Annotated in this window: 50 protein-coding genes (1 of these 50 running past the window's edge); 23 read left to right on the top strand and 27 right to left on the bottom strand. The window is 56.0% G+C overall.

Annotated features, from left to right (window positions below; genetic code table 11):
* Window positions 1–461: the 5' portion of an envelope biogenesis factor ElyC gene (elyC, locus tag N6P30_RS05075; RefSeq protein ID WP_023292878.1), read on the bottom strand. The gene continues 319 nt to the left of window position 1, outside the view; only the first 461 of its 780 coding nucleotides appear in the window; it begins with the start codon at window positions 459–461; its stop codon lies off the left edge, out of view.
* A gap of 124 nt (window positions 462–585) precedes the next feature.
* Here elyC and cmoM point away from each other — a divergent pair, with 124 nt between their 5' ends.
* The 7 genes from cmoM (at window position 586) to N6P30_RS05040 (ending at window position 11,223) form a co-directional block, all read left to right on the top strand.
* Window positions 586–1,365 carry a tRNA uridine 5-oxyacetic acid(34) methyltransferase CmoM gene (gene cmoM, locus N6P30_RS05070; protein ID WP_023292877.1) on the top strand — a complete coding sequence of 260 codons (780 nt, stop codon included), beginning with the start codon at window positions 586–588 and terminating at the stop codon, window positions 1,363–1,365.
* Window positions 1,366–1,368: 3 nt separating this feature from the next.
* The gene (mukF, locus tag N6P30_RS05065) at window positions 1,369–2,691 is read left to right on the top strand and encodes a chromosome partition protein MukF (protein ID WP_008499955.1); all 1,323 of its coding nucleotides are present in this window, start codon (window positions 1,369–1,371) and stop codon (window positions 2,689–2,691) included.
* The gene (mukE, locus tag N6P30_RS05060) at window positions 2,672–3,376 is read left to right on the top strand and encodes a chromosome partition protein MukE (protein ID WP_021240871.1); all 705 of its coding nucleotides are present in this window, start codon (window positions 2,672–2,674) and stop codon (window positions 3,374–3,376) included. The genes mukF and mukE overlap by 20 nt, the downstream gene beginning before the upstream one ends.
* Entirely contained in the window at window positions 3,376–7,827 is a 4,452-nt protein-coding gene (gene mukB / locus N6P30_RS05055) for a chromosome partition protein MukB (protein ID WP_023292876.1), read from the top strand. Before mukE ends, mukB begins: the two co-directional genes overlap by 1 nt.
* Before the next feature lie 178 nt (window positions 7,828–8,005).
* Entirely contained in the window at window positions 8,006–9,829 is a 1,824-nt protein-coding gene (gene ldtD, locus N6P30_RS05050) for a L,D-transpeptidase (RefSeq protein ID WP_023292875.1), read from the top strand.
* 174 nt (window positions 9,830–10,003) lie between these two features.
* Window positions 10,004–10,555: a YcbK family protein gene (locus N6P30_RS05045; RefSeq protein WP_008499951.1), complete on the top strand. Its 552-nt coding sequence runs from the start codon at window positions 10,004–10,006 to the stop codon at window positions 10,553–10,555.
* Between the two features lie 20 nt (window positions 10,556–10,575).
* Window positions 10,576–11,223, top strand: a complete 648-nt coding sequence (locus tag N6P30_RS05040) for an MBL fold metallo-hydrolase (RefSeq protein WP_023292874.1) — start codon at window positions 10,576–10,578, stop codon at window positions 11,221–11,223.
* Window positions 11,224–11,271: 48 nt separating this feature from the next.
* Here the strand turns inward: N6P30_RS05040 and aspC are convergent, their stop codons facing one another.
* The 4 genes from aspC to pncB form a co-directional block, all read right to left on the bottom strand.
* Complete coding sequence (gene aspC / locus N6P30_RS05035; RefSeq protein ID WP_008499949.1) at window positions 11,272–12,462, bottom strand: aspartate transaminase; 1,191 nt, start codon at window positions 12,460–12,462, stop codon at window positions 11,272–11,274.
* Window positions 12,463–12,646: 184 nt separating this feature from the next.
* The gene (ompF, locus tag N6P30_RS05030) at window positions 12,647–13,705 is read right to left on the bottom strand and encodes a porin OmpF (protein ID WP_023343691.1); all 1,059 of its coding nucleotides are present in this window, start codon (window positions 13,703–13,705) and stop codon (window positions 12,647–12,649) included.
* A 604-nt stretch (window positions 13,706–14,309) separates the two neighbouring features.
* Complete coding sequence (asnS, locus tag N6P30_RS05025) at window positions 14,310–15,710, bottom strand: asparagine--tRNA ligase (RefSeq protein WP_021240867.1); 1,401 nt, start codon at window positions 15,708–15,710, stop codon at window positions 14,310–14,312.
* 166 nt (window positions 15,711–15,876) lie between these two features.
* Window positions 15,877–17,079: a nicotinate phosphoribosyltransferase gene (gene pncB, locus N6P30_RS05020; RefSeq protein ID WP_021240866.1), complete on the bottom strand. Its 1,203-nt coding sequence runs from the start codon at window positions 17,077–17,079 to the stop codon at window positions 15,877–15,879.
* Between the two features lie 254 nt (window positions 17,080–17,333).
* Between pncB and pepN the strand changes: the two genes are divergently transcribed.
* Window positions 17,334–19,946, top strand: a complete 2,613-nt coding sequence (gene pepN / locus N6P30_RS05015) for an aminopeptidase N (RefSeq protein WP_023292872.1) — start codon at window positions 17,334–17,336, stop codon at window positions 19,944–19,946.
* Between the two features lie 50 nt (window positions 19,947–19,996).
* Here pepN and ssuB read toward each other — a convergent pair whose 3' ends face one another.
* The 5 genes from ssuB to ssuE are packed head-to-tail and all read right to left on the bottom strand — an operon-like array spanning window position 19,997 to window position 24,237.
* On the bottom strand, window positions 19,997–20,767 hold the full coding sequence (ssuB, locus tag N6P30_RS05010; RefSeq protein ID WP_023292871.1) for an aliphatic sulfonates ABC transporter ATP-binding protein: 771 nt from the start codon (window positions 20,765–20,767) through the stop codon (window positions 19,997–19,999).
* Complete coding sequence (gene ssuC / locus N6P30_RS05005; protein WP_023292870.1) at window positions 20,764–21,555, bottom strand: aliphatic sulfonate ABC transporter permease SsuC; 792 nt, start codon at window positions 21,553–21,555, stop codon at window positions 20,764–20,766. Before ssuC ends, ssuB begins: the two co-directional genes overlap by 4 nt.
* Before the next feature lie 9 nt (window positions 21,556–21,564).
* A complete protein-coding gene (gene ssuD / locus N6P30_RS05000; protein ID WP_023292869.1) occupies window positions 21,565–22,710 on the bottom strand; it encodes an FMNH2-dependent alkanesulfonate monooxygenase in 1,146 nt (381 codons plus the stop codon).
* Complete coding sequence (locus tag N6P30_RS04995; protein WP_025912948.1) at window positions 22,707–23,669, bottom strand: sulfonate ABC transporter substrate-binding protein; 963 nt, start codon at window positions 23,667–23,669, stop codon at window positions 22,707–22,709. Before N6P30_RS04995 ends, ssuD begins: the two co-directional genes overlap by 4 nt.
* Window positions 23,662–24,237, bottom strand: a complete 576-nt coding sequence (gene ssuE, locus N6P30_RS04990) for an NADPH-dependent FMN reductase (protein ID WP_008499940.1) — start codon at window positions 24,235–24,237, stop codon at window positions 23,662–23,664. The genes N6P30_RS04995 and ssuE overlap by 8 nt, the downstream gene beginning before the upstream one ends.
* A 248-nt stretch (window positions 24,238–24,485) precedes the next feature.
* On the opposite strand from ssuE, the gene pyrD reads away from it, so the two are divergent.
* Complete coding sequence (pyrD, locus tag N6P30_RS04985) at window positions 24,486–25,496, top strand: quinone-dependent dihydroorotate dehydrogenase (RefSeq protein WP_008499939.1); 1,011 nt, start codon at window positions 24,486–24,488, stop codon at window positions 25,494–25,496.
* A gap of 166 nt (window positions 25,497–25,662) precedes the next feature.
* Window positions 25,663–26,205: a cell division protein ZapC gene (gene zapC / locus N6P30_RS04980; RefSeq protein ID WP_023292867.1), complete on the top strand. Its 543-nt coding sequence runs from the start codon at window positions 25,663–25,665 to the stop codon at window positions 26,203–26,205.
* Here zapC and N6P30_RS04975 read toward each other — a convergent pair.
* Complete coding sequence (locus tag N6P30_RS04975; RefSeq protein ID WP_021240860.1) at window positions 26,202–27,311, bottom strand: YcbX family protein; 1,110 nt, start codon at window positions 27,309–27,311, stop codon at window positions 26,202–26,204. The two genes, zapC and N6P30_RS04975, sit on opposite strands and share 4 nt — an antisense overlap.
* Before the next feature lie 98 nt (window positions 27,312–27,409).
* Between N6P30_RS04975 and rlmKL the strand changes: the two genes are divergently transcribed.
* The 6 genes from rlmKL to rmf all read left to right on the top strand — a co-directional run bounded on the left by rlmKL (window position 27,410) and on the right by rmf (window position 35,336).
* On the top strand, window positions 27,410–29,518 hold the full coding sequence (gene rlmKL / locus N6P30_RS04970) for a bifunctional 23S rRNA (guanine(2069)-N(7))-methyltransferase RlmK/23S rRNA (guanine(2445)-N(2))-methyltransferase RlmL (protein ID WP_021240859.1): 2,109 nt from the start codon (window positions 27,410–27,412) through the stop codon (window positions 29,516–29,518).
* 12 nt (window positions 29,519–29,530) lie between these two features.
* Window positions 29,531–31,438, top strand: coding sequence for an ABC transporter ATP-binding protein (locus N6P30_RS04965; RefSeq protein ID WP_008499935.1), 1,908 nt, complete (start codon window positions 29,531–29,533; stop codon window positions 31,436–31,438).
* Between the two features lie 13 nt (window positions 31,439–31,451).
* Complete coding sequence (pqiA, locus tag N6P30_RS04960) at window positions 31,452–32,705, top strand: membrane integrity-associated transporter subunit PqiA (RefSeq protein WP_008499934.1); 1,254 nt, start codon at window positions 31,452–31,454, stop codon at window positions 32,703–32,705.
* Between the two features lie 4 nt (window positions 32,706–32,709).
* Window positions 32,710–34,350 (top strand): intermembrane transport protein PqiB, encoded by a 1,641-nt coding sequence (gene pqiB, locus N6P30_RS04955; RefSeq protein ID WP_008499933.1) that lies wholly within the window; start codon window positions 32,710–32,712, stop codon window positions 34,348–34,350.
* Complete coding sequence (pqiC, locus tag N6P30_RS04950; protein WP_008499932.1) at window positions 34,347–34,913, top strand: membrane integrity-associated transporter subunit PqiC; 567 nt, start codon at window positions 34,347–34,349, stop codon at window positions 34,911–34,913. Before pqiB ends, pqiC begins: the two co-directional genes overlap by 4 nt.
* Before the next feature lie 255 nt (window positions 34,914–35,168).
* The gene (gene rmf / locus N6P30_RS04945; protein WP_013097261.1) at window positions 35,169–35,336 is read left to right on the top strand and encodes a ribosome modulation factor; all 168 of its coding nucleotides are present in this window, start codon (window positions 35,169–35,171) and stop codon (window positions 35,334–35,336) included.
* A 70-nt stretch (window positions 35,337–35,406) separates the two neighbouring features.
* Here rmf and fabA read toward each other — a convergent pair whose 3' ends face one another.
* Window positions 35,407–35,925 (bottom strand): 3-hydroxyacyl-[acyl-carrier-protein] dehydratase FabA, encoded by a 519-nt coding sequence (gene fabA, locus N6P30_RS04940; RefSeq protein WP_008499931.1) that lies wholly within the window; start codon window positions 35,923–35,925, stop codon window positions 35,407–35,409.
* 68 nt (window positions 35,926–35,993) lie between these two features.
* Complete coding sequence (locus tag N6P30_RS04935) at window positions 35,994–37,754, bottom strand: Lon protease family protein (RefSeq protein ID WP_032663857.1); 1,761 nt, start codon at window positions 37,752–37,754, stop codon at window positions 35,994–35,996.
* Between the two features lie 186 nt (window positions 37,755–37,940).
* Between N6P30_RS04935 and matP the strand changes: the two genes are divergently transcribed.
* A complete protein-coding gene (matP, locus tag N6P30_RS04930) occupies window positions 37,941–38,393 on the top strand; it encodes a macrodomain Ter protein MatP (RefSeq protein ID WP_008499929.1) in 453 nt (150 codons plus the stop codon).
* A gap of 64 nt (window positions 38,394–38,457) precedes the next feature.
* Here matP and ompA read toward each other — a convergent pair whose 3' ends face one another.
* Both ompA and sulA read right to left on the bottom strand, forming a co-directional pair.
* Window positions 38,458–39,513: a porin OmpA gene (gene ompA / locus N6P30_RS04925; protein ID WP_023292865.1), complete on the bottom strand. Its 1,056-nt coding sequence runs from the start codon at window positions 39,511–39,513 to the stop codon at window positions 38,458–38,460.
* Window positions 39,514–39,867: 354 nt separating this feature from the next.
* Complete coding sequence (gene sulA / locus N6P30_RS04920; protein ID WP_032637628.1) at window positions 39,868–40,377, bottom strand: SOS-induced cell division inhibitor SulA; 510 nt, start codon at window positions 40,375–40,377, stop codon at window positions 39,868–39,870.
* Between the two features lie 217 nt (window positions 40,378–40,594).
* Between sulA and N6P30_RS04915 the strand changes: the two genes are divergently transcribed.
* Window positions 40,595–41,221, top strand: coding sequence for a TfoX/Sxy family DNA transformation protein (locus tag N6P30_RS04915; RefSeq protein ID WP_008499926.1), 627 nt, complete (start codon window positions 40,595–40,597; stop codon window positions 41,219–41,221).
* Here the strand turns inward: N6P30_RS04915 and yccS are convergent.
* Both yccS and N6P30_RS04905 read right to left on the bottom strand, forming a co-directional pair.
* Window positions 41,178–43,340: a YccS family putative transporter gene (gene yccS, locus N6P30_RS04910; protein ID WP_023292863.1), complete on the bottom strand. Its 2,163-nt coding sequence runs from the start codon at window positions 43,338–43,340 to the stop codon at window positions 41,178–41,180. The two genes, N6P30_RS04915 and yccS, sit on opposite strands and share 44 nt — an antisense overlap.
* Before the next feature lie 19 nt (window positions 43,341–43,359).
* Window positions 43,360–43,806 (bottom strand): YccF domain-containing protein, encoded by a 447-nt coding sequence (locus N6P30_RS04905; protein WP_008499924.1) that lies wholly within the window; start codon window positions 43,804–43,806, stop codon window positions 43,360–43,362.
* A 123-nt stretch (window positions 43,807–43,929) separates the two neighbouring features.
* On the opposite strand from N6P30_RS04905, the gene helD reads away from it, so the two are divergent.
* Complete coding sequence (gene helD, locus N6P30_RS04900; RefSeq protein ID WP_023292862.1) at window positions 43,930–45,984, top strand: DNA helicase IV; 2,055 nt, start codon at window positions 43,930–43,932, stop codon at window positions 45,982–45,984.
* A gap of 59 nt (window positions 45,985–46,043) precedes the next feature.
* Here the strand turns inward: helD and mgsA are convergent, their stop codons facing one another.
* Both mgsA and csgI read right to left on the bottom strand, forming a co-directional pair.
* A complete protein-coding gene (mgsA, locus tag N6P30_RS04895) occupies window positions 46,044–46,502 on the bottom strand; it encodes a methylglyoxal synthase (protein ID WP_008499922.1) in 459 nt (152 codons plus the stop codon).
* 80 nt (window positions 46,503–46,582) lie between these two features.
* Window positions 46,583–47,245: a curli synthesis inhibitor gene (gene csgI, locus N6P30_RS04890; RefSeq protein ID WP_023292861.1), complete on the bottom strand. Its 663-nt coding sequence runs from the start codon at window positions 47,243–47,245 to the stop codon at window positions 46,583–46,585.
* Between the two features lie 173 nt (window positions 47,246–47,418).
* Here csgI and N6P30_RS04885 point away from each other — a divergent pair, with 173 nt between their 5' ends.
* Window positions 47,419–47,832, top strand: a complete 414-nt coding sequence (locus N6P30_RS04885) for a CoA-binding protein (RefSeq protein WP_008499920.1) — start codon at window positions 47,419–47,421, stop codon at window positions 47,830–47,832.
* A gap of 37 nt (window positions 47,833–47,869) precedes the next feature.
* On the opposite strand, the gene hspQ is transcribed toward N6P30_RS04885, so the two are convergent.
* A complete protein-coding gene (gene hspQ / locus N6P30_RS04880) occupies window positions 47,870–48,187 on the bottom strand; it encodes a heat shock protein HspQ (protein ID WP_008499919.1) in 318 nt (105 codons plus the stop codon).
* A 60-nt stretch (window positions 48,188–48,247) separates the two neighbouring features.
* Window positions 48,248–49,438: a 23S rRNA (cytosine(1962)-C(5))-methyltransferase RlmI gene (gene rlmI / locus N6P30_RS04875; RefSeq protein WP_021240853.1), complete on the bottom strand. Its 1,191-nt coding sequence runs from the start codon at window positions 49,436–49,438 to the stop codon at window positions 48,248–48,250.
* A 174-nt stretch (window positions 49,439–49,612) separates the two neighbouring features.
* Between rlmI and N6P30_RS04870 the strand changes: the two genes are divergently transcribed.
* From N6P30_RS04870 to yccX, 3 genes are read left to right on the top strand one after another with little or no spacing between them, the layout of a single operon-like run.
* Window positions 49,613–50,170 carry a kinase inhibitor gene (locus N6P30_RS04870; RefSeq protein ID WP_023292860.1) on the top strand — a complete coding sequence of 186 codons (558 nt, stop codon included), beginning with the start codon at window positions 49,613–49,615 and terminating at the stop codon, window positions 50,168–50,170.
* Between the two features lie 10 nt (window positions 50,171–50,180).
* A complete protein-coding gene (locus tag N6P30_RS04865; RefSeq protein ID WP_008499915.1) occupies window positions 50,181–50,969 on the top strand; it encodes an AraC family transcriptional regulator in 789 nt (262 codons plus the stop codon).
* Between the two features lie 11 nt (window positions 50,970–50,980).
* Complete coding sequence (gene yccX / locus N6P30_RS04860; protein WP_008499914.1) at window positions 50,981–51,262, top strand: acylphosphatase; 282 nt, start codon at window positions 50,981–50,983, stop codon at window positions 51,260–51,262.
* Here the strand turns inward: yccX and tusE are convergent.
* From tusE to N6P30_RS04830, 6 genes are all read right to left on the bottom strand, one after another.
* Window positions 51,259–51,588, bottom strand: coding sequence for a sulfurtransferase TusE (gene tusE / locus N6P30_RS04855; protein ID WP_008499913.1), 330 nt, complete (start codon window positions 51,586–51,588; stop codon window positions 51,259–51,261). The two genes, yccX and tusE, sit on opposite strands and share 4 nt — an antisense overlap.
* A gap of 68 nt (window positions 51,589–51,656) precedes the next feature.
* A complete protein-coding gene (locus N6P30_RS04850) occupies window positions 51,657–52,208 on the bottom strand; it encodes a LuxR C-terminal-related transcriptional regulator (protein ID WP_008499912.1) in 552 nt (183 codons plus the stop codon).
* A gap of 10 nt (window positions 52,209–52,218) precedes the next feature.
* A complete protein-coding gene (locus N6P30_RS04845; RefSeq protein WP_023292859.1) occupies window positions 52,219–53,376 on the bottom strand; it encodes a CfaE/CblD family pilus tip adhesin in 1,158 nt (385 codons plus the stop codon).
* Window position 53,377: 1 nt separating this feature from the next.
* Window positions 53,378–56,095 (bottom strand): TcfC E-set like domain-containing protein, encoded by a 2,718-nt coding sequence (locus tag N6P30_RS04840; RefSeq protein WP_023292858.1) that lies wholly within the window; start codon window positions 56,093–56,095, stop codon window positions 53,378–53,380.
* Window positions 56,096–56,167: 72 nt separating this feature from the next.
* Complete coding sequence (locus N6P30_RS04835; protein ID WP_023292857.1) at window positions 56,168–56,674, bottom strand: CS1 type fimbrial major subunit; 507 nt, start codon at window positions 56,672–56,674, stop codon at window positions 56,168–56,170.
* Window positions 56,675–56,749: 75 nt separating this feature from the next.
* The gene (locus N6P30_RS04830) at window positions 56,750–57,493 is read right to left on the bottom strand and encodes a hypothetical protein (protein ID WP_023292856.1); all 744 of its coding nucleotides are present in this window, start codon (window positions 57,491–57,493) and stop codon (window positions 56,750–56,752) included.
* Window positions 57,494–57,671 lie beyond the last annotated feature (178 nt).

The raw sequence follows: 57,671 nt of genomic DNA, 5'->3' as shown, positions 1-57,671 counted from the left end.
GAGCGCGGTACGCCGAGTGATTCCGCGACCCGGGCGCCCGCTTCCGCCGTACTCACCGGGTTCGTTTTGGCCGCCGCGCCGGTGAAGATCATTTTTGATCCCGGATTCGCCAGCCAGAGGCGAATGCCTTCGTTTAGCCGCGGTAGGCTGTTGTTGATCAGGTTTGAGCTGGGGGCCCAGTCAGGATCCCAGGTATATCCGCCGCCCAGCACCACGATGTACGCCGCTTTCTGATTTCCCTGCCATGTCGGGTACCTGTTTTCGATGGGGCGTAACAGACCATCAGCCACCGGCTGCAGGCTCAGCAGCAGCAGGATCAACCAGCCGAACGTGATCAGCGTTTTGCCACTCTTCTGAAAGCGACTGAACCACACCAGCGCCAGCCCCAGCGCGATGATGATGAGCAGCAGCGGAAGGGGAAGCATCATCCCTCCAATGTATTTCTTAAGGGTAAAAAGCATCCTTTTTGGTTCCTTTTTTGACCATATAGCAGGTGATTGACGGTGATATTACACCAGAGAGGTTCATTCTCCGCGCGGGTGTGACAAAATAGCGGTTTTGCAGTTAGCGAGTGGAACTCTCCCAATGCGGGATCGCAATTTTGATGACATCGCGGAAAAGTTTTCGCGCAACATTTATGGCACCACGAAAGGGCAGCTCCGTCAGACGATCCTCTGGCAGGATCTGGACACCATTCTGGCTACCTTTGGTGGTCAAACGTTGCGCGTGCTGGATGCCGGAGGCGGTGAAGGGCAGACGGCCATAAAAATGGCGGAACGCGGTCATCACGTCACGCTTTGCGATCTTTCTGCTGAAATGGTCGCCCGCGCGACGCGTGCGGCAGAAGAGAAAGGTGTGAGCGACAACATGCATTTTATACAATGCGCCGCTCAGGACATCGCACAGCATTTGGAAACCCAGGTTGATCTGATATTGTTTCATGCGGTGCTGGAGTGGGTTGCCGATCCGCTAAGCGTGTTACAAAGCCTGTGGTCGATGTTGCGCCCGGGCGGCACGCTGTCGCTGATGTTCTACAATGCTAACGGCTTCCTGATGCACAACATGGTTGCGGGAAACTTCGACTATGTTCAGGTCGGGATGCCCAAAAAGAAAAAGCGCACGCTTTCCCCGGACTATCCGCGCGATCCACAGCAGGTCTATGGCTGGCTGGAAGCGATTGGCTGGCAGATTGTCGGGAAGACGGGCGTCAGGGTGTTTCATGATTATCTGCGTGAAAAACACAAACAGCGTGACTGTTTTGACACCTTAACAGAATTGGAAACGCGGTATTGCCGTCAGGAGCCTTTTGTCAGCCTTGGCCGCTATATTCACGTCACCGCGCACAAGCCGCAGATGCAAGGATAACCTATGAGTGAATTTTCCCAGACAGTCCCCGAACTGGTTGCCTGGGCCAGGAAAAACGATTTCTCCATCTCGCTGCCGGTAGACAGACTCTCTTTCCTGCTGGCGGTCGCCACGCTGAACGGCGAGCGGCTGGATGGGGAAATGAGCGAGGGTGAACTGGTGGATGCGTTCCGCCATGTCAGTGATGCGTTTGAGCAAACCAGCGAAACCATTAGCGTGCGTGCCAACAACGCAATTAACGATATGGTGCGTCAACGTCTGCTGAACCGCTTTACCAGCGAGCAGGCGGAAGGAAACGCCATCTATCGCCTGACGCCACTGGGCATCGGCATCACCGATTACTACATACGCCAGCGCGAATTTTCCACGCTGCGTCTGTCCATGCAGCTGTCGATCGTGGCCGGTGAGCTTAAGCGCGCCGCCGATGCGGCAGATGAAGACGGTGACGAATTCCACTGGCACCGAAACGTCTATGCACCGCTGAAATACTCGGTGGCGGAAATCTTCGACAGTATCGATCTGACCCAGCGCCTGATGGACGAACAGCAGCAGCAGGTCAAAGACGATATCGCACAGCTGCTGAATAAAGACTGGCGTGCAGCCATCTCCAGCTGTGAACTTCTGCTGTCAGAAACCTCCGGTACGCTGCGTGAGCTGCAGGATACGCTGGAAGCCGCAGGGGATAAGCTGCAGGCGAACCTGCTGCGCATCCAGGACGCGACGCTGGCGCACGACGATCTGCACTTTATCGATCGTTTAGTGTTCGACCTGCAGAGCAAACTGGACCGCATCATCAGCTGGGGCCAGCAGTCGATCGACCTGTGGATCGGCTACGACCGACACGTGCATAAATTTATCCGTACCGCGATCGATATGGATAAAAACCGCGTCTTTGCCCAGCGTCTGCGCCAGTCGGTGCAGACCTATTTCGATGCGCCGTGGGCGCTGACCTACGCCAATGCCGATCGTCTGCTGGATATGCGCGACGAAGAGATGGCATTGCGTGATGAAGAGGTAACCGGTGAACTGCCGCCGGATCTGGAATACGAAGAATTTAACGAAATTCGCGAGCAGCTTGCGGCGATGATCGAAGAACAGCTCGCGGTCTACAAAACCAGACAAGCTCCGCTGGATCTGGGGCTCGTGGTGCGCGACTATCTGGCGCAATATCCTCGCGCGCGCCACTTCGACGTTGCCCGCATTGTGGTAGACCAGGCTGTTCGCCTGGGTATCGCGCAAGCCGATTTCACCGGACTGCCGCCGAAGTGGCAGCCAATTAACGATTACGGAGCCAAGGTACAGGCGCATGTCATTGACAAATATTGAACAAGTGATGCCGGTTAAGCTGGCACAGGCGCTGGCGAATCCGTTATTTCCGGCGCTGGACAGCCAGCTGCGTGCCGGTCGTCACATTGGCTTAGACGAGCTGGATAATCACGCCTTTTTGATGGACTTCCAGGAGTACCTGGAAGAGTTTTACGCCCGCTACAACGTGGAGCTTATCCGCGCGCCGGAAGGGTTTTTCTACCTGCGCCCGCGCTCCACGACGCTGATTCCGCGTTCCGTGCTCTCCGAGCTGGACATGATGGTCGGCAAAATTCTCTGCTACCTCTACCTCAGCCCGGAACGTCTGGCGAATGAAGGGATCTTCACCCAGCAGGAACTTTACGACGAGCTGTTGACGCTGGCAGATGAGGGCAAGCTGCTTAAGCTGGTGAACAACCGCTCCACGGGGTCGGATCTCGACCGTCAGAAACTACAGGAAAAAGTCCGCTCTTCCCTGAACCGTCTGCGTCGTCTGGGGATGGTCTGGTTTATGGGTCACGACAGCAGCAAATTCCGCATTACGGAATCTGTCTTCCGCTTCGGCGCCGACGTGCGTGCGGGCGATGACGCGCGTGAAGCGCAGCTTCGCATGATCCGCGACGGTGAAGCGATGCCGGTGGAAAACCATTTGCAGCTCAATGATGAGCATGAAGAGAATCTGCCGGATAGCGGGGAGGAAGAGTAATGATTGAACGCGGTAAATTTCGCTCACTGACGCTGATTAACTGGAACGGCTTCTTTGCCCGAACGTTCGATCTGGATGAGCTGGTGACGACGCTCTCCGGCGGTAACGGGGCGGGTAAATCCACCACCATGGCGGCGTTTGTCACAGCGCTGATCCCTGATCTGACGCTGCTTCACTTCCGTAACACCACCGAAGCGGGGGCCACAAGCGGTTCCCGTGATAAAGGTCTGCACGGTAAGTTGAAAGCGGGCGTCTGTTATTCGGTTCTGGACGTCATTAACTCCCGCCATCAGCGCGTGGTGGTGGGCGTGCGCCTGCAGCAGGTTGCCGGTCGCGACCGTAAAGTCGACATTAAACCGTTCGCCATCCAGGGGCTGCCAACGTCTGTGCAGCCGACGGCGCTGCTGACGGAAACCCTGAACGAGCGCCAGGCGCGCGTGCTGACGCTGCAGGAGCTGAAAGATAAGCTCGAAGCGATCGAAGGCGTGCAGTTCAAACAGTTCAACTCGATTACAGACTACCACTCGCTGATGTTCGATCTCGGCGTGGTGGCGCGTCGTCTGCGTACCGCATCAGACCGTAGCAAATACTACCGCCTGATCGAAGCGTCCCTGTACGGCGGTATCTCCAGCGCCATTACCCGCTCCCTGCGCGACTACCTGCTGCCGGAAAACAGCGGCGTGCGTAAGGCCTTCCAGGACATGGAGGCGGCGCTGCGTGAAAACCGCATGACGCTGGAAGCGATTCGCGTGACCCAGTCTGACCGCGATCTGTTTAAACACCTGATCAGCGAAGCCACTAACTACGTGGCGGCGGACTACATGCGCCACGCCAACGAGCGCCGCGTCCACCTCGATCAGGCATTAGAATACCGCCGCGAGCTGTTTACCTCCCGCAAACAGCTGGTGGCCGAGCAGTACAAGCACGTCGAAATGGCGCGCGAGCTCGGTGAGCACAACGGTGCTGAAGGTGACCTGGAAGCCGATTACCAGGCCGCCAGCGATCACCTGAACCTGGTGCAGACCGCGCTTCGTCAGCAGGAGAAAATCGAGCGCTATGAAGCGGACCTCGACGAGCTGCAAATTCGTCTTGAAGAGCAAAATGAAGTGGTGGCCGAAGCCGCCGAGATGCAGGAAGAGAACGAAGCCCGCGCCGAAGCGGCCGAGCTGGAAGTGGATGAGCTGAAAAGCCAGCTTGCCGATTATCAGCAGGCGCTGGACGTGCAGCAGACGCGCGCGATCCAGTACACCCAGGCACTGCAGGCCTTACAGCGCGCGAAAGAGCTGTGCCATCTGCCAGACCTGACGCCGGAAAGCGCCGACGAGTGGCTGGATACCTTCCAGGCCAAAGAGCAGGAAGCCACTGAGAAACTGCTGTCCCTCGAACAGAAAATGAGCGTCGCCCAAACGGCGCACAGCCAGTTTGAGCAGGCCTATCAGCTGGTTGTGGCGATTAACGGCCCGCTGGCGCGTAACGAAGCCTGGGACGTTGCCCGCGAGCTGCTGCGCGACGGCGTAAACCAGCGCCATCTGGCCGAGCAGGTTCAGCCGCTGCGTATGCGTCTGAACGAGCTGGAACAGCGCCTGCGCGAGCAGCAGGAGGCCGAGCGTCTGTTGGCCGAATTCTGCAAGCGTCAGGGCAAACATTACGATTTTGACGAGCTTGAGGCCCTGCATCAGGAGCTCGAGGCGCGTATCGCTGCGCTTTCAGACACGGTCTCCAGCGCCAGCGAACAGCGTATGACCCTGCGTCAGGAGCTGGAACAGCTTCAGTCCCGTTCGCAAGCACTTCTGCAGCGTGCCCCGGTCTGGCTGGCGGCCCAGAGCAGCCTTAACCAGCTCAGTGAGCAGTGCGGCGAGCAGTTCGAATCCAGCCAGGAAGTGACCGAATACCTGCAGCAGCTGCTGGAGCGCGAGCGCGAGGCGATTGTTGAGCGTGATGAAGTGGGCGCGCGCAAGCGTGACGTCGACGAAGAAATTGAGCGCTTAAGCCAGCCGGGCGGTGCGGAAGACCCGCGCCTCAATGCCCTGGCAGAGCGTTTTGGCGGCGTACTGCTGTCTGAGATTTACGACGACGTCGGCCTGGACGATGCGCCTTACTTCTCGGCACTGTATGGCCCGTCGCGTAACGCGATCGTGGTGCCGGATCTGTCGCTGATTTCTGAGCAGCTTGCCGGTCTGGAAGATTGTCCGGAAGATCTCTACCTGATCGAAGGGGATCCGCAGTCGTTCGATGACAGCGTATTCAGCGTCGACGAGCTGGAAAAAGCGGTGGTGGTCAAAATCGCCGACCGTCAGTGGCGCTATTCCCGCTTCCCGGAACTGCCGCTGTTTGGCCGTGCCGCGCGCGAAAGCCGCATCGAAAGCCTGCACGCCGAGCGTGAAACGCTGTCTGAACGTTTTGCGACGCTGTCGTTTGACGTGCAGAAAACCCAGCGTCTGCATCAGGCGTTTAGCCGCTTTATCGGCAGCCATCTGGCCGTGGCCTTCGAAGCCGACCCGGAAGCGGAAATTCGCAAACTCAATACCCGCCGTGGCGAACTGGAACGGGCGATTGCCAGTCATGAAAGCGACAACCAGCAGAGTCGCGTCCAGTTCGAGCAGGCGAAAGAGGGCGTCGCGGCCCTTAACCGTATTCTGCCGCGCCTGAATCTGCTGGCAGACGACACGCTGGCCGACCGCGTGGATGAGATCCAGGAGCGTCTGGATGAAGCGCAGGAAGCCGCGCGCTTCGTGCAGCAGCACGGCAATCAGCTGGCGAAGCTGGAGCCGGTTGTCTCTGTCCTGCAGAGCGACCCGGAACAGTTCGAGCAGTTAAAAGAAGATTATGCCTGGTCACAGCAGGTGCAGCGCGAAGCGCGTCAGCAGGCGTTTGCCCTGACGGAAGTGGTGCAGCGTCGCGCCCATTTCGGCTACTCCGATTCGGCGGAAATGCTGAGCGGTAACAGCGATCTGAATGAAAAGCTGCGTCAGCGCCTTGAGCAGGCGGAAGCGGAGCGTACCCGCGCCCGCGAAGCGATGCGCAGCCACTCCGCTCAGTTGAACCAGTACAACCAGGTGCTGGCCTCGCTGAAAAGCTCCTTCGATACCAAGAAAGAGCTGTTAAACGACCTGCAGAAAGAGCTTCAGGATATCGGCGTCCGTGCCGACAGCGGGGCGGAAGAGCGCGCGCGCATTCGTCGTGACGAGCTGCATGCTCAGCTCAGCAACAACCGCGCGCGTCGCAATCAGCTGGAAAAAGCGCTCACCTTCTGCGAAGCAGAAATGGATAACCTGACCCGTCGCCTGCGCAAGCTGGAGCGCGACTACTTTGAGATGCGCGAGCAGGTCGTGACCGCGAAGGCGGGCTGGTGCGCGGTAATGCGCATGGTGAAAGACAATAACGTTGAGCGTCGTCTGCACCGTCGCGAGCTGGCGTATCTCTCTGCCGATGAGCTGCGTTCCATGTCGGATAAGGCGCTGGGTGCGCTGCGTCTGGCGGTGGCGGATAACGAACACCTGCGCGATGTCCTGCGTATGTCAGAAGATCCGAAACGCCCTGAACGTAAAATCCAGTTCTTCGTGGCGGTTTACCAGCACCTGCGCGAGCGTATTCGTCAGGACATTATCCGTACCGACGATCCGGTCGAAGCCATTGAGCAGATGGAAATCGAGCTGGGGCGCCTGACGGAAGAGCTGACTTCTCGCGAGCAGAAGCTGGCGATCAGCTCCCGCAGCGTGGCGAATATCATCCGCAAAACCATTCAGCGCGAGCAGAACCGTATCCGCCAGCTGAACCAGGGTCTGCAGAACGTGTCGTTTGGCCAGGTGAACAGCGTGCGCCTCAACGTCAACGTGCGTGAAGCCCACGCGACGCTGCTGGAAGTGCTGTCTGAGCAGCACGAGCAGCACCAGGATCTGTTCAACAGCAACCGTCTGACTTTCTCCGAAGCGCTGGCGAAACTGTATCAGCGCCTGAACCCGCAGATTGATATGGGACAGCGTACGCCGCAAACCATCGGGGAAGAGCTGCTGGATTACCGTAACTACCTGGAAATGGAGGTAGAGGTAAACCGTGGTTCAGACGGCTGGCTGCGTGCGGAATCCGGGGCGCTCTCTACCGGTGAAGCGATCGGTACCGGGATGTCAATTCTGGTGATGGTGGTACAGAGCTGGGAAGACGAAGCGCGCCGCCTGCGCGGCAAAGATATCTCCCCATGCCGACTGCTGTTCCTGGATGAGGCGGCGCGTCTTGATGCGCGCTCCATTGCCACGCTGTTTGAGCTTTGCGAACGTCTCGATATGCAGCTCATCATTGCGGCACCGGAGAACATCAGCCCTGAAAAAGGGACAACCTACAAGCTGGTGCGTAAAGTGTTCCAGAACAGCGAGCACGTTCACGTTGTCGGGCTGCGCGGCTTTGCGCCGCAGCCGCCGGAGTCACTGCCGGAAACCACGGCGGACGCTTCCTGAAGTGTCTTCTGACCCGAAGCGGCGCTCTGGCGCCGCTTTTTTTTTAAACTTAACTTGTGCTTAGGGCTGCGTTATCTTTAAACTTCTTTACATAAGGTAAGGCAACAGCTTAGCCGTCTACCTATAATGAAAGAAAGCCCCAACGTGATGGGCATGTCGTGAAAACAGGGGGCAAGGGATGTTGCTTAAGAAAAAATGTGGTCGTCAGCTGTCGGCGCTAAGTTTATGTCTGGCAGTGATGTTTGCTCCACTGTTAACCGCCCAGGCCGACGAGCCTGAAATTGTGCCGACTGACAGCTCGGCAACGACAGGCACGCAGCCTACGTCGTTGTCCCAGCCGCTGGAGCAATCTCCGGCGACAGCGATCATGGCCGGTATTAAGCCGCTGCCGGAAGGCATCGACGCCGAATCGCTCAGCCAGCAGCTGCAGTCGGGGCTGCCGTCAGGCTACACGCCTGTCTATCTCAATCAGCTCACGCTGCTTTATGCCGCCCGCGATATGAAACCGATGTGGGAAAACCGCGATGCCGTGCGTGCCTTTCAGCAACAGCTGGCGGAGGTCGCAATTGCAGGGTTTCAGCCGCAGTTTACAAAGTGGGTTGAGCTGTTAACCGATCCTGCCGTAACAGGGCAGGCGCGAGATGTGGTGCTTTCCGATGCCATGATGGGTTACCTGCAGTTCGTGGCGGGTATTCCGGTCAATGGCAACCGCTGGCTGTACAGCGATAAGCCGTACAAGCTCGTGACGCCAGCGCTGTCGGTGATTAACCAGTGGCAGTTAGCCCTCGATAATGGCGAACTGCCGCGCTTTATTGCCAGCCTCGCACCGGCGCATCCACAATACGCCACGCTTCACCAGTCTCTCCTCGCGCTGGTGGGCGACTCGCGCCCATGGCCGCAGATGCGCGGCACCGCGACGCTGCGTCCGGGGCAGTGGAGCAGCGATGTGCCTGCTCTGCGCGAGATCCTGACGCGCTCGGGTCTTCTTGAAGGCGGGCCACATATCGCCCTGCCAGGCGACGATCCGCAAAATGCGGCGGTCAGCCCGTCAGCGCCCGTGAAAGAGAAAAAAGCGATTGCCGTCAGCAATAAACCCGCAGCATACGATCGCGAGCTGGTTGCGGCAGTGAAGCAATTCCAGGCCGCTCAGGGGCTGGGAGCCGATGGCGTCATTGGCCAGACGACGCGAGACTGGCTGAACGTATCGCCTGCGCAGCGGGCAGGGGTGCTGGCGCTCAATATCCAGCGTTTGCGCCTGCTGCCGGGAACCCTCTCTACCGGCATTATGGTTAACATTCCGGCGTATTCCCTGGTCTATTACCAGGACGGTAGCGAAAAACTGGCGTCGCGCGTGATTGTCGGGCGTCCGGACCGCAAAACACCGATGATGAGCAGCGCGCTCAATAACGTAGTCGTTAACCCGCCGTGGAACGTGCCACCGACGCTGGCGCGTAAAGACATTCTGCCGAAGGTCTGGAACGATCCGGGTTATCTGGAACGTCATGGCTATACGGTGATGCGTGGATGGAACAGTAAAGAGGCTATCGATCCTTATATGGTCGACTGGTCGACAATCACGGCGTCAAACCTGCCGTTCCGTTTCCAGCAGGCACCGGGGGCGCATAACTCTTTAGGGCGTTACAAATTCAATATGCCGAGTTCTGACGCTATCTATCTGCACGATACGCCGAACCACAACCTGTTCCAGAAAGATACGCGCGCGCTGAGTTCTGGCTGCGTGCGTGTGAACAAAGCCTCGGAGCTGGCCAATATGCTGCTGCAGGATGCGGGCTGGAACGATACGCGCATTTCGGATGCCCTGAAACAAGGGGATACGCGTTACGTTAATATTCGACACAATATTCCGGTCAATCTTTACTATCTGACGGCGTTTGTTGGCGAAGACGGGCGGACTCAGTACCGTACAGATATTTACAATTATGATCTCACCGCGCGATCCGGCGCACAAATTTTGCCAAAAGCGGAACAATTAATCAGGTAAATGAAGCAGTTCGGGAAAAATGATTGTCGTAAGTTAGGGTGAATAAGGGGCTATATCGCTACAAGCCGCGTATTCACTGGGGTTGGGCGCCTTGACGTACCCGGTTTTGCCAGTTAAGGTGCCCTTCGTGCGCTATGCATATTACGATTTCTTTTACCTGTAGACCTGATTATCATGGACAAATTTGACGCTAATCGCCGCAAACTGCTGGCGTTAGGTGGTGTTGCGCTTGGCGCAGCGGCCATCTTGCCGACGCCAGCATTTGCCACCCTCTCGACACCTCGTCCGCGAGTTTTAACGCTCAACAATCTTCATACCGGTGAGTCGCTAAAAGCGGAGTTCTTCGATGGCAGAGGCTATATTCAGGATGAATTAGCAAGACTTAACCATTTTTTCCGTGATTTCCGCGCGAATAAAATAAAAGCCATCGATCCAGGACTGTTTGATCAGCTTTACCGCCTTCAGGGCCTGCTGGGCACCAGCAAGCCGGTGCAGCTTATTTCTGGTTATCGCTCTGTTGATACCAATAATGAACTGCGCGCCCACAGTCGCGGGGTAGCCAAAAAGAGCTATCACACGAAGGGACAGGCAATGGATTTCCATATTGAGGGCGTTTCGTTAGCCAATATTCGCAAAGCTGCGTTATCTATGCGCGCAGGTGGTGTAGGATATTACCCCAGCAGCAACTTTGTGCATATTGATACCGGTCCGGTTCGGCACTGGTAATAACGAAACACAGGAGCAGTATGAACTATCGTATTATTCCGGTTACCGCGTTCTCCCAGAATTGTTCACTCATCTGGTGCGAACAGACTAAACTGGCCGCGCTTGTCGATCCCGGCGGTGACGCTGAGAAGATCAAGCAGGAAGTCGCCGACAGCGGCGTGACGCTCATGCAGATTTTACTGACGCATGGTCACCTCGACCATGTGGGCGCAGCGGCTGAACTGGCTGAACACTACGGCGTGCCGATTGTCGGTCCGGAAAAAGAAGATGAGTTCTGGCTACAGGGGTTACCCGCCCAAAGCCGCATGTTTGGCCTGGATGAGTGTCAGCCCCTGATGCCCGATCGCTGGCTGAACGAAGGAGAGCGCGTTAGCATAGGGAATGTGACTTTACAGGTGTTGCATTGTCCTGGGCATACGCCAGGCCATATCGTCTTCTTTGATGACCAGTCTCGTTTGCTGATTTCCGGCGATGTGATTTTCAAAGGTGGCGTAGGACGCAGCGATTTTCCGCGCGGCGATCACGGGCAGCTGATTCAGTCGATTAAACAGAAGTTATTGCCGCTGGGTGATGATGTGACGTTTATCCCTGGGCACGGTCCGATGTCGACGCTGGGCTATGAACGGCTCCATAATCCGTTCCTTCAGGATGAAATGCCTGTCTGGTAACCCGAATAAAAAAAGCCTGCATCATGCAGGCTTTTTTATGGGCGCAAATTACAGTACGGCGACAATCGCTTCGCACAGCGGCGCCATGTTGTCAGGCGTCATGCCTGCAACGTTCACGCGGCCAGACGCTACGGCGTACACGCCGAACTCTTCACGCAGACGCAGAACCTGCTCTTTGGTCAGGCCGCTGAACGAGAACATGCCGTTCTGTTTGATGATAAAGCTGAAGTCGCGGTCCGCGCCTTTCTCCGCCAGGGTGTTCACAAACAGCAGGCGCATGCGCTGAATACGCTGACGCATATCGTTCAGCTCTTGTTCCCAGATGGCGCGCAGCGCATCGTTGCTCAGGATAGTCGCAACAACAGAGGCACCGTGTGCCGGCGGGTTAGAGTAGTTAGCGCGGATAACGGATTTCATCTGGCTGAACGCGCGATCGACGGTCTCATCGTTAGCCGCAACCAGCGTACAGGCACCTACACGCTCATTGTACAGACCAAAGTTCTTGGAGTAGGAGCTTGCAACGATCAGCTCCTGATGCACGGCGGCGAACGCGCGCAGGCCTTCGGCATCTTCTTCCAGGCCACGGGCGAAGCCCTGGTAGGCAAAGTCAAACAGCGGCAGCCAGCCTTTTTCTACGGACAGCTTCGCCAGATGTTCCCACTGCTCAAGCGTTGGATCGATACCGGTTGGGTTGTGGCAGCAGCCGTGGAACAGCACCACGTCACCCGCCTGCGCTTCGCTCAGGCTTGCCAGCAGGCCGTCAAAGTCCAGAGAGTGGTTTGCTGCGTCGTAGTAGGCGTATTCACGCACTTCCAGACCCGCAGAGTTAAATACGCTCTTGTGGTTCGGCCAGCTTGGATTGCTTACCCAGACACGCTTCACAGAGGTGTTTTTCGCAAGGAAATCCGCCGCCACGCGCAGCGCGCCGGTACCGCCCGGGGTCTGTGCCGTACGGGCACGTTTGTCACTCACAATTGCACTGCCTTTACCGAACAGCAGCTCCTGGGTGCAGCGACCAAATTCAGGGATACCATCAATACCGAGGTAGTTTTTGGTGGTTTCGTTTTCCAGCAGATACTGCTCAGCTTTCTTAACGCTGGTCAGTACCGGAGTTTTGCCGGTTTCATCTTTATATACACCAATACCCAGGTTGATTTTGCCAGGGCGGTCGTCGGCACGAAATAGATCGGCCAGGCCCAGAATAGGGTCGGCAGGAGCGGCGGTAATGTTCTCAAACATGACGAAGTTCCATTGTGATTACAGAAGTGAAATCCGCTATCAGGTTAACGGTAGATTTACAAAATGCCAACCGTTTGCGACGAAAAGCGTGCGGCTTTTCAAAAGTCGCCATTATTTTCTGTCAGGCATAAAAAAACAGGGCCGAAGCCCTGTTCATTAAGCATATAACAAAGTGGTGTACTGATTAGAACTGGTAGACGAGACCCAGTGCTACAGTGTCATCGTTGTTGATGCCCAGTTTGTTGTCATCTTTCAGCTGGTTGATCTGGTAGTCAACATAGGTGGACATGTTTTTGTTGAAGTAGTAAGTCGCGCCAACTTCGATGTAGTTGATGAAATCTTCATCACCAATGCCTTCTACGTCTTTCGCTTTAGATTTGTAGTAAGCGATGGATGGACGCAGACCGAAGTCGAACTGATACTGAGCGACAACAGAGAAGTCCTGAGATTTGTTAGCGAAACCGTTGCTGCTCAAACGCGCGGCGTTGTGCATTTCGCCGTACAGCGCTGCCAGGTAGATGTTGTTTGCGTCATACTTCAGGCCAGTTGCCCACTGCTCAGCTTTATCGCCTTTACCCCAATCCAGTTTTTGCTGGCTGTTGGTACGGTCAGCTGCGCCGTATGCACCCACAACGCCAAAACCTTCGAAATCATAGCTAACTGAGGTTGCCCAACCGTCACCGTTAGAACGTACTGCATCATCACGGTCATTTTTGCCCAGGTACTGAACGCCAAAGTTCAGACCGTCAACCAGGCCGAAGAAGCCGCTGTTACGGTAAGTCGCCAGACCACCATTACGGCTGGAGAAGAAGTTATCGCTCTTGCCAGTGTCGCCACCCCATTCTGGCAGCATATCGGTGATGCCGATTGCATCGTACACCAGGCCATAGTTACGACCGTAGTCGAAGGAGCCTGCATCACCGAATTTCAGACCTGCGAACGCCAGACGGGTTTTATTACCGCTCTGAGCATCGGCGCCTTCGGAGTTGTTACCCTGGAAGTTGTATTCCCACTGGCCATAACCGGTCAGCTGGTCGTTGATTTTCGTTTCGCCTTTGAAGCCCAGACGAGCGTAAGTCTGGTCGCCATCGTTGCCAGCATAGTCAGAGAAGTAATGCAGACCAACCGCTTTCCCGTAAAGATCCAGTTTATTAGAGTCTTTGTTATAGATTTCTGCAGCGTTGGCTGCACCGGCTACCAGCAGGGCAGGGATTACCACTGCCAGAATATTGCGCTTCATCATTATTTATTACCCTCATTGGTTTTTTTATGACACTCGCCACTGCCGTCAATAAATTCTGTCAATAAATATTTCCGGAACTATTGATGAGAGTTTGGTGTCTTTATGTATCTGACAGGCATCTTTCCATTCGCCGAAGCGTTTCGCTAGCCTGAAAGTGCTACAATTCTTAAGATTGAGTAACCAAAAGAAAATATATGTAACTAAATGTGTATTTTTGGGAACTTTGTGAACCACCTCAAACTTCAGAACGCCCTGGTGAATTAAGCGACAGTATCTATCCTATATATGAATTCCTTATGATTAATTTGGATAAAGGCAATTCATATAAACAGACGATAAACGACTCGTTTTTTCTTATGACGCCGAAAAGCCTTCTGGATGGCTGTAAAATTGGTTGAAATTTGTGCTATTGCTTGAGGGTGTAATAAGCGCAATAAGAATGGGGTTTATTTTTTGTGGCTGGATATTTCGCGGAAACAAAACGTAACAGGTAGTGGTTGTGACGGGGTGAAGGTTTGAAGATGCTGACTTTACGCTGACGAAAACTGACAATACAGGATAAAATAATGGCCAGCACAGGCTGGCCATTTTAGTCTTTTACCGATTAGAAGCTGGCGTTACGTGGCGTACGTGGGAACGGAATCACGTCACGAACGTTCTGCACACCGGTCACGTAGGCAATCAGACGCTCAAAGCCCAGACCAAAACCGGCGTGCGGTACGGTACCGTAACGACGCAGATCGCGGTACCAGCTGTAGTCCGCAGGGTTAAGACCCATCTCTTCCATACGCGCGTCCAGCACGTCCAGACGCTCTTCACGCTGAGAGCCACCGATGATTTCACCGATGCCCGGCGCCAGGACGTCCATCGCTGCCACGGTTTTACCGTCTTCGTTAAGGCGCATATAGAAGGCCTTAATGTCTTTCGGGTAGTTTTTAACGACAACCGGCGCTTTGAAATGCTTCTCGGCCAGATAGCGCTCGTGCTCAGACGCCAGGTCTACGCCCCAGTAAACCGGGTTCTCGAACTTCTCACCGCATTTCTCGAGGATCGCCACCGCGTCGGTGTAGTCCACCTGCGCAAAATCGGCAGAGACGAAGCGCTCCAGACGGGCTACCGCGTCGCTGTCTACGCGCTCGGCGAAGAATTTCATGTCGTCCGGACGCTCTTCCAGCACCGCTTTGAAGACATATTTCAGCATCGCTTCCGCCAGACCTGCAACATCGTCCAGGTTGGCGAACGCCACTTCAGGCTCCAGCATCCAGAATTCCGCCAGGTGACGGCTGGTGTTGGAGTTTTCGGCACGGAAGGTAGGGCCAAAGGTGTAGATTTTAGACAGCGCGCAGGCGTACGTTTCGCCGTTGAGCTGACCGGATACGGTCAGGAAGGCCTCTTTACCAAAGAAGTCTTTGTCATAGTCCACTTTACCTTCCGGGGTGCGCGGCAGGTTTTCGAGATCCAGCGTTGAGACGCGGAACATCTCACCGGCGCCTTCCGTATCGGACGCGGTGATCAGCGGGGTAGACACCCAGAAATAACCCTGCTCATCGAAGAAACGATGCAGCGCTTGCGCCAGCGTATGACGTACGCGAGCAACCGCACCAATCAGGTTGGTACGTGGACGAAGGTGCGCCACTTCACGCAGATACTCAATGCTGTGACGTTTAGCCGCCATCGGATAGGTATCCGGATCTTCAACCCAGCCGGTGACTTCAATGGCAGAAGCCTGAATTTCGAAACTCTGACCCTGGCCCGGGGATGCCACGACCACGCCGGTGACAATAACGGAACAGCCCGTCGTCAGGTGCAGAACGTCATCATTGTAATTGGGCAGAGAATTATTAATGACGGCCTGTACAGGATCAAAGCAGGAACCGTCATAGACGGCAAGGAAGGAGATGCCAGCTTTAGAATCTCGGCGGGTACGCACCCATCCGCGCACGGTGACTTCTGAGTCAACGGCGACACGGCCCTGGAGTACGTCGGCTACAGGCACAACGCTCATAATATTCTCTCTGTTAATAGTCGGAAAAAATAAACACTTGTCCACCCTTATGGGGGGATATCTATGTTACCTGCCATCTGCTATCAGACAAGTAAATTTCGCGGTCAAAAGGGAAGAATTGAGAAATAAATAAGAAGAGGGGAGCCATGAAGGCTCCCTTAAGCGCTTAACTGGCTTTTTTGATCTGGGGAAGATCGAAGGCTTTGCGCAACGCGCGGACAAACGCCTTGTCATGGCAGATGGTTTTGCCCGGGCTGTCGGAGAGTTTCGCCACCGGTTTGCCGTTACATTCCACCAGCTTTATCACGATATTCAGAGGTTTTACCTGAGGAATGTCGCAGGTTAACCGGGTACCGATCCCGAAGCTCAGGTTCACTCTGGCGTTGAAATGGCGATAGAGTTCGACGGCTTTCGCCAGATCGAGATTATCGGAGAAGACCAGCACCTTGCTCATCGGGTCAATGCCCAGTTTCTCGTAATGGGCAATCGCCTTCTCACCCCACTCAACCGGATCTCCGGAATCGTGGCGCAACCCCTGATAACGCTCCGCAAATTCAGGTCCAAAGTCGCGCAGGAAGGCATCCATCGTAATACAGTCCGTGAGGGCAATTCCGAGTTGATTCGGGTACTCCGCAAGCCATGCGGCCAGCGCTGCGCGCTGGCTGTTGGCGAGGTCAGGGCTAATTTGCTGATGCGCCTGGAACCACTCGTGCGCCTGGGTACCCATTGGCGTCAGATTGAGGCGACGGGCCAGATCGTAGTTACTGGTGCCCACGAACCACGGCTCCTGCTGCAGACGTTTAACGATGGCCTCCTGTACGTCACGCGAAAAACGGCGGCGGGTGCCAAAGTCCATCAGGCGGAAGCGGGACATGTCCAGCCCTGCGGTCAGCGTGGAGAAGTCAGCGAGTTTCTTTTCCAGCGAGGCCACCGCCTGCGCTACGCCCGTTTCCGGGGAACGGTAGCGGTGAGCCAGCTCACTGATTACCGCCAGAAGCGGCACTTCCCACATGATCACTTCCCGCCACGGACCTGCAAGGCGAATATCCAGCTTGCCGTTATCGTTAACCACGGTGACCTGCTCCGGCTTATAGCGGAAGTCGCGCAGCCAGTTCAGGTAGTCGGCTTTGAAGAAAGGCAGGCCAGAAAGCCACTGATATTCCTCGTCCTGCAGCGTCAGATGCTGCATAGCATTGACCTGTTCACGAATGGCGTCTGCGTAGATACCGAGCAAGTCGTCGCCACGGCAGCGGAATTCCGCCGCGACATGAACGTCATAGTAATGGTGGAAAACGGCTTGCTGCATGTGCAGTTTATACGCGTCGGTATCCAGCAACGTATGCAGAACTGGAGAAGCGAATTGAGTCATAGGTGCGCAGTAGCATCCTCTCACAGGAGCGTTTAGTACAATAAACAACTCCGGAGTATACCTTGTTTAGTGATTTATTGAACCCCGATCACAACATAAGCGCGTTTTATGGTCGAGGGCATTTTGTGCCCCGTGTTATACAAATGTAGCAAAAAAAGGTATTGACCCTGAAAAGATGAACATTCTGCATAGCGCGTTTTGCGCAACAGGAATATATTGAAACGTTACTCGACAAACGATGCATAAGGTTTTCTATGACACAACAGCCACAAGCCAAATACCGCCACGACTACCGTGCGCCGGATTATCTGATTAGCGAAATCGATCTGACTTTTGACCTGGATGCCACTAAAACCGTTGTCACGGCGGTGAGTCAGGTGACGCGCCACAGCGCAACTGCCGTGCCGCTGCGTCTGGATGGCGAAGACCTGACGCTGGTCTCCCTGCATATTAATGATGAAGCCTGGTCAGACTATAAAGAAGAAAACAACCAGCTGGTCATCGACAACCTGCCGGAACAGTTTACGCTGCGCATCGTGAATGAAATCAGCCCGGCCGCCAACACCGCGCTGGAAGGGCTTTACCAGTCAGGCGTGGCGCTGTGTACCCAGTGTGAAGCGGAAGGGTTCCGCCACATTACCTGGTATCTCGACCGCCCGGACGTCCTCGCGCGCTTCACCACCAAAATCATCGCCGATAAAACCCTGTATCCCTTCCTGCTCTCCAACGGCAACCGCGTAGGCGAAGGCGAGCTGGAGAATGGCCGTCACTGGGTTCAGTGGCAGGATCCGTTCCCGAAACCGTGCTACCTGTTTGCGCTGGTGGCGGGTGACTTCGACGTGCTGCGCGACACCTTCAAAACGCGCTCAGGCCGCGAAGTGGCGCTGGAGCTGTTTGTTGACCGTGGTAACCTGGACCGCGCGCCGTGGGCGATGACCTCGCTGATCAACTCCATGAAGTGGGACGAAGAGCGCTTTGGCCTCGAATATGACCTCGACATCTATATGATCGTTGCCGTTGATTTCTTCAACATGGGCGCAATGGAGAACAAAGGCCTGAACGTCTTTAACTCCAAATACGTGCTGGCGCGCACCGATACCGCCACCGATAAAGATTATCTCGATATCGAACGCGTCATCGGCCACGAATATTTCCACAACTGGACCGGTAACCGCGTCACCTGCCGCGACTGGTTCCAGCTGAGCCTGAAAGAGGGCCTGACCGTCTTCCGTGACCAGGAGTTCAGCTCCGATCTGGGGTCACGCGCGGTGAACCGCATCAATAATGTGCGTACCATGCGCGGCCTGCAGTTTGCGGAAGATGCCAGCCCAATGGCGCACCCGATTCGTCCGGATAAAGTCATCGAAATGAACAACTTCTACACCCTGACGGTGTATGAGAAAGGCGCTGAAATTATCCGCATGATCCACACCCTGCTGGGTGAAGAGAACTTCCAGAAAGGGATGCAGCTCTACTTCGAGCGTCATGACGGCAGCGCGGCCACCTGCGACGATTTTGTGCAGGCAATGGAAGATGCTTCTAATGTCGATCTTTCCCACTTCCGCCGCTGGTACAGCCAGGCCGGTACGCCGATTGTTACCGTCAAAGACGATTACAATCCAGAAACCGAGCAGTACACCCTGACCATCAGCCAGCGCACGCCGCCGACGGCAGAGCAGGAAGAGAAATACCCGCTGCATATTCCGTTCAGCATTGAGCTGTACGATAACGAAGGCAAAGTCATTCCATTGCAGAAGGGCGGCCACCCGGTACACCACGTGCTGAACGTGACCCAGGCCGAGCAGACCTTTATCTTCGATAACGTCTATTTCCAGCCGGTGCCTGCGCTGCTGTGTGAATTCTCCGCACCGGTGAAGCTGGAGTACAAGTGGAGCGATCAGCAGCTGACGTTCCTGATGCGTCACGCCCGCAACGACTTCTCCCGCTGGGATGCGGCGCAAAGCCTGCTGGCGACCTACATCAAGATCAACGTAAACCGTCACCAGCAGGGTCAGCCGCTGTCGCTGCCTGTTCACGTGGCTGACGCGTTCCGCGCGATCCTGCTGGATGAGAAGATTGACCCGGCGCTGGCCGCTGAAATTCTGACCCTGCCGTCAGCAACGGAAATCGCGGAGTTGTTCGAGATTATCGATCCGATCGCGATCGTGGCGGTGCGTGAAGCGCTGACCCGTACGCTGGCTGCTGAACTGGCGGACGAGTTCCTCGCCATTTATAACGCCAACAAGCTTGACGCTTATCGCGTTGAGCATGCGGACATTGGTAAACGTTCTCTGCGTAACACCTGCCTGCGCTATCTGGCGTTTGGTGAAACCGAGCTGGCGAACACCCTGGTGAGCAAGCAGTATCACGAGGCGGATAACATGACCGACGCGCTGGCCGCGCTGGGCGCAAGCGTTGCCGCCGAACTGCCGTGCCGCGATGCGCTGATGCAGGAGTATGACGACAAGTGGCATCAGGATGGTCTGGTAATGGATAAGTGGTTCATCCTGCAGGCGACCAGCCCGGCGGCCGATGCGCTCAGCAAGGTGCGCAGCCTGCTGAAGCATCGTTCCTTTACCCTGAGCAACCCAAACCGCGTGCGCTCGCTGATTGGCGCGTTTGCCAGCAGCAACCCGGCCGCATTCCACGCCGAAGACGGCAGCGGTTATCAGTTCATGGTGGAAATGCTGACCGAGCTGAACAGCCGTAACCCGCAGGTGGCGTCGCGCCTGATTGAGCCGCTGATCCGTCTGAAACGCTACGATGATAAGCGTCAGGCGAAGATGCGTGCCGCGCTTGAGCAACTGAAAGGGCTGGAAAACCTGTCTGGCGATCTGTACGAGAAGATTGCTAAAGCGTTAGCGTAATAAAAGTTTACCCACCCTCTCCCTGTGGGAGAGGGCCGGGGATGAGGGCATCAGGCATTAGCCTTAGCTCGCTGTAACTCCGTGCCCCCGCGCTTCATCACCCGATCCAGCACTTCTGCCTCCAGCTCTGCCAGTCTTGCCGAGCCCACGCGACGAGGCCGTGGAAGATCCACCGTCAAATCCAGACCGATTTTTCCTTCCTCTATTAACAGCACCCGGTCGGCCATTGCGACGGCTTCGCTCACGTCATGCGTCACCAGCAGTACCGTAAAGCCGTGCGTCTGCCAGAGGGAACCAATCAAATCCTGCATTTCGATTCGCGTCAGGGCGTCGAGAGCGCCCAGTGGTTCATCGAGCAAGAGCAGGCCCGGACGGTGAATCAACGCCCGCGCCAGCGCCACGCGCTGCTTTTGTCCACCCGAAAGGGCAGCAGGCCATTCATCGGCGCGATTTTCCAGCCCAACGGCGGCCAGCGCCTGGCGGGCTTCATCGCGCCAGCTGCCCTTAAGGCCTAGCCCGACATTGTCGATAACCGATTTCCACGGCAGCAGGCGCGCATCCTGGAACATCATGCGGGTATCGTCCTGAATATTCGAAAGCGGCGTTGTCCCTGCCAGAATGTCGCCGCCGTTGGGGGCTTCCAGTCCGGCCAGCAGCCGTAGCAGCGTACTCTTGCCGCCGCCGCTGCGCCCGACAACGGCCACAAACTGTCCGGCGGGGATATGGAGATCCAGCCCGTTAAGGATGGTGTTCTCGCCGTAGCGTTTGGTGACGCCGTTAAGCAGTAACGGGGTCCCCTGATTCAGTCGTGCAGTATTCATGCTTTCGCCTCCTGAAGGGTATAGGCCGGATTCCAGCGCAGCCAGCTGCGCTCCAGCCACTGTGCGCTGACGTCAGCGAGTTTGCCGAGCAGGGCATACAGAATGATGGCAACTACCACCACGTCCGTTTGCAGGAATTCGCGGGCGTTCATTGCCAGATAACCAATCCCGGAGTTGGCTGAGATGGTTTCCGCCACAATCAGCGTCAGCCACATCAGGCCGAGCGCGAAACGCACCCCGACCATAATGGAGGGCAGGGCGCCCGGCAGAATCACATTAACAAAGAGGGAAAAACCCGATAAGCCGTAGCTGCGCGCCATCTCCACCAGACCACGATCGATATTGCGGATGCCATGCCAGGTGTTGATGTAAATCGGGAACAGCGTGCCCAGCGCCACGAGGAAGATCTTGGCGCTCTCATCAATCCCAAACCACAGAATGACCAGCGGGATCAGCGCCAGATGCGGCACGTTGCGCAGCATCTGGATAGAGGTATCCAGCAGCCGCTCGCCCCAGCGTGAAAGGCCGCTCACCAGACCCAGAACCAGCCCGATACTGCCGCCGATGGAAAACCCGATCGCGGCGCGCCAGGAGCTGATCGCCAGATGCTGCCACAGCTCTCCGCTGACGCTCAGCGACCAGAACGCTTCTACAACGCCCTCCGGAGAGGGCAGAATGCGGCTCGACAGCCAGCCGGTGGACGATGCGAGCTGCCAGAGCGCCACAATGCCGACGGGTAAAAACCACGGCGCGGCGCGCAGCAGCCATTTTTGTGAGGTGGCAGACATGGTCCCTCCTTAGCTCTGTGCGGCTTTGCGTGGAATAAATTCGTTTGCCACGGCTTCGCCCTGCAGCTGGAGCGGCTGCGGCTGCGGAACCTCCGGAATGGCGACATCAAGATGCGGGAACAACAGCTCGCCGACCTTGTACGCCTCTTCCAGGTGCGGATAACCGGAGAGAATAAAGCTGTCGATGCCCAGTTCGGCGTATTCATTGATACGCGCGGCCACGGTCGGGCCGTCGCCGACCAGCGCCGTACCCGCACCGCCGCGCACCAGACCGACGCCCGCCCACAGGTTCGGGCTGATCTCCAGATTCTCGCGCTTGCCGTTGTGCAGGGACGCCATCCGGTGCTGCCCGACGGAGTCGGTTTTGGCAAACGCGGCCTGCGCTTTGGCGATGGTCTCATCGTCCAGATGAGAAATCAGACGGTCCGCCGCCCGCCAGGCCTCATCATTGGTTTCGTGCACAATCACGTGCAGGCGAATACCGAAGCGCACCTTGCGGCCATGGGCGGCCGCTTTCGCGCGGACCTGAGCGATTTTTTCTTTCACCAGCTCAGGCGGTTCGCCCCAGGTCAGATAGAGGTCGACCTGCTCCGCCGCCAGATCCTGGGCCACATCCGACGACCCGCCAAAATAGAGCGGCGGGCGCGGCTGCTGCACCGGCGGGAAGTAGAGCTTCGCGTCGCGAACGTGAATATGCTTGCCTTCAAAGGTGACGGTTTCCCCTTCCAGCAGGCGTCGCCAGACGCGGGTGAACTCGGCGGAGGCCTCATAGCGTTCGGTATGGTCGAGGAACACGCCGTCGCCCGCCAGCTCCTGCGGATCGCTGCCTGTTACCAGGTTAAACAGGGCGCGGCCGTTGGACAGCCTGTCCAGCGTGGCCGCCTGACGTGCCGCCACGGTAGGGGAGACGACGCTCGGGCGTAACGCGACAAGGAACTTCAGACGCTGGGTGACCGGGATCATCGACGCGGCGACCAGCCAGGCATCTTCACAGGATCGTCCGGTCGGGATCAGCACCCCGGTGAAACCGATTCGGTCCGCCGCCTGTGCAATCTGCTGCAGGTAGCCATGGTCAACCGGGCGTGAACCCTCTTCTGTACCAAGATAGTGTCCATCACCGTGGGTGGGTAAAAACCAGAAAAGATTCAGACTCATGATTTAGCTCCTTCTTTGCCTGCGGGTTGCCAGATGCGTTCGCGAATAGTGACCTGTTTTGGAACCAGGCGGTTTTGATAGAAGAGGTCAGCCGTTTGTTGCTGAAGTGCGGCGACGTGTGCGTCCACCGGCGTAATGGTGGTCGGCGGACGGTGGTTGAGATAGCTCGCGATCACCGGCTCAGGTAAGCCCATGGTTTTCGCCAGCAGGGCAATGCTCTCCTGACGCTGGCTCTGGGTCAGGGCATCGGCCTGGGTAAAGGTATCCAGCACGCCCTGAAGAAACGCGCCGTTCTTTTCCGCATAAGGGCGCGCGGCCAGATAGAACGAGCCGGTCTGCTTCAGCGTGGTACCGTCTTTCAGCACGCGAACGCCACCCTGCAGCAATGCGGCGGAGTAGTACGGGTCCCAGATGGCCCAGGCATCAACGTTCTTCTGCTGGAACGCGGCGCGCGCGTCAGCGGGAGTCAGGTAAACGGGCTGAATGTCGGTGAACTTAAGCCCGGCCTCTTGCAGAGCGCGCAGCAAAAGGTTGTGTGAGCTGGAACCTTTCTGGAAAGCGACCTTATGGCCTTTAAGATCGGCGACGCTTTTAATGTCGCTGTTTTCAGGCACCAGAATGACTTCGGCCTTAGGCTTGGGCGGCTCAACGCCAACGTAGACGAGGTCCGCTCCCGCGGCCTGGGCGAATATAGGTGGGATATCGCCCGTGCTGCCGAGATCGATACTGCCCACGTTCAGGGCCTCCAGCATCTGCGGGCCGGCCGGGAACTCCACCCAGGAGAATTTGGTGTCCGGGAAGCGTTTTTCCAGAAGCTGGTGGCTTTTTGCCAGCACCATGCTGACGCTGCCTTTCTGATACCCGATGCGTAAACTTTCCGGAGCCGTTTCTGCGGCATGGGCCAGCGAGGTAAGCGCCATCAAACCGGCCAGTCCGATGCGGGTTAACGTTTTAAACATGTGCGACTCCTTGAGGCTGACCAAACGCCGGGGCCTGGATATCCCGGCGATGCAGGGCATGCCAGAATGTTTCCAGAGCGTTATCGAGGCGGGTTTGCAGGTTAGGCGTAAAGTGGGGTTTGTGTTGATAGTCGATGACCTGCGAGTCATCGGCGAAAACGCCGTGGAGGATCTCCTGCGCTTTCAACGCGTTCAGCACCGGCTTCAGGGCATAATCCACGGCCAGTAAATGGGCAACCGTACCGCCCGTTGCCAGCGGCAGCACCACCTTGCCGTCCAGCGCACGTTCCGGAAGCAGATCGAGCAGGGTTTTCAGGGCCCCGGAAAAGGAGGCCTTATAGATGGGCGTTGCTACGATCAGGCCGTCCGCGCCGTTAAGTTGCTCAATGAGGGTTTTCAGCGCGGGGCTGTCGAAACGGGCGTAGAGCAAATCTTCAGGTTCGAAGTTATGCAGGTTCCAGTGGCACACTTCCACATCCAGAGCATTCAGTTTTTCACGGGCATATTCCAGCAGGGCGCTGGAGCGCGAAGGGAATCGTGGACTTCCGGCCAGGGTAATGACGCGCATACTTCCTCCTTATAACTAATTGTTTGCTTTTATCTAACATTCATAACAATTTTAAGGAGTGTGACACCGCGCGTTTATTCCACTAAATGATTTATCTGCAATTAAAATGCAAAAAAGTGCATAAGAAATGGACGGGGAGGTAAACGATTGCGTTTTACGCGGGTTTTTTGCCGCAGGTCAATTCCCTTTCGCGACGGGATCGCCCATAATCCCCTCCCGGTTTGCACACCGGGAATCCAGGAGAGTTCATGTACTACCCCTTCGTTCGTAAAGCCCTTTTCCAGCTCGACCCTGAGCGCGCTCATGAATTTACATTCCAGCAATTACGTCGTATTACCGGCACGCCTTTGGCCGCGCTGGTGCGCCAGCATGTGCCGGTAAAACCTGTGCAGTGCATGGGGCTGACTTTTAAAAATCCGCTGGGTCTGGCTGCCGGTCTGGACAAAAATGGCGAGTGCATTGATGCCCTGGGCGCGATGGGCTTTGGCTCCATTGAAATCGGTACCGTCACCCCGCGCCCGCAGCCGGGAAATGACAAACCGCGCCTGTTCCGACTGGTGGAAGCCGAAGGGCTGATCAACCGCATGGGCTTCAACAACCACGGTGTTGATCACCTGGTCGAGAACGTAAAAAAAGCCCACTTTGACGGAATACTGGGCATCAATATCGGCAAAAATAAAGACACGCCGGTCGAGCAGGGTAAAGATGACTATCTGATTTGTATGGAAAAAGTCTACGCCTATGCCGGTTATATTGCGGTGAATATTTCCTCACCCAATACCCCGGGCCTGCGATCCTTACAATATGGTGAAGCGCTGGACGATCTTCTGAGTGCCATTAAAAATAAGCAAAATGAACTCCAGGCGATCCACCACAAATATGTTCCGGTCGCGGTTAAGATCGCCCCGGATCTTTCTGCCGAAGAATTGATCCAGGTTGCCGACAGTTTGGTTCGCCATAATATTGATGGTGTAATTGCGACCAATACCACACTCGATCGTTCCCTCGTGCAGGGAATGAAAAACTGTGACGAAGCGGGTGGGTTAAGTGGCCGTCCGGTGCAATTAAAAAGCACCGAAATTATTCGCGCCCTGTCTGCGGAATTAAATGGCCGCCTGCCGATTATTGGCGTCGGCGGCATTGACTCCGTGATTGCTGCGCGTGAGAAGATGGCGGCGGGTGCGTCACTGGTGCAAATCTATTCCGGCTTTATTTTTAAAGGACCGCCGCTGATTAAAGAAATCGTTACGCATATCTAATCTTTTCTCGTAATCAGACAACCGGGGCTTTATTTCCAGCCCTGGTTGTTTTATATTCCGTCACTGTTGCTTATTTAGACATTATAGTCTTTTATTAATGGTGTTATAAACGAAGCGGCAAACAGGACATTTTTAGTACAGGACGTTTCGGGGACGGGAGAGAAACATGCGAATTAAACCTGACGATAACTGGCGCTGGTATTTTTGCGACGAGCATGACCGAATGATGCTCGACTTAGCCAATGGCATGTTGTTTCGCTCTCGTTTTGCCCGCCGAATGTTAACCCCGGACGCTTTTTCCCCGTCAGGCTTTTGCGTTGATGACGCTGCGCTTTATTTCTCCTTTGAGGAAAAATGTCGCGATCTGATGCTCTCGAAAGAGCAGCGCGCCGAGCTGGTATTAAATGCGCTGGTGGCTATCCGTTTCCTGAAGCCGCAAATGCCAAAGAGCTGGCATTTCCTGCCGCACGGCATGAACTGGACCCCGGCAACGGGCGATGCGGCCAGCGTCAACCTGAGCGATACCGCAGAAGAGGTGAGCCTGCTGGTGGTGGAGCCAGGCGATAATGCCGCGCTCTGCCTGCTGGCCCAGCCTGGCGTGACGATTGCCGGGCGGACGATGCAGCTCGGGGATGCCATTAAGGTCATGAACGACAGGCTGAAGCCCCAGCTTCGCGTGGATGCCTTCAGCCTCGAGCAGGCGGTTTAAGCTTCCAGCTGTACGGACGTTTTCGGGACGCAGCTACAGCACAGAATTGTGCCGTCATTTCCAATTGCCGACTTTTTCAACGCACTCACTTCGCCATCCACCAGTCTGATACGACAGCATCCGCAAATGCCCGCGCGGCAGGAATAGGGTATGCGGATCCCCGCTTGTTCCAGCTGCTCAAGCAGTACCTGCTGGTTGTTACCCCGGATAACGTTGCCCTGCCAGTGAATATCTACCGCAGAGGCGACGTTGGTCTCAACGTCGACAAACTCCTCCTCCTGACCCGAGCCGTACACTCTCGCTGGCCCACGAGCAAGAATTTCGACCTCATCGCCGACGCGGATCGCGCCGCTGGAGCGTGGGATCAGGTTCTGGCCGAAATCGACATCGCCATTATCCTGCGCGGTGCGGAATGATTGCAGGGTTTTCAACGGTTCGCCGGAAGGATGCTTCTGGCCTTTCTCCGGGCTCACCGTGGTGAAAATGCAGCGGCTGCAGGGCTTCACCACGTCAAATATGACGCTGCCAATGCGGATCACTTTCCAGGTATCTTCGTCCCAGGCCTCGGCACCCGTCACCACCAGGTTCGGACGGAACTGTTCCATCTGAACGCTGGCTTTGCAGCGGCCCTGTAAATCACGCAGCGAGGCTTCGTTCGTCAGCAGGAACGGGAAGCCATCGGCGAAGGAGAGGGGAACGGCGTCGTGTCGCTTCACGCGACGCGTCAGTTCAGGTCCAACCCACCGCAGCTGCACGTCACGGGAGAAGAAGCCGCTTAACCAGCGGTTAATTTCATCCGGGGCGATGCGCGCGGTAAAGTGGTTCCCCCACACTTCCGTTGGCGCATCGACGGGCGCAAAATCAGCAAAGCGAATCACCGCGCTGGAACCGTCCGGCGCGGTAAGGTGCAAACCGTCATGAAGCGGGGAAGGGGTAAAGCGAACCATCTGCGGGAACTGGCGTGCGGTAATAAACGTACCGTCAGGCTCGGTGACCATAAAAATTCGATCGAAGGCGAATCCGCTCATGTCGGCCAGCGCGTGAGAGACGCCGATGCCGCGCATGGATTTCACCGGATGAATAAAAAGCCTGGATAACGTCGCCACTGCACACTCCCTCGAATGAAAATAAGCCTTCAACTTTATGACATACACGCCATATTAGCTATAATGCGCGACAATTTTCTAAGAGTAAAAGTGACGATATGAATTCTCTGTTTGCCAGTACGGCCCGTGGGCTGGAAGAGCTGTTAAAAACTGAACTGGAAAGCCTGGGTGCACAAGAGTGTCAGGTGGTTCAGGGTGGTGTCCATTTTGAGGGCGACACGCGGCTTATTTACCAGAGCCTGATGTGGAGCCGCCTGGCGTCGCGCATCATGCTGCCGATGAAGGAGTGCAAGGTTTATAGCGACCTTGACCTCTACACCGGCGTACAGATGATCGACTGGACAGAGATCTTCACCCCGAATGCCACCTTTGCGGTCCATTTCAACGGCGTGAACGACGAGATCCGCAACAGCCAGTACGGTGCCCTGCGCGTAAAAGACGCCATTGTGGACTGCTTTACGCGTAAAAATAAGGAACGTCCGAACGTCGATCGTGAAAACCCGGATCTGCGTATTAACGTCTGGCTGAACGGCGACACGGCGAGTATCTCTCTCGATCTGAGCGGCGCGGGCCTGCACCTGCGCGGCTACCGCGATCGTACCGGCATGGCACCCATCAAAGAGACCCTGGCGGCCGCCATTGTGATGCGCTCCGGCTGGCAGCCGGGCACGCCGCTGCTCGACCCGATGTGCGGTTCCGGTACCCTGCTGATTGAAGCGGCCATGCTGGCCACCGACCGCGCCCCGGGGTTGCATCGCGGCCAGTGGGGCTTCAAAGGCTGGGCGCAGCACGATGAAGCGCTCTGGAAAGAGGTCAAAGACGACGCGCAGACCCGCGCACGTAAGGGGCTGGCGGAATATACCTCTCATTTCTACGGCTCCGATAGCGACCCTCGCGTCATTGAGCGCGCGCGCAGCAACGCCCGCCGTGCCGGTATCGGCGAGCTGGTCACCTTCGAAGTAAAAGACGTGGCAAACCTGACCAACCCGCTGCCAAAAGGCCCGTACGGTACCGTGATCAGCAACCCGCCATACGGCGAACGTCTCGACAGCGAACCGGCGCTGATTGCCCTGCACAGCCTGCTGGGCCGCAACATGAAGGACCACTTCGGCGGCTGGAACCTGTCTCTGTTCAGCGCCTCGCCGGAACTGCTGAGCTGCCTGCAGCTGCGTGCCGACCGCCAGTTTAAGGCGAAAAACGGCCCGCTGGACTGCGTGCAGAAAAACTACCATCTGGCGGAGAAGGCGGCCGACAGCAAGCCGTCCGGCGTGGCGGAAGATTACGCTAACCGTCTGCGCAAGAACCTGAAGAAATTTGAGAAGTGGGCGAAGCAGGAGGGCATTGAATGCTACCGCCTGTATGATGCCGACCTGCCGGAGTACAACGTGGCGGTTGACCGCTACGCGGACTGGGTGGTAATTCAGGAATATGCGCCGCCGAAAACCATTGATGCGCAAAAAGCGCGTCAGCGCATGCTGGACGTTATTGCCGCCACCATCGCCGTGCTGGGTATTGCGCCAAACAAGCTGGTGCTGAAAACCCGTGAACGTCAGAAAGGCAAAAATCAGTACCAGAAGATGGGTGAGAAGGGTGACTTTATCGAAGTGGGCGAATATAACGCCCGCCTGTGGGTCAACCTGACCGACTATCTGGATACCGGCCTGTTCCTCGACCACCGTATCGCCCGCCGCATGCTGGGCCAGATGAGCAAGGGCAAGGACTTCCTGAATCTCTTCTCCTATACCGGCAGCGCTAGCGTGCATGCCGGTCTGGGCGGCGCGCGCAGCACCACCACGGTGGATATGTCCCGCACCTATCTGGAGTGGGCGGAGCGCAACCTGCGTCTTAACGGCTTAACCGGGCGTCAGCATCGCCTGATGCAGGCTGACGTGCTGGGCTGGCTGCGCGACACCGACGAGCAGTTCGACCTGATCTTTATCGATCCGCCGACCTTCTCCAACTCCAAGCGTATGGAAGATAGCTTTGACGTTCAACGCGATCACCTGCGCCTGATGACCGACCTGAAGCGCCTGCTGCGTAAAGGCGGCACCATTATGTTCTCGAACAACAAACGCGGCTTCCGTATGGATCATGACGGCTTAGCAGCCCTGGGACTGAAAGCACAAGAAATCAGCCAAAAAACGCTGTCTCAGGACTTTGCCCGTAACCGTCAAATCCATAACTGCTGGTTGATTACCGCGGTCTGAAAGGAAAAATAAATGTCTTTAATTAGTATGCACGGCGCGTGGCTCTCTTTCAGCGACTCACCGCTTCTCGACAATGCAGAACTGCACATCGAAGATAACGAGCGCGTCTGTCTGGTGGGCCGTAACGGCGCGGGTAAATCCACGCTGATGAAAATCCTTAACCGTGAACAGGGCCTGGATGACGGACGCATTGTTTACGAACAGGATCTGATTGTCTCCCGCCTGCAGCAGGATCCACCGCGTCACGTGACCGGCAGCGTGTACGATTTCGTGGCGGAAGGGATCTCCGAGCAGGCTGAATACCTGAAGCGCTATCACGAGATTTCGCATCTGGTGATGACCGATCCGAGCGACAAAAACCTCAACGAACTGGCAAAAGTGCAGGAGATGCTCGATCACCACGGTCTGTGGCAGCTTGAAAACCGCATTAATGAAGTGCTGGCGCAGCTCGGGCTGGAACCCGACATGGAGCTGTCGGCGCTCTCCGGCGGCTGGCTGCGTAAAGCGGCCCTGGGTCGTGCGCTGGTCAGCGGGCCGAAGGTGCTGCTGCTGGACGAACCGACGAACCACCTGGATATCGAAGCGATCGACTGGCTGGAAGGCTTCCTGAAAACCTTCAGCGGCACCATCATCTTTATCTCGCACGACCGTTCGTTTATTCGCAATATGGCGACGCGTATTGTCGATCTCGACCGCGGCAAGCTGGTGACCTATCCTGGCGATTACGACACCTATCTGCTGGAGAAAGAAGAAAACCTGCGCGTGGAAGAGCTGCAGAATGCGGAGTTTGACCGCAAGCTGGCGCAGGAAGAGGTCTGGATCCGCCAGGGCATCAAAGCCCGCCGTACCCGTAACGAAGGCCGCGTGCGCGCCCTGAAGGCGATGCGTCGCGAGCGCAGCGAACGCCGTGAAGTGATGGGCAGCGCCAAAATGCAGGTGGAAGAGGCGTCCCGTTCCGGCAAGATTGTCTTTGAAATGGAAAACGTTAACTATCAGGTTGACGGTAAAGTGCTGGTGAAAGACTTCTCGGCACAGGTTCAACGCGGCGACAAAATCGCCCTGATTGGCCCGAACGGCTGCGGTAAAACCACGCTGCTGAAACTGATGCTCGGCCAGCTGCAGGCCGACAGCGGCCGCATTCACTGCGGGACCAAGCTGGAGGTCGCCTACTTCGACCAGCACCGCGCGGAGCTGGATCCGGACCGTACGGTGATGGACAACCTCGCCGAAGGCAAGCAGGAAGTGATGGTGAACGGCAAGCCGCGCCACGTGCTGGGCTACCTGCAGGACTTTCTGTTCCATCCGAAGCGCGCCATGACGCCGGTGCGCGCGCTGTCAGGCGGTGAGCGCAACCGTCTTCTGCTGGCGCGCCTGTTCCTGAAGCCAAGCAACCTGCTGATCCTCGATGAACCGACCAACGATCTGGATGTCGAAACGCTGGAACTGCTGGAAGAACTGATTGACGGTTATCAGGGCACCGTGATGCTGGTCAGCCACGATCGTCAGTTCGTTGACAACACCGTGACCGAGTGCTGGATCTTCGAAGGTGAAGGGCGAATTGGTCAATATGTCGGCGGTTATCACGATGCAAAAGGGCAGCAGGCACAGTCGCTGGCGACGAAACAGTCAAAGTCCAAAATAAGTTCTGAACCTGCTGTAACAAAAGCAGAAACTGTCAAGAAAACCTCGGCTAAACTAAGCTATAACCTGCAGCGCGAACTGGAGGGGCTGCCGCAGCGTCTTGAAGAGCTGGAGGCTGCGCTTGAGGATCTGCAAAAACAGGTTGCTGATGCGTCATTCTTTACCCAATCGCATGACTATACTCAGAAAGTATTGGCTGAAATGTCCGCGGCTGAAAAAGCCCTGGAAGACGCCTTTGAGCGCTGGGAGTACCTTGAGTCTCTGAAAAACGGCGCATAAACAGGGATAACATATGTGTGACCAGCACCATGCCGACAGGCATATTTTATGCTCGCAATGCGATATGCTCGTGGCGTTGCCAGAGCTTGGTCACGGACATAAAGCCCTGTGTCCACGCTGTGGCGCGACGTTGACAACCGAGTGGGACGCGCCGCGGCAGCGTCCCACTGCTTACGCGCTGGCAGCACTGTTCATGCTGCTGCTTTCTAATCTCTTCCCCTTCATCTACATGAAGGTGGGGGGGATCACCAGTCAGGTGGATCTGCTTGAAATCCCGGGCGTGATGTTCTCGGAAGATTACGCCAGCCTGGGGACCTTCTTTCTCCTGTTTGTCCAGATAGTCCCGGCTTTTTGCCTGGTCGTCATCCTTTTGCTGGTGAACCGCGTCAGGATGCCGGCACCGCTGAAAATCCGACTTGCGCGTATTCTGTTTCAGCTCAAAAGCTGGGGGATGGCCGAGATCTTTCTGGCGGGGATCCTGGTCAGTTTCGTGAAGCTGATGGCCTACGGCGACGTGGGGATTGGCAGCAGCTTTATTCCCTGGTGTCTGTACTGCGTTCTGCAGCTGCGCGCTTTCCAGTGCGTGGACAGACGCTGGGCGTGGGATGATATCGCCCCGGCACCGACGCTTGCGCAGACGGTGAAGGTCGGCGTGCCCGGCATTCGCCAGGGGCTTCGCTCGTGCCCGTGCTGTACCGCCGTGCTGCCCGCCGATCTCGACGTTTGTCCGCGTTGCGAAACGAAAGGGCACGTGCGCCGTAAAAATAGCCTGCAGTGGACGATGGCGCTGCTGGTCACGTCCGTCATGCTGTATCTGCCAGCCAATATTCTGCCAATCATGATCACCGATTTGCTCGGCGACAAAATGCCCTCGACGATCCTGGCCGGGGTGATACTGCTCTGGGGCGAAGGATCCTATCCGGTCGCTGGCGTCATTTTTATCGCCAGCATTATGGTGCCCACCTTAAAAATGATCGCCATCGCCTGGCTCTGTTGGGATGCAAAAGGTCATGGGAAACGCGACAGCGAACGCATGCACCTGATTTATGAAGTGGTCGAGTTTGTCGGACGCTGGTCAATGATTGACGTGTTTGTCATCGCCGTTCTCTCTGCGCTGGTGCGGATGGGCGGTTTGATGAGTATTTATCCTGCGATGGGGGCTTTAATGTTTGCACTGGTCGTGATCATGACCATGTTTGCGGCCATGACCTTCGACCCTCGTTTATCGTGGGATCGTGAGCCTGAATCAAGCCATGAGGAAGAGTAAGAGCATGGAAAATAAGAGTGGAGAGGCGAAAGTGCAGAAGGTCAAAAACTGGTCTCCGGTGTGGATTTTTCCCATCGTGACTGCGCTGATCGGTGCCTGGATCCTGTTTTATCATTACAGCCATCAGGGGCCGGAAGTGACGCTGATAACCACCAATGCCGAGGGGATTGAGGGCGGTAAAACGACCATCAAAAGCCGTAGCGTGGATGTGGGCGTGGTGGAAAGCGCAACCCTGACCGACGATTTAACCCATGTGGAAATTAAGGCGCGCCTGAATGCCGGCATGGAAAAACTGCTGCACGGCGATTCCGTTTTCTGGGTCGTTAAGCCGCAGGTGGGGCGTGAAGGGATCAGCGGCCTGGGGACGCTGCTCTCGGGTGCCTACATTGAGCTGCAGCCGGGGGCTAAGGGTAACCAGCCAGCCCAATACCAGCTTCTGGATTCACCGCCGCTTGCACCGCCTGATGCCAAGGGCATCCGCGTGATCCTCGACAGTAAAAAAGCGGGTCAGCTCACGGCGGGCGACCCGGTTCTGTTCCGCGGCTACCGCGTCGGTTCGGTTGAGAAAAGCACGTTTGATCCACAGAAACGCGCGATCAGCTATCAGCTCTTCATTAATGCGCCAAACGATCGCCTGGTTACCAGCAACGTCCGCTTCTGGAAAGACAGCGGGATCGCGGTGGATCTGACTTCGGCAGGCATGCGCGTTGAAATGGGTTCGCTGACCACGCTGTTTGGTGGCGGCGTGAGTTTTGACGTGCCGGAGGGCCTGGATTTAGGGCAGCCGGTCGCAGAGAACACCGCTTTCCGTCTCTTTGACGATCAAAAAAGCATTCAGGATGCGCTCTATACCGATCACGTTGACTTCCTGATGTTCTTTAAAGACTCCGTTCGCGGCCTGCAGCCGGGGGCGCCTGTTGAATTCCGGGGCATTCGTCTCGGTACGGTTGGGCAAGTGCCGTTCTTCGTTCCGGGCCTTCAGCAGGTGCTGGATGATGATTACCGCATTCCGGTACTGATCCGCATTGAACCAGAGCGTCTGCTTAATCAGATTGGTGAAAATCAGGATATCGCGACTCATATCACCCAGCTGATGGAACGCGGTCTGCGCGGGTCGCTGAAAACCGGCAACCTGGTCACCGGTGCGCTGTATGTGGATATGGACTTCTACCCGAAAGCACCGCCGATTACCGGTATCCGTGAATTCGGTGGCTACAAGATCATCCCAACGGTGAGCAGCGGTCTGGCGCAGATCCAGCAGCGTCTGATGGAGACGCTGGATAAGATCAACAATCTGCCACTGAATCCGATGATTGAAGCGGCAACAAACTCGCTGAGCGAAAGCCAGGCAACGATGCGCCGTCTGCAAACCACGCTGGATAACATCAACAAGATTACGGCGAGCCAGAGCATGCAGCAGCTGCCGCAGGACATGCAGAAAACGCTGCGTGAGCTGAACCGCAGTATGCAGGGCTTCCAGCCGGGATCAGCGGCCTATAACAAGATGGTGGCAGATATGCAGCGTCTTGATCAGGTCCTGCGTGAACTGCAGCCGGTGCTGAAAACGCTCAACGAGAAGAGCAATGCGCTGGTGTTCGAAGCGAAAGATAAAAAGGATCCTGAGCCGAAGAGGGCAAAAGAATGAAAAAATGGCTATTGATGGTTGGCGCTCTGCTGTTAACGGCATGCAGTTCAGGGGGAGATAATAAAAGCTATTATCAGCTGCCTGTGGCAACCCACAGCGGCGGGCAAAGCACGGCGAGCCAGGGGAACCGCCAGCTGTGGGTTGAGCAGGTCGCCGTGCCGGATTATCTGGCAGGAAACGGCGTGGTCTATCAGACCAGCGACGTGAAATACGTGATTGCGACCAACAACCTGTGGGCCAGCCCGCTGGATCAGCAGCTGCGCAACACGCTGGTGGCTAACCTGGGCAGTCAGCTTCCGGGGTGGGTAGTCGCATCGCAGCCGCTGGGTAACGATCAGGATACGCTGAACGTCACCGTAACGGGCTTCCACGGCCGTTATGACGGTGCGGTGGTCATCAGCGGGGAGTGGTTGCTGAACCATCAGGGGCAGCTGATTAAGCGTCCTTTCCATCTGGAGCTGAAGCAGCAGAAAGATGGCTATGACGAAATGGTGAAAGTCCTGGCTCAGGGATGGGCGCAGGAGTCGGCCAGTATCGCGAGAGAGATTTCCCGACTGCCATAAGTAAAATTCATCATCAGAAACCGCAATCGGTCTGTCGCTGATTGCGGTTTTTTTTCGTTTTCAACTCAGGTTGTTACTTGTGCCACGTCACAATTTTTGTACAAATGAACTTCCAGCTAGCTCACAAATATGACACCCGTATGAATTTTGAACATTGACGATGCGACTAATTCGGGGTATTCGTTATCTGTGCCTGTGCAGATAGTGCAGACACTGTTTTCTTTCCACCAGACAAAAGAATGAGGGAAACGAGGCATGAAGAGACAGAAACGAGATCGCCTGGAACGGGCTCATCAACGTGGTTATCAGGCCGGCATCGCTGGACGTTCTAAAGAAATGTGTCCTTATCAGACGATAAATCAAAGGTCACAATGGCTTGGAGGCTGGCGAGAAGCCATCGGCGACAGGGCACTCATAGCCTGATAACGTCTCTTTCAAAAAAGAAACCTCCGCAATGCGGAGGTTTCGCCTTTCTGGAGGTGCGAAAGCACGATCAGAACGCGGACGTGTCCTGGAACAGGCCAACCTTCAGGTCGCTTGCGCTATAGATCAGACGACCGTCTACCAGCACTTCGCCATCTGCCAGGCCCATAATCAGGCGGCGGTTAACGATGCGCTTGAAGTGAATACGATAGGTCACTTTCTTCGCCGTAGGCAGAACCTGGCCGGTGAATTTTACTTCGCCTACGCCCAGCGCGCGGCCTTTACCTTCACCACCCAGCCAGCCCAGATAGAAGCCAACCAGCTGCCACATGGCATCCAGACCCAGACAGCCAGGCATTACCGGATCGCCAATAAAGTGGCAGCCGAAGAACCACAGGTCCGGGTTGATATCGAGTTCTGCTTCTACGTAACCCTTATCGAAGTTGCCGCCGGTTTCGGTCATTTTCACGACACGGTCCATCATCAGCATGTTCGGGGCCGGTAACTGTGGGCCTTTCGCGCCAAACAGTTCACCGCGACCAGAGGCAAGAAGATCTTCTTTTGTATAGGATTCGCGTTTATCTACCATGTTCTCAGTAAGCCTTATTTTAGTGAAGGACGCAGGATAGCTAACACGTGTACGCTGAACAAGTCCGATCAGTTCGAACTAAACCAGCCCAGCCAGCGTAACGGCCATGGATAACGGTGACGAGCATCCTGCTGTGTTGCCTGAGCAATGCGCTCCTGGATAGTCTGCATCAGGGTGGTTTGCCCTTCGCCATCCCATACCAGGTTTGTCAGTAAGGGTAGTGCATCCTCAATCCCTTCGATGGCCCAGATAGCGAACTGCTCTTGTTCAACCGCATCCAGAATCTCCTGGCTGAGGCTTAAATGGCGTGCGTTGGGAGCCGGAATAATCACACCCTGCTTGCCGTTTAAACCGCGCTGCTGACAAATAGAGAAGAAGCCTTCAATTTTTTCATTGAGGCCACCCACAGGCTGCGCACGACCAAATTGATCCACCGAACCGGTGATCGCAATATTCTGATTGATAGGCACTTCCGCCAGGGCGCTGATTAAGGCGCACAGTTCAGCCATAGAGGCGCTATCGCCATCCACTTCGCTGTAGGACTGCTCAAACGTCAGCGAGGCGGAGAAGGGGATCTGTTGCTCAAGCTGCAGTTCAGACATCAAAAACGCCTGCATGATCATCATGCCTTTGGCGTGAATGTTTCCGCCCAGCTCGGCTTTGCGTTCGATGTCGGTAAACTCGCCGTCTCCAATATGCACAACGCAGCTAATACGGGACGGCTCCCCGAACGCGCGGGGATGGCCAGGGAATTCAATCACCGACAGGGCGTTGATCTGTCCGACGCGTTCGCCTTCGGTTTCCACCAGAATTTGTTCCAGCAGAATTTCATCCTGCATACGGTCAGCAAGATAGCCTTCCCGCCACTCACGCTGAGCCAGCATCTGGGTGAGCTGCTCCCCGGTGAACGCACCGCTACCGCTCACCACGCCCACTTCACGCAGCTGTTTGCCGATCCAGAGCGGGCAGAGTGGCAGCGTTTCCTGGTCACCGGTATAACGCACCGCTTCGCGGATCAGGCCTGGCCATGCGTCAGCCGCAGGCGTTGGCAGCGCAAAACGTTCAGCAACGGCCATCACCCACTGGCACCACTGCGCCATATCGTCGGCATCGGCAATCTGAATATTGTCTTCATATTCGCTATACACCGCCTGTTCAGCCAGTTCAGGCTCCATTTCCTGGAAGTCTGCCAGCGATTCACGGTCGCCCGTTAGCACGACGGTTAATGACAGCGGCATAGACGGAACCGAGACAGGCAGAGGACGAGACTCATCGTAGCCAACCCAGTCGAAACGCTGCTGATGCACGATGGTTTTCAGACGCATCCACAGCAGCGGCTGCGAGAGCAGGGTACGCAGCGAGATGACCAGGACACCGCCATTTGCGCGATGTACCAGCCCAGGCTGCAGCGAAAGCTCGCCGTTAAACTGGCGCAGACAACCAAAGAGTTGTTCAGCCTCGACCCAGTTCGCGGTAATCACCTCGCCCTTAGCGGCAAAAAGGCCGTCGGCCTGCGCCGCCGGTTCGAAAGTAACATCATGTCCAGCGATACGATACTGGCCGCCAAAAACGGCGTTCGCTTCCGGCTTTAGCTGACGCACGGCATCCCCGAACAACGTCAGGTATTCCGCTTCTTCCGGGGCTTTGAGCAGCATGAAAGGCGCAGTTGCCCAGGGGCTTAATACCTGCTCCAGCGCATAATGCAAACGGGGCTGCGTATCGCTAAGGATGAATTCGTGTTCTTTTGCGAGATCTGGCTGTGCAAACAGTTCCTGATAACTTTCGGTATCCGGAACAAGGTCACGCCATGCAAGTTTCGTAATGGTCAAAGTTGATGTTTTTTAGTCAGATGTAAAAGCGTGGAGTATACCGTAAGCGGGGAGCTGTACCCAAGCAGGATTGGGGATTTCGACAGGGTGATTAGCTGCATTCACTCACAGGATATGATTTCTTTTCAGCAGATTGCTAAAAAACTGATATTCTGAACAGAGTTACGTGGTAACACTGAGATCGCAATGAAATATCAACAACTGGAAAATCTCGAAAGCGGCTGGAAATGGAAGTACCTGGTCAAAAAGCACCGTGAAGGGGAGCTGATCACCTGCTACATCGAAGCCAGCGCTGCGCAAGAAGCCGTGGATATTTTGCTGACCCTCGAAAACGAACCGGTACAGGTCAACGGCTGGATTGAGAAACACATTAATCCTGCGTTGTTAAACCGGATGAAGCAAACTATCCGCGCGCGACGCAAACGGCATTTTAATGCTGAGCACCAGCACACTCGCAAAAAATCAATCGACCTGGAATTTGTTGTCTGGCAGCGCCTGGCCGGGCTGGCACAACGACGGGGTAAAACGCTGTCGGAAACCATCGTGCAGTTGATTGAGGATGCAGAACATAAAGAGAAGTACGCCAACCAGATGTCGACACTGAAGAATGACCTTCAGGCGCTGTTGGGTAAAAAGTAGTTTTTTACTTTTCTTCAGACAATAAAAAACCCCGCATTGCGGGGTTTTTTTATAAGACGATAACTTATGCCGCTGGCTGAGTTACAACGTCTTTGATGCCTTTAACTTCGATCTCTACGCGACGATCTGGAGCCAGGCAGTCGATCAGTGCAGCGCGAGCTTTCACGTTGTCACAGGTGTTGCCAGTAACTGGGTTAGCTTCGCCCATACCACGTGGGGAGATCTTGTTAGCTGGGATACCTTTAGAGATCAGGTAATCAACAACAGACTGAGCACGTTTCTCAGACAGTTTCTGGTTGTAAGCGTCAGAACCGATACGGTCGGTGAAGCCCAGAACCACTACAGAACCGTCTTTAGGATCCAGGTTGCTCAGCTGGGTGTACAGCTGATCCAGTGCCTGCTGGCCTTCTGGTTTCAGAGTCGCTTTGTTGAAGTTGAACAGAACGTCAGACTTCAGAGTGAAGTGCTTGGTCTGTACTTCTGGAGCTGGAGCCGGCGCTGGAGCAACAACTGGAGCTGCTTCTTCCTGCTGGCCGAAACGGTAGGAAACACCTACGCTCAGCATGCCGTTGTCTGGACGAACACCAACGGTGTTGCCGTCGCCGATGTTGTTAACCCACTGGTATTCCAGACGGGTAGCGATGTCACGGGTCATAGCCCACTCAACGCCACCAGCGAATACTGGGGAAACACCGGTGTCATGGTCGTCGCCAGCGATGCTGTTGCTGGAGTCAGCGCGCCATACCATGCCGCCCAGACGGGTGTACACGTCCAGATCGTCAGTTACTGGGTAACCCAGTTTAGCGGTCAGCTGAACGCCCTGTGCTTTGAAAGCGCCGTTTACGGTGTCGCCTTTGTATGGCATACGACCTAACCAGTCGTAACCCATTTCAAAACCAACATACGGGTTAACCTGATAGCCACCGAACGCACCTGCACCAAGCTGGCTCTCGTGAGTTGGGCCATCATTGTTCAGGCTGCTGTTGTACCAGCCGGTGTCGTGGAACTGAGACCAGCCCAGTTTACCACCTGCATACCAGGTATTATCTTTCGGAGCGGCCTGCGCTACGGTAGCGAAGCCAGCCAGTGCCACTGCAATCGCGATAGCTGTCTTTTTCATTTTTTGCGCCTCGTTATCATCCAAAATTCGCCATGAAAGTCTCAAGAGAGAATCACGGTTAAATCCTTCACCGGGGGGCGTGGTCAAATATAAATCTACCGATATCTTCGGCTTAGGCCGAGCACCCCTGGCGATGTAAAGTCTACAACGTAGCTGAAAACTTACAAGTGTGAAGTCCGTCAGGCATATGAAAAAAAAAGTTCCGTATACCGATTATTTAACATTTTTTGAACGAATTTTGTGCAATAAAATTAAGGAGAACCGCACCAGACAAGCCTTGCCGCAATTTTAAGGCCGGGAACTAAAATCCCATCTTGCGGTCAAAAAAAATTCCAGGAAAAATCTTAATTTCACTCAATGATACAAATTTGAGTGAATTTTTAGCCCTGAAAGTTGTCCTCTGCGGTAAGAATCCGATCGAACCGGACGCATAATGAACCCGATCGCATTCCCTTCTTCAGCGGCTTCAGTCAGTCGGAAATGTTCCTCTTCCGTCAATTCTTCCGGTAACCAACCAATCACCACGCTGTAATTTCCTGTGCGTAACGCGCGGATCATCGACTCAACGGTATCGCAAGGCGAAAGTTGATTAATCTGCATGACCTTGGTCAGCGGAAGGCCTGCGGATTGAACCCACTCGCGACTCAGCTTTTGCTGAGGCGTGAGCCAAAGCTGCCAGCGCGATTGCTGACCGAGCTGTTGTAATAATGGCAGTAAAAGAAGTTGCGTTAACAAGGGCTGGTCTTCACGATAAACCACTTCACTGATAAGCCCTGTGGAAACACGCTCGACGGAATTCTGCGCGACATTGCCTGCAGCAGAAGAGAGAGAGATTGCGCGATTTGCATAGCCTGAAGTGTGCATATTCATTCCAGCCCTGTAGTTACTGTATGGATATACAGTAACCCCTGTATGCCCAAAGATCAACCTCATTTTCGGAAAGCGACTCGCAAAATTCATTCAATCTTGATGCCCCTCGAAAAATCATCTTGCTCAACGACGATAAGTTGCCTATTTTCCTGCTAACGGATCCGCTAGTAAGAAATTTCGTTGTTAGCCTATGATTTTGAAGGGAAATATCATGAAAAAGATATCTTATGAACGGATTTATAAATCCCAGGAATACCTCTCTCCGTTAGGCGAGATTCATCATCGCGCGCTGTTTGGCGGTTACACCCTGGCAGTGGATGATGCGGTCTTTGCCATGGTGTCCGATGGCGAACTTTACCTTCGCGCGTGTGAAGAGAGTGCAAAATACTGTGTAAAAAATGCTTCCTCCTTCTTGACGTTGATGAAGCGAGGCCGCCCGGTGCTGCTCAACTATTATCGTGTGGATGACGGATTATGGCAGGACAGGGAGCGGTTGCTTCAGCTCTCCTCGTTTGCACTCAGTGCGGCTAGGAAAGAACGCTACCAGCGTCATCAACGAACCCGTCTTAAGGATCTGCCGAACCTGACCTTTCAGCTTGAAGTCTTGCTCTTTGAAGCCGGTATCACCAATGAAGAAACGCTGCGGGCGCTGGGTGCCAGAGCGAGCTGGCTGAAGATGCGGGCAAAGAATAAAGCACTCAGTATAAAAGTGCTCTTTGCGCTGGAAGGGGCTATCGAAGGGCTGCATGAGGCGGCACTCCCGGCAGGTATCCGCCGGGAGCTGACGGAGTGGTTTAATGCGCTGCCTGAGCCGCAGGAGAGTCGTTCCTCCAGGTAGCGATGTGCTGTTGCAGACGGCAAATTTCAGGCAGCAGAGCGATCAGCAGGCCTATCTGCTGAAGAACCAGCGGCGCTTTGCTGTCATTTCCCGGGTCAAGATGCGCAATGCGTTGAGCCAGTTCATCCAGAGCCTGTCGAACGCGCGGTTCATCGGCCGGGCGGTGATGAAGCGCATCATCGACATAGCAGACGGCGTCATCGAGGAGGTTGAGAACCGCCGGGTTAGTGAGCTTCTCGCGGTGGGCCCCCAGCGTCGAAATATAGCTGGTAAAGGTATGGTTCAGGCAGAGCAGGCGGAACGCTGTCTCACGAATCTCGGCCGTGGCGCCCGGCTCCGTTGACATGTTCGAGACAACGGAGGCCAGTTCAGCATCACTGTTGTGCGCGTCGCGACGTGCTATCCGGTAAGCCAGACGGTTATCGCGGCCCTGGTGGTACTGCTCCAGAATTGCGTCAAGGTAACGACAGTTGGCATTCATCGCCCTGTCTACCACGCGCGGCAAATTGCGAAAACGCCAGTCCGGCCAGATAAAGCTGACCGCGGCCCAGGCAATCGCGCAGCCAATCAGCGTATCAATCACGCGGGGCAGGGCGACTTCAAACCCTTCACCCAGCAGATTAAAGCAGAGCAGCACCAGCAGCGTGATGAACATGGTGGCATGGGCGTACTGCACGTTGCGAAACGCGAAAAACAGCACGCCGGTGATCACGATCAGAATCAGCTGCCCTTCGACGGAAGGCACGAAATAAAGCACCGGCAGGCCGATTGCGACGCCGACCAGCGTGCCGATAATACGCAGCGCCAGGCGGTGTCGGGTGGCGTTATAGTTCGGCTGGCAGACGAACAGGCTGGTCAGCAGGATCCAGTAGCCATGATGCAGCCCGGTTATCTGGATAAAGGCATAACCCACGCACAGCACCAGCGACATTCTCACCGCGTGGCGGAAGAGAGCCGACTCCGGGGTAAAGTTGCGGCTCAGGCGTAGCCACATATCGCTAAAACTGTGCACGCTGTCATCAGCAAGCTGATTGTCGACTTCACTGCCCGGAAGCGCCATCGCCTGCTCGGACTCGATGGTCGCCAGCTGTGCGTCAATCGCCCGCAGGTTGTTCAGCAGAAAGCCCAGCGCTTTAATGTGTTCCGGTGACGTTCCGCTGGCCTGAACGCGGTCGAGTGCCGCATCAAGATGGCTAAATACGCGTTCAAAACGTGGGTCATGCTGATAGGGCGTGCGCAGCAGAATGGAGCGCGAGAGCTGCTGGCACGCCTGGGACTGCATGGAGAGCAGGCGCTGGAAGCGGAACATCACGTCACTGTAGCGGAACTTCTCGCGCAGGGCGGCATACTGGACGTGCGAGGAGCTGGCGCGTTCATGAATGTCCTGGGCGGCAAAATAGTAGTGTAAGGTTCTTCGCGTTCCGCGCTGACCGCGATCGCCGCGCAGACGGGTCAGCAGAGAGGCTTTTGTCTGGTTAAGGGTGGCGACCAGTTGACCATTTGCCAGCGCCAGATCGTAGAGCGGCGCCTGGCTTTCTTCCTCGATATCCGGGTCGAACAGCCGGGATTTCAGTTCCAGATAGTGGGCTAGCTGCTCAAAGCTGCGGGCAAGGTTGTCCTGCAGAGGACGAACCGGGAAGATCAGATGACCGGTTAAGGTCAGCAGGTTATACCAGATGGCGCCGAGCAACAGCAGAACAGGCTGCTGGTACCACTGGTCGTAGAGGGATGCGCCCAGCATGGTATAGATGGCAATCAGCAGGGCGCCAAACGCGATAGTGGCATAGCGCTGCCCGAGGCCGCCCAGTAAAATAAACCCGCTGGTTGAGAGCGTCAGACCCAGGGCAAACAGCCAGGGCCAGGGGAAAAGTAACTCAACGGACGCTGACGCAATAAAAAAGCAGACGAGCGTGATGACCAGGTTGCGTAAACGCCCGGCCAGACGATCGTCCAGGTCCGCCAGCGCCCCGGCCACGACGCCCAGCGTGAGCGGGATGGTGAGCTTGACGTCATTCAGCCACCAGGGCAGGGCAACCGTGCCGCAAAGAGCGATAAATATCCTGACGTTATAAAGCCAGGTGCTGTTCCAGGTATAACGGCGAAGCAGTGGGCTTAGCATAAACGCGGCCAGTCCTTAGTTACTGAAAACGACGACGCGCGTTAGCTTCACGCGCCGCCTGGGCCACTTCGACCGGAACAACCCTGCGCCCGACGGGCCAAAGAGCGATAGCGGCGATCTTAAAGTTCGCGATCCCCACCGGAATACCAATAATCGTGATGCACTGCGCAATACCCGCAAAAATATGCATGATGCAGAGCCACCAGCCGAAGAAAATCAGCCACAGAATGTTAAGCAGGGTACCCCCCGTATTCATCAGGGCGTTTTTGCTCTCCGGATTCAGCTCGTCAACGTGGATGGCTTCATTCCCGTAGGGGACGAAGGAGAGTTTTGTGATTTCCCAGCAGGAGCGGGTCAGGGGGAGCGTAAAAATCAGGACGATGCTCACCAGCGTGGCAAAAAGCCAGGAAAGGGTGGTGGCAAAACCGCCCAGCACAAAATTCAACACATTCAGAACGGTACGCATAAACCCTCACTTCCTTTCGATAAAATTAACGCCCAATGATTGTAACGTTTTTTTAGGCTGGAGCACCTTAAAACTGGCAGTTACACTGTCAGGTAAATTATCTCTTCGTGGATTTGGCGGAACATGGAACTGAAAGCAACGTCGTTAGGCAAACGTCTGGCGCAACACCCTTACGACCGGGTGGTTCTCCTTAATGCCGGGGTAAAAGTCTCTGGAGAACGCCACGAATACCTTATTCCGTTTAATCAGCTTCTGGCTATCCACTGCAAACGCGGGCTGGTGTGGGGCGAACTCGAGTTCGTACTGCCTGACGATAAAGTCGTGCGTCTTCACGGCACCGAGTGGACAGAAACCCAGCGTTTCCATCATCACCTGAACGCGCTCTGGCAGCAGTGGAGTCAGGATATGAGCGTGATTGCCGCCGGAGTGCTTCAAAAGGTGCTGGACGATATCGCGCAAAGCAACGCGCAGCATTCGTGGCTCACCCGTCAGCAGACCGCCGGGTTGCAGCAAAAGATCCGGCAGGCACTCTCGGCGCTGCCGTTATCCGTGGCGCGTCTAGAGGAGTTTGACAATTGTCGCGACGCCTGGCGCCAGTGCCAGGCCTGGCTGAATGATAAGGATAAAAGCCGACTCGCCCATAATCAGGCCTGGACGGACGCCATGCTCACCCAATACGCCGACTTTTTCAGTACGGTGGAGTCTTCTCCGCTTAATCCGGCTCAGGCGCGCGCGGTGGTCAACGGCGAGCAGTCGCTGCTGGTGCTGGCGGGGGCCGGTAGCGGTAAAACGTCGGTGCTGGTTGCGCGTGCCGGCTGGCTGTTGACGACCGGGGAAGCGGTCCCCGATCAAATTCTGCTTCTGGCCTTTGGCCGCAAGGCGGCCCAGGAGATGGACGAACGGATCCAGGAACGTCTGCATACCCGGGATATCACGGCCAGAACCTTCCATGCCCTTGCCCTGCATATTATTCAGCAGGGCAGTAAAAAAGTGCCTGCTATCAGTAAACTGGAAAACGACGCGCAGGCGCGCCAGGCGCTGTTTATCAAAACGTGGCGCCAGCAGTGCAGTGAGAAAAAGGCGCAGGCGAAAGGGTGGCGTCAGTGGCTCGAGGAGGAACTCAACTGGGACGTGCCGGAGGGCAGCTTCTGGCAGGATGACAAACTGGCGCGTCGGCTGGGTTCACGGCTTGACCGCTGGGTCAGCCTGATGCGAATGCACGGCGGAACGCAGGCAGAGATGATTGAAAGCGCGCCGGAGGCGATCCGCGATCTGTTTTCGAAGCGGGTCAAGCTGATGGCGCCGCTGCTGAAAGCCTGGAAAACCGCGCTGAAAGCGGAAAATGCCGTCGATTTTTCCGGCCTAATCCACCAGGCCGTCATCATTCTGGAGAAGGGGCGCTTTGTCAGCCCGTGGAAACATATTCTGGTGGATGAGTTCCAGGACATCTCTCCGCAGCGCGCAGCGCTGCTTTCGGCGCTACGGGCGCAAAATAAGCATACCTCGCTGTTTGCGGTGGGTGACGACTGGCAGGCCATCTATCGCTTCAGCGGGGCGCAGCTTTCGCTGACGACCGCGTTCCACCACTATTTTGGCGAAGGCGATCGCAGCGATCTGGACACCACCTACCGCTTCAATTCACGGATTGGTGAAATCGCCAACCGCTTTATCCAGCAGAACCCGCATCAGCTGGCAAAGCCGCTCAATAGCCTGCGGGCAGGGGATAAAAAAGCTGTGACCCTGCTGGCGGAAGACCAGCTGGAACCGCTGCTGGACAAGCTCAGCGGCTACGCGAAGCCTGATGAACGTATCCTGGTGCTGGCACGATACCATCACCTCAAACCCGAGGCGCTGGAAAAGGCGGCCACCCGCTGGCCGAAGCTGCAGCTTGAATTTATGACGATTCACGCCAGCAAAGGGCAGCAGGCCGACTATGTGATTGTCATGGGGCTGAAAGAGGGGAGCGACGGTTTCCCGGCCCCGGCCCGCGAGTCGGTCATGGAGCAGGCCCTGCTGCCGGTGCCGGAAGACTTTCCGGATGCCGAAGAGCGGCGTTTGCTGTATGTGGCGATGACCCGCGCGCGCCATCGCGTGTGGCTGCTGTTCAATAAAGAAGGGCCATCCGTGTTTGTCGATATTTTGAAGAGTATTGATGTGCCGGTGGCGCGGAAGCCATAACGACGAAGTGTAAGGATGGGTAGGCCGGGTAAGGCGTAGCCGCCACCCGGCAAAAAAAGCTACTTCAGTCTCTCTGAAAGATAACGCTGATAGTCCGGAATAAGGATATCTACCGGCGAGTTAAACTGCGGCGATTCGATGATGAAATCCGCTGTCGAGAGGTTTGTCGCCACCGGAATATTCCACACCGTCGCCAGGCGCAGCAGGGCCTTGACGTCCGGGTCGTGCGGAACCGCGTTTAGCGGGTCCCAGAAGAAGATCAGCACATCAATCTTCCCTTCGGAAATCTGTGCGCCGACCTGCTGATCGCCGCCCATCGGGCCGCTCAGCATGGCGTTTACCTCCAGACCCGTTTCGCGCTGGATCAGGTTACCGGTGGTGCCGGTCGCCGACAGGGCGTGCTTTTCCAGTAAAGACTGATGGCGGCGAACCCAGTTAAGCAGCATTTGTTTACAGTGATCGTGCGCTACCAGAGCAATATGTTTGCGTTCCGGGAGCGTGCGTGTTGTCAGTTCCATAATCATATCCATCAGGTTAACTGCCTACACGATGACGGGAACCGTCTGACGCTGCAAGAGAAAGGCGTAAAAAATGTGGCTTATGATGAAGGTTGTTGTTTTGCCCACTGTAAAAACCGGGCCCGCGTGTCGGCATCGGCCTGCTGGAACCAGAATTTAAGGCGCTGTTCCGTCAGGGCCTGGGACTGGGGTGGAATGACGTCCAGTTCAGAGACGCCGGAAAGCAGCGAACTGTCGTCGGCCATCATGGTGGCAAACTGAGGAAGCGACGCGCGTTTACCGGCTTTGTTATAGGTCTGCGTCGCGGCCTCGTAGTCCGGACCTTTCGGTGAAGTCGTCAGCGCCAGAATATCCAGCTTCGCCGGAATCGGCATCGCATCCCCGTCCAGCAGTTCAATGCGGGGAGACGCGTCGAAGGCCGCTGATTCCTTCTCCGTTTCAAGGCGTGGCAGGGTAATATTCACCTGACTGATTTGTCGGGTATTAAAGCTGACGATCAGCGGCGGGGAGATGTACATCCGTTGCTCGTGATTGGCCAGACCGATCGATTTTTCTAACCGGAATACCAGCTGATGCGGTCCGTTATCCAGCTCGATACTGTCCGCACCGCGCAATAACGAACTGGAGACCTTTTTTCCGTCCAGTACCAGAAGATCAATATCGGTAGAGAGCCGGAGCGTGGTCGCAAAAACGCAGACCGGCATCACTAATGCAATCAGAGCAGTGGCAATACCGGTTTTCATAGAAGGCTCCCGTCAGAAATCCTGTCGCCGCATTAATGTATCTAAATTTTTCGATAATCACGTTTACTAACATATAGACATATTTGGCCGTTTTGCCCTCATGCATCGGTATGGGATGGATGGTTGAGATGTGCGGTTTGGCGTACACTTTTAAAAAAGCCAGGAGAAAAACCATGAAAGAGAACGATATTGCCGAGATTCTGACATCCACGCGTACCATTGCGCTGGTGGGCGCGAGCGATAAACCCGATCGTCCCAGCTATCGGGTGATGAAATACCTTCTCGATCAGGGCTATCACGTCATCCCGGTCTCGCCAAAAGTGGCGGGGAAAACCTTACTGGGCCAGCAGGGTTATGCCACGCTCGCTGACGTGCCGGAAAAAATTGATATGGTCGATGTCTTCCGTAATTCCGAGGCGGCGTGGGAAGTGGCGCAGGACGCTATCGCCGTCGGGGCGAAAACGCTGTGGATGCAACTGGGCGTGATTAACGAGCAGGCTGCCGTGCTGGCGCGGGATGCGGGGCTGAACGTCGTCATGGATCGCTGTCCGGCGATCGACATCCCCCGTCTGGGGCTGGCGAAGTAATAAAAAAAAGCCCGTTCATCGGGCTTTTTTTACACGCTTAGTTCCGCAGGCGCGGAGCCTGTAACTGTTTGCGGATAGTCTGAGCAAGTTCATCCATAGTGGGTTGCTCCGGATGCTCTTCCTGCAGCTCGCTGCTTAGCTGCGCTTCGGCAAGGTAGGTGTGGACGGGTTGCCCGTCGTCACCTTCCATCACCACATGGTACCAGGGTGCAGCGCGAAGCTCTGCGTTCACCGCCAGCTCGTCTGCTGACGGCTCATCAAGGGAATACTCCGGGTCGATATCCACGACCACACCCAAATACCCGAGCAAAGTGTGGCGGACCTGCTGGCCGATACCGAATTTGCTGGCAATCATAGTCACCTCCCGGGAAATACGACTTACACGTTATGTGCGGGCAATATTTCTCTTTTCAAGTTACATGACGCGACAGGCAAACCCTTTCAGATACAGTCCTTCCGGGTAGGTAGCAATCACGGGGTGATCGGCTGCCTGACGGAACTGCTCTATAAATTGTACATCACGGCCAGCATCTATTGCGGCATCAGCGATGATTTTCTGAAATAAATCTGTGGTCATCAGGCCGGAGCAGGAGAAGGTGAGCAGAACCCCGCCCGGGTTCAGCAACTGGATAGCCAGCATGTTGATATCTTTATATCCGCGGCAGGCGCCCATCAGCTGGCTTTTGTTCTCCACAAACTTTGGTGGATCCATCACGATGACGTCGAACTTCTCGCCCTGGTCGCGGTATTTACGCAGCAGCTTGAAGACGTCGTCGCGTATAAATTCGGCTTTGCTCAAGTCCAGTTTGTTCAGCTCGACGTTCTGTTTTGCCACGTCCAGCGCTTCCTGCGAGGTATCCACGCTGACCACCTGGGCACAGCCGCCCATCAGCGCCGAAACGGCAAACCCACCGGTGTAGGAGAAGCAGTTGAGCACGCGTTTGTCGGCAACGTACTGACGCGTCGCGAGACGGCTGTCGCGCTGGTCAAGGTAGTAACCCGTTTTGTGCCCGCCCTGAATATCCACCAGCAGCTTCATGCCGTGCTCTTCAATTGGCAGCAGGGCAGGCGGCAGTTCACCCGTGACCGGCCCCTGAGTCAGCTCCATGCCTTCTTTTTTGCGCACCGCCACATCGCTGCGGTCGTAAATGGCGCACTGCGGGAACAGCGTTTGCAGCGCGCTAATCAGCGCAGCGCGCTGGTATTCCGCCCCGGCGCTCAGGAGCTGCAGCACCAGGAAGTTACCGAAGCGATCGATGGTCACGCCCGGCAGGCCGTCAGACTCACCGGCAATCAGGCGGTAGCTGTCCAGCCCGTCGCGTTTAGCCAGCCAGTCGCGCCACTGCTGCGCCTGCTGCAGACGGCGGACGAAGAAGTCGATGTCGATGGTTTCGTCTTTATCGAATGTCCAGACGCGCGCGCGGATCTGGGAGGCTGGCGAGTAGGCGCCTCGCGCTAACCATTTCCCCTGGTGGTCCACGATATCAATGGTTTCACCGAGGCTGGCTTTGCCTTCCATACGGGCAACCGCGCCGGAAAAGACCCAGGGATGACGGCGCAGTAAGGATTTCTCGCGCCCTTTGGCTAACACTAAACGTACACTCATAATTTGCTGTTCTGTCGATTTCAGGGAAATGGCGCGTAGAGTAGCACATTCAGCAAGGCGCAATCATCTGCGGATGCCGTTGAGCGTTTCGGCACAAAATCAAATCGCTTAAGCACATTACGGCACTGCGGCGGGATATACAGTGGGATTCCAGTTCAGCAAAGGAAACCCCCCATGAAAAAGCGCAGTGTCATCACAATAGCCGCTCTGACGGCAATGAGTTTTCAGGTTTTAGCCGCAACGCCTTTCAGCATGACCAGCCGGGATATTTCCGGCGACCGGCGGTTAGCGCCACAGCAGGTGTTTGAGGGATTTGGCTGCCACGGTGGTAACCAGTCCCCGCAGCTGGCGTGGACAAATCCGCCCACGGGTGCGAAAAGTTTTGCCATTACGGTCTATGACCCGGATGCGCCTACCGGCAGCGGCTGGTGGCACTGGACAGTAGCCAACATTCCCGTGAAGACAATGACGCTGCCCGCTGATGCCGGTAACCCAAATGGCGAAAAATTACCTGCTGGCGCTGTGCAGGGGCGTAATGATTTCGGTTATTCTGGATTCGGCGGCGCATGTCCGCCCGCAGGCGATAAGCCTCACCGCTATCAGATGACCGTCTGGGCGCTGGACGTGGATACCCTGCCCGTCGACAACAATGCGAGCGGCGCGCTGGTCGGCTTTATGCTCAATAGTCACGTTCTGGCAAAGGCTCAGTTAACCGCAACCTACAGCAGATAAGGATGAACCGGTGCAGGAGTTCCATTTTCGACATAAACATCTCACGGCGGGTGAAGTGAGTGCCAGCAAAATGCATCGCCTGCACCAGGTTAAGCTCTTTTTCCCGGCGATTTGCCATATCACTCACGGCAGTAAGGTGATTGTGCAGGACGATAACCGCCTGGTGGCCACCCGGGATGAACTCATCATTATCCCTGCCAATACGGCAATGGAGATCATCAATCAGCCTGCAAACGGTCTGTTTCACTCGGACTTGCTGATGTTATCGCCGGAAATCGTTGCCGAGTTTAAAGCGCATTACCTGAAATCCTGGCCGCGCACGACGCTGCATTCGCTCTGCGCTCCGCTGAGCGAGGGGCTGGCGTTTATGTGGGATAACCTGCTGCACGCCGTGCGTCAGGATTTACCGGAGGCGCTGCAAAAACATCAGGCCTTCGGTCTGTTGCTGGCATTGCTGCATGACGGCGTGGCAGGTCCGCTGCTTATCGAGCGAAGCAATAACCTGACCGAGCAGGTGCGACAGTTCATTATGCTGTCGCCCGCCAGAGCCTGGACCGCGCAGGACGTCGCCAGCCGTCTGGCCCTGAGCGTGCCGACGCTGCGCAGACGGTTACGCGAGGAATCACAGAGTTTTCGCCAGATTGTCGAGGAGGTGAGGATGGCCGTGGCTTTGTCACAGTTACAGTCAACCCGATTACCGATCGGCGAAATCGCATTACAATGTGGGTATCTGTCCAGCTCTCGTTTCACCGCCCGTTTCCGGCAGCACTACGGCTGTTTGCCGAAAACGCTACGTTAAGGAGAAGAAGAATGTCTAAAGTCTGCACTATTGCCTGGGTTCACGGCGTCGTTCAGGGCGTGGGTTTCCGCTACAGTACCCAGCGCGAAGCGATTGAGCTTGGGCTAACGGGATACGCGCGCAACATGGATGACGGCAGCGTTGAGGTGGTCGCCTGTGGCGAAGCAGAGCAGGTTGACAAGCTGGTGGCGTGGCTGAAAGCGGGTGGGCCGCGCAGCGCGCGGGTTGATAAGGTCTTAACGGAACCCCATCAACCGGGGCGCGAATACGTCAACTTCGGTATTCGGTATTAAATACACTTCACCGGCTTAGGCAGGCCGGCAATTTTGGTGGCCTGTTTTGCCGGACCTTTCGGGAACAGACGATAGAGATAGCGGCTGTTGCCTTTCTCTTCACCGAACTTATTGGCCATCGCCTTGACCAGCATGCGGATGGCCGGAGAGGTGTTGAACTCGAGATAAAACTCGCGCACAAAACGCACCACTTCCCAGTGTTCGGGGGAAAGAGTAATCCCTTCGTTTTCCGCAATTTTCTCCGCCAGCGGTTCGCTCCAGAGCGTTGTATCTTTCAGATAGCCTTCGCTATCGGTCTCAATTTCCTGGCCTGCAAAAATGAACATAATCTTCTGTCGTAGGTGAAAAATCGGCGACAGTGTAGCAAAAAAGCGGGCTCAGGATAAACCGTGACCTACAGGAGCAGCTGAAGCAGGTTGTTGGCATTGAGCTTCTTCAGCGCGTTGCATTTATGGGTTGAAACCTGTTTCTCCGACATGTGCGTCACGATGGCAATGTGGCGGACCGGCAACCCGGTCAGCATCAGATCGAGCACGTTGAATTCAGGAACGGTCAGGCAGCAGTCCAGGCTTCGAACGCGGCGTGGCTCTTTTGCCAGCAAATACGCCGCATCGGCAACGGCGATCCGGTCGTCGATGATATAAAGCGTTAGCGTACTGAAACGCTTGCGTAAATGCGTCGCCAGCGCCCACCCCTTTTCGTTGCAGACCAGATAAAGACTGCCTTTCCAGCGGGCGGCTTCCAGCCTGAGCAAAATATTGATCAGCGCCTGATGCGTCGCCGCCACGGAAAAACGGCAGCGGACGACAATCACGCGGCGGGTAAGCAGCGTTGGCTGCCATTGTACGGTATCGCTCTGGACCTCTAACTGAACGCCCCGACGCAGCAGCGCATAGCGCAGTCCTTCGGCGTAAAATCGATTATTGTCGAGAATGGCGTAACTCACGGTGACCTCGTTATAACGTGCTGGGCGTATAGATGACGCGCAGCGTGCCGGTATAGTCGCCCGCGTTTTTGCTGCTGGCGGCGAACGCGGGGGTTTTCAGGATAATTGGCGCAGGAATGCACAGTACGCTCTCGCGTCCGCCGGGCAGCACGACCTGACGCAGATACTGCGGATCGTTAGTGCCTTGCCAGACTACGGTTTTACCGTTCGCGACGGTTTCGGTTGCGCCTGTGACGGGATGGGTAACGGAGACCTGATAGTCGAGACGGTCCCGCGCATCCGTCTGGCTTCCACCGCGCCGCCGGATAGAAAACGCGCCTTCGGCACGTTCCGCAGAGGGAAGCCCGTCATCTTCAAAACGAAGATAGGCGCGGGTGCTGGTGCTGTTTTTGCCGTCGTACAGGCACATATCCAGCGTGTTTTCCCCCTTGATCTCGCTGCCCCCGGGGCGCCCCGGGAAGTTGGTCAGGTTGAGGTTAACGATGGGCGTGGAGTGCGGAAAGGCTGGCAGATAAATCTGCTGGTTTCCCGGGTCGACCACCTCAATGCGAATATTTGCCTGCCATTTGGCGATGGTGAGATAGCCAGGACAGCCGACATTCACGTCATTGAAGTTGCCGCCGCAGTCGGCGCTTCCCCACTGGCGCAGGTTCTGCTTCAGCGTGGCGGTCCAGATCCCCGGCAGGGCGAGCTTATCCAGTTCGCTTTTCACGATATAGAAATCGAAGTAGGGCTCTCTGTTCCAGTTAGCAATTTCCGTCGTCCCTCCCGTGACAAAGCTGGCAAAGGTGAACACTTTATTGTTGATAAACATGTAGTGATCGCCATACACCTTGATATTCACCGTCTTGCCGGTAAGGGAATGGGTAAACGCTAAATTGATGGCATAAGGCGCGGCCGGGTTCGCCGAGAACCAGACCGGTGAGTTCATGCAGGCGCCGTTCGTGGTATCGGTACGGGACTGACAGGTCAGGGTATTGCGCCCCCACTTTTGCGGATCGGCGGCGTCAAAGCCGCCCGATTCATGAAACCAGATGTCAAAACGCGCGGGCGGCGCGGTGCGATCGAAGCTGATCCCTACGCTGGTATTTCGTCCCGCGGGAGAGCCTGCCAGCGTCTGGCTGGCCCACAGGCTTAAGAACAGAAAAATAAAGAGGCACTTAATCACATCATTTCCCTTTAGTGAGGCTATCGGTGTTCATGGCAGTCGGTCCAGCAGGGACCGACCGTCCGGCCAGCATCAGCTGTGCCTGCTGCTGGACGGCATCCGGCAGGGCGGAGAAGGTTAACTCCTTACAGGGGATCGACCCGACGTAACGCACCACGTCGCGCATACTCTTCACGTTCAGCGCACACTGATAAAACTGCTGCTGACGCACCAGGTAGAGGTGATGCAGCAGGGCGTCGCTTTGGGCGCTAAACCCGCCGTTGCCAAGGTCGCTCCAGCCGTTCACGTTCAGCGGCACGCCGCCGATAAACGGCGAATGACGCTCGTCGGTTAACTGGCCGAGCCAGGTGTAGCTTGCGGTGGTTTGCACGTCCCGACGCAGCAGTTTGCCAGGCACCATAAACAGCGTTCTGCTGCCCGATCCTTGCGTGATTTCACTGCTGGCTCCTCGTGAGACATCCAGCGATTCGTTAACCGTCAACGTTGTCTGCTGATAGCCCGGCACCGCGAAGAGGGCGCGGCTATTGCCTGGAATATCGGCACTGCCGCCGTTATCCAGCGACACGGCGACGCGCGGATCCTGAGCATCTTCCGGCGTGATCACGTTCACCGCGACGGCGGAAGCAGGGCGACCGTCGCTCCAGCGGCCCAGCCACAGGCCAGAGCGGGACAGCGCAAACGTCGAGCTGTAGTTGCCGCTGCTGCTCAGCGTATGGCGACGATCCTGACGATCCCAGGCGTCGCTGACGGTCAGACTCCCGTTGCCATATCGTCCGCCCTGGCGCGTATAGGCTGAGGTATTCAGCGAGTCGCTGTTAATGCCCGACGCGCTGAGGCCGTACTCATTTTCGCCGCGGGCATCGGCATACCAGTTATGCGCCACGTTGTAGCTCAGCTGGTTTTTTTCACGTTGCTGATGCTGCCATGTCGCGCCCAGAGAGGTGTAGCTTGACGCATCGCCCTGGCGGTTATGCGCCATGGACAGGCTCACGCTCAGGTAGCCGCCTTTATCCCTGCCTTCGCGGGCGTCATCGTTACGCATAAACAGGTTAATGCTGCTGTTAATGTTCAGGCCATGGGTGCTGAAGGCATTGCTCAGGCCAGCCTGCCAGGCCCGCGTGCGCGAGCGGGTCATATAGACCGATTCCCACGGCAAACCCGCATCGTGGCGATCGTCACTGTCCGGCAGCTCCCGGCGTGAAACGTACCGGCCTTCGTTGCGGTTATCCGAATACCCCAGGCTCGCATACCAGGCGCCGACCGGGACGGAGAACATCACCGAGAGGGTGCGATAACAGCCGTTCACGGCGTCAAATCCCGCGTTTTGGGTGTTGCAGTTTTCAGCGGATAACGCGTTGCGATAGACGCTCAAAGAAAAACCGTCGTTGTAGCTGATTTGCTGAATATTGCCGCGCTGGCCTTCGCTGCCGTAGAGGTAGCTAAACCGGGTACTCAGCACGCCATCGATCGGGCCCGCGTTGAAGCCCCGGCTCCAGTCGAGCGCGTTCTCCAGGAAACGCTGGTTTTTCTTGAACGTTGCGCCGCTGGTCAGCGCCAGCGTCGGGGTGACGGGCAGACGAACGCCCGCCTGCGCAACCGCGCGGCGCTCTTCGTTTTGATCGCTATTATCGGTTTCGCCCGCCTGCAGGAACCACTCGACGCGGTCGAATGGCGTAATGCCGGTTCGGGTAAACGGCACCTGCTCGGTGCGCGTCAGCCGGTTATTTTCATAGATGGAGAGCGTCACGGTGTAGCTTCCGTCCGGGAACGATCGCGTGTCCAGGGTTTGCGCCCCGGCATTCAGATAGAAGCTCGCCAGCAGCTGATTGCCCCGGCGGGCGTCGATACGCGCGTCATGGGAAAGCAGCACGGTAACAGGGGTTCCCTTCGACTGCTGAACCGGGTTCATCCACGCCCGTGTTGAACCCGTGCGCAGGCCGCGAATTTTGCCCAGCGGCAGCTGGCTGAGGGTGATATTCCCGCCGGCATTGCTGAACAGATCGCGGGTATCCATCTCGCCTGCCTGGACGTAGTACTGACGCAGGATATCCTGGCGGAACCAGGCGTTGTTGACGGTGACCTCCTGCTGCTGCTGGTGCCGTGAACGCTGCCCCAGCCAGGTCCAGTCGAGATTTACATAGCCGTCCTGGGTGAGCGCCAGCGCGCCGTTGCCCTGCACGGTGGCCGACTGATAATCCCTGTCGGCAACGAAGTTAATGTTTTGTTGATGGATCAGCGCATTTTCGGTGCCGTGCGTGGGCTGATACCATGTGTTCTCTGCCGTCTGCTTAGGCAGAAATTTCTTGTCCAGGAACAGGTTAATGCGGGCGTTATTCTCGTCATAAATAATGGCCGCGCGATCGGTATTGATGTAATCGCAGCCCGCTGCGGAGCCGTTGCTGCTGCAGGCTAGGTTGCCGTTACGGGCAAGCGGAACGGCCAGCGCGGCAGAGACGGTGGCAACGAGGGATGGGGCGTCATTAAACCGGCGTTTGATGGCCGCTACCACGTTCTCAGGTGCGACAAAGCTCACCGTTTCAAGCGTGATATCCGTTTCAAAAAGGCCCAGCGATTCGCCGTAGAGGTTCACCTCGGTCCACAGGCGCTGCGTCTTTGCCAGATCTTCAAAACCTGGTGGGACGGCCAGCCCGGCGCAGGCGAGTTGGATGGAAGCGGGTAACAAAGCAACAAAGAGGAGAGTATTTCTGTGAAACGCCATGAACGAGCCTCGACATCATCCTGACGTCAGAGGGTGGGCACCCTCTGACGTTATTCCTTAGGTGCTATGGTGTTACGCACCGCCTTCCGTGGTCGTCGCCTGCGTCAGCATCAGGCTAACAACGCCGCTGTACTGACCGGTTTTCAGAATGCCTTTGGTGGTCTGGGAAATGGTCAGCGGCAGTACCGCAGAACCGTTTTCAATGCTCCCCGGGAACAGTTCGGTACCGGTGTATTCAACATCTGTGGTAGAGAGGGTTTTATCGCCCAGCTTCACCGTCATAGGGATGGTTTCAGCCCCGTCGGCATTCGCCAGCTTCGCGGCGCTCACCAGACGGACTTTCACGTTGCTGGTGGCGGAGTTAGACCACACCTTGGTATTCAGACGGTAGCTTTCCAGACCGCGGCCAGGCAGGTACTGCATATCGATGCTTGCCGGCAGCGGCGTGTTATCGGCCTGAGTCATATCCAGCTGTGAATCAACGCTGGCGTTGACGGTAATATCTTTTTGAATCGCCAGCGCGCTAACGGACGTGGTCATCGCGGCAACAATCATCAGAGGTTTAAAGTACTTACGCATTGATATCTCCATATTTACAAATGAGCACCCTGGCTCTTTAAACAAACCCTGTGGGGTTTTTACGGTGGCGTCGTGTTATTGCACGACGGGTAAATCAGCTTCTTCAGCGCTTTTATTCAGCCAGTTGAAGTAGCGGAATTTATATTTCTGGCCTTGTACCTTCGTGAGCGTTTTTAATTTCCGTTCGGTGTCCGGATAAATCGTCGCGTCTTCTTTAATCCATCTACACGATGAATCCGCATCACAAACACCGATCTCCCTGAGCGGCACGCGCAACGTGCCGTTGTTTTTTAACGTTCCCCTGAGAGGGTCAATCGTCAGTGAAACCACGCTTTTTTCCGGTGCGAGATGGATCAGGGCGCCCCAGATCACATTGACGCCCAGTCTTGCCGTCGCCGCAGGGCTTTCTGCCTTGCCCGGAATAATGCTGTCAGGCTGCTTTACGCCTTCAAAATAGACGCGCCAGGTCGTCTCTTTTTCCGGTGGTGCAAGCGATACCAGGCGAACCACGCGCATTGCGCCTGCCGCAAGGGCGAATTTTTCCGGTGTGACAACAACGCCACCTTCTTTCCACGAGGCCACATCAATCTCTTTTTCCTGGGGCGTGCCGGGATTAAGAATTTTCTTTTGCCTCACCCGAATGAACTGAATATCATCCGTTTTTGACGCCACCTTAATTTGCGCCGCACCGGACTTATCCACGTTAAGTTCCATGGGATACACGCTCATATTGGCCAGTGCCATTTCTGAGAAAAATGGCAATGACAGCGCGGCGATATAAAAGGCAGTTGTCTTATTCACACTATTTTTTTGTTTCATTTTCTGTCCGCCTGCGTTGAGTTCATTCCCGGCGCATTCACAACGGGACACCCTCTGCTAACGTATTGCTTCAGGGCAGGGAAACTTTAACCAGAACAGCGGTTTGTGAAAATTTGTATTAATTAACTCGTTATATACAGTTTTTTATCCTGCTTTCCTGGCTTTAAGGTTGTATAGG

Origin of the sequence: Enterobacter sp. PL1, from assembly GCF_945957325.1 — a bacterium.
GTDB lineage: Bacteria > Pseudomonadota > Gammaproteobacteria > Enterobacterales > Enterobacteriaceae > Enterobacter > Enterobacter roggenkampii.
The sequence above is the reverse complement of the archived record's forward strand: the minus strand, read 5'-3'. Positions and strand labels throughout refer to the sequence as shown.

Coding starts and splice junctions, on each gene's coding strand:
- fabA (WP_008499931.1), bottom strand. CDS start 35,925: ATGGTAGATAAACGCGAATCCTATACAAAAGAAGATCTTCTTGCCTCT.
- N6P30_RS04965 (WP_008499935.1), top strand. CDS start 29,531: ATGTCTTTAATTAGTATGCACGGCGCGTGGCTCTCTTTCAGCGACTCA.
- rlmKL (WP_021240859.1), top strand. CDS start 27,410: ATGAATTCTCTGTTTGCCAGTACGGCCCGTGGGCTGGAAGAGCTGTTA.
- ompF (WP_023343691.1), bottom strand. CDS start 13,705: ATGATGAAGCGCAATATTCTGGCAGTGGTAATCCCTGCCCTGCTGGTA.
- rmf (WP_013097261.1), top strand. CDS start 35,169: ATGAAGAGACAGAAACGAGATCGCCTGGAACGGGCTCATCAACGTGGT.
- N6P30_RS04915 (WP_008499926.1), top strand. CDS start 40,595: ATGAAAAAGATATCTTATGAACGGATTTATAAATCCCAGGAATACCTC.
- N6P30_RS05040 (WP_023292874.1), top strand. CDS start 10,576: ATGAACTATCGTATTATTCCGGTTACCGCGTTCTCCCAGAATTGTTCA.
- N6P30_RS04830 (WP_023292856.1), bottom strand. CDS start 57,493: ATGAAACAAAAAAATAGTGTGAATAAGACAACTGCCTTTTATATCGCC.
- N6P30_RS04840 (WP_023292858.1), bottom strand. CDS start 56,095: ATGGCGTTTCACAGAAATACTCTCCTCTTTGTTGCTTTGTTACCCGCT.
- asnS (WP_021240867.1), bottom strand. CDS start 15,710: ATGAGCGTTGTGCCTGTAGCCGACGTACTCCAGGGCCGTGTCGCCGTT.
- N6P30_RS04870 (WP_023292860.1), top strand. CDS start 49,613: ATGAAAAAGCGCAGTGTCATCACAATAGCCGCTCTGACGGCAATGAGT.
- csgI (WP_023292861.1), bottom strand. CDS start 47,245: ATGAAAACCGGTATTGCCACTGCTCTGATTGCATTAGTGATGCCGGTC.
- N6P30_RS04995 (WP_025912948.1), bottom strand. CDS start 23,669: ATGTTTAAAACGTTAACCCGCATCGGACTGGCCGGTTTGATGGCGCTT.
- mukE (WP_021240871.1), top strand. CDS start 2,672: ATGTCATTGACAAATATTGAACAAGTGATGCCGGTTAAGCTGGCACAG.
- yccX (WP_008499914.1), top strand. CDS start 50,981: ATGTCTAAAGTCTGCACTATTGCCTGGGTTCACGGCGTCGTTCAGGGC.
- ssuE (WP_008499940.1), bottom strand. CDS start 24,237: ATGCGCGTCATTACCCTGGCCGGAAGTCCACGATTCCCTTCGCGCTCC.
- pqiC (WP_008499932.1), top strand. CDS start 34,347: ATGAAAAAATGGCTATTGATGGTTGGCGCTCTGCTGTTAACGGCATGC.
- ssuB (WP_023292871.1), bottom strand. CDS start 20,767: ATGAATACTGCACGACTGAATCAGGGGACCCCGTTACTGCTTAACGGC.
- pyrD (WP_008499939.1), top strand. CDS start 24,486: ATGTACTACCCCTTCGTTCGTAAAGCCCTTTTCCAGCTCGACCCTGAG.
- pqiB (WP_008499933.1), top strand. CDS start 32,710: ATGGAAAATAAGAGTGGAGAGGCGAAAGTGCAGAAGGTCAAAAACTGG.
- ssuC (WP_023292870.1), bottom strand. CDS start 21,555: ATGTCTGCCACCTCACAAAAATGGCTGCTGCGCGCCGCGCCGTGGTTT.
- yccS (WP_023292863.1), bottom strand. CDS start 43,340: ATGCTAAGCCCACTGCTTCGCCGTTATACCTGGAACAGCACCTGGCTT.
- mukF (WP_008499955.1), top strand. CDS start 1,369: ATGAGTGAATTTTCCCAGACAGTCCCCGAACTGGTTGCCTGGGCCAGG.
- zapC (WP_023292867.1), top strand. CDS start 25,663: ATGCGAATTAAACCTGACGATAACTGGCGCTGGTATTTTTGCGACGAG.
- hspQ (WP_008499919.1), bottom strand. CDS start 48,187: ATGATTGCCAGCAAATTCGGTATCGGCCAGCAGGTCCGCCACACTTTG.
- N6P30_RS04885 (WP_008499920.1), top strand. CDS start 47,419: ATGAAAGAGAACGATATTGCCGAGATTCTGACATCCACGCGTACCATT.
- helD (WP_023292862.1), top strand. CDS start 43,930: ATGGAACTGAAAGCAACGTCGTTAGGCAAACGTCTGGCGCAACACCCT.
- pqiA (WP_008499934.1), top strand. CDS start 31,452: ATGTGTGACCAGCACCATGCCGACAGGCATATTTTATGCTCGCAATGC.
- sulA (WP_032637628.1), bottom strand. CDS start 40,377: ATGCACACTTCAGGCTATGCAAATCGCGCAATCTCTCTCTCTTCTGCT.
- ssuD (WP_023292869.1), bottom strand. CDS start 22,710: ATGAGTCTGAATCTTTTCTGGTTTTTACCCACCCACGGTGATGGACAC.
- pepN (WP_023292872.1), top strand. CDS start 17,334: ATGACACAACAGCCACAAGCCAAATACCGCCACGACTACCGTGCGCCG.
- ompA (WP_023292865.1), bottom strand. CDS start 39,513: ATGAAAAAGACAGCTATCGCGATTGCAGTGGCACTGGCTGGCTTCGCT.
- mukB (WP_023292876.1), top strand. CDS start 3,376: ATGATTGAACGCGGTAAATTTCGCTCACTGACGCTGATTAACTGGAAC.
- ldtD (WP_023292875.1), top strand. CDS start 8,006: ATGTTGCTTAAGAAAAAATGTGGTCGTCAGCTGTCGGCGCTAAGTTTA.
- rlmI (WP_021240853.1), bottom strand. CDS start 49,438: ATGAGTGTACGTTTAGTGTTAGCCAAAGGGCGCGAGAAATCCTTACTG.
- pncB (WP_021240866.1), bottom strand. CDS start 17,079: ATGACTCAATTCGCTTCTCCAGTTCTGCATACGTTGCTGGATACCGAC.
- tusE (WP_008499913.1), bottom strand. CDS start 51,588: ATGTTCATTTTTGCAGGCCAGGAAATTGAGACCGATAGCGAAGGCTAT.
- N6P30_RS05045 (WP_008499951.1), top strand. CDS start 10,004: ATGGACAAATTTGACGCTAATCGCCGCAAACTGCTGGCGTTAGGTGGT.
- N6P30_RS04905 (WP_008499924.1), bottom strand. CDS start 43,806: ATGCGTACCGTTCTGAATGTGTTGAATTTTGTGCTGGGCGGTTTTGCC.
- matP (WP_008499929.1), top strand. CDS start 37,941: ATGAAATATCAACAACTGGAAAATCTCGAAAGCGGCTGGAAATGGAAG.
- N6P30_RS04835 (WP_023292857.1), bottom strand. CDS start 56,674: ATGCGTAAGTACTTTAAACCTCTGATGATTGTTGCCGCGATGACCACG.
- mgsA (WP_008499922.1), bottom strand. CDS start 46,502: ATGGAACTGACAACACGCACGCTCCCGGAACGCAAACATATTGCTCTG.
- cmoM (WP_023292877.1), top strand. CDS start 586: ATGCGGGATCGCAATTTTGATGACATCGCGGAAAAGTTTTCGCGCAAC.
- aspC (WP_008499949.1), bottom strand. CDS start 12,462: ATGTTTGAGAACATTACCGCCGCTCCTGCCGACCCTATTCTGGGCCTG.